This window comes from Dapis brunnea BLCC-M229, from assembly GCF_050015995.1.
GTDB lineage: Bacteria > Cyanobacteriota > Cyanobacteriia > Cyanobacteriales > Microcoleaceae > Trichodesmium.
Genome location: NZ_JBNHEP010000180.1, coordinates 48808 through 106478 on the forward strand (window position 1 = coordinate 48808; position 57671 = coordinate 106478).

General features: G+C 34.1%; 46 protein-coding genes and 1 pseudogene (1 of these 47 running past the window's edge). 20 read left to right on the plus strand and 27 right to left on the minus strand.

The window, feature by feature from the left end; genetic code table 11:
- The coding region (locus tag ACP6PM_RS20620; protein ID WP_426587906.1) for a cobaltochelatase subunit CobN at positions 1 to 2534 on the minus strand (2534 nt) is incomplete at its 3' end.
- Positions 2535 to 2828: 294 nt separating this feature from the next.
- Between ACP6PM_RS20620 and ACP6PM_RS20625 the strand changes: the two genes are divergently transcribed.
- A complete protein-coding gene (locus ACP6PM_RS20625; RefSeq protein WP_426587908.1) occupies positions 2829 to 3323 on the plus strand; it encodes a hypothetical protein in 495 nt (164 codons plus the stop codon).
- 1153 nt (positions 3324 to 4476) lie between these two features.
- Here the strand turns inward: ACP6PM_RS20625 and ACP6PM_RS20630 are convergent.
- The gene (locus ACP6PM_RS20630; protein ID WP_426588006.1) at positions 4477 to 5673 is read right to left on the minus strand and encodes a glycoside hydrolase family 10-like protein; all 1197 of its coding nucleotides are present in this window, start codon (positions 5671 to 5673) and stop codon (positions 4477 to 4479) included.
- A 208-nt stretch (positions 5674 to 5881) separates the two neighbouring features.
- On the opposite strand from ACP6PM_RS20630, the gene ACP6PM_RS20635 reads away from it, so the two are divergent.
- The 4 genes from ACP6PM_RS20635 (at position 5882) to ACP6PM_RS20650 (ending at position 9357) form a co-directional block, all read left to right on the plus strand.
- On the plus strand, positions 5882 to 7009 hold the full coding sequence (locus ACP6PM_RS20635) for a DUF262 domain-containing protein (RefSeq protein ID WP_426587910.1): 1128 nt from the start codon (positions 5882 to 5884) through the stop codon (positions 7007 to 7009).
- Positions 7002 to 8111, plus strand: a complete 1110-nt coding sequence (locus ACP6PM_RS20640; RefSeq protein WP_426587912.1) for a DUF3696 domain-containing protein — start codon at positions 7002 to 7004, stop codon at positions 8109 to 8111. Before ACP6PM_RS20635 ends, ACP6PM_RS20640 begins: the two co-directional genes overlap by 8 nt.
- Positions 8112 to 8113: 2 nt before the next feature.
- Positions 8114 to 8995 carry a hypothetical protein gene (locus tag ACP6PM_RS20645; RefSeq protein WP_426587914.1) on the plus strand — a complete coding sequence of 294 codons (882 nt, stop codon included), beginning with the start codon at positions 8114 to 8116 and terminating at the stop codon, positions 8993 to 8995.
- A 152-nt stretch (positions 8996 to 9147) separates the two neighbouring features.
- Positions 9148 to 9357 carry a hypothetical protein gene (locus ACP6PM_RS20650; protein WP_426587916.1) on the plus strand — a complete coding sequence of 70 codons (210 nt, stop codon included), beginning with the start codon at positions 9148 to 9150 and terminating at the stop codon, positions 9355 to 9357.
- Positions 9358 to 10052: 695 nt separating this feature from the next.
- Here ACP6PM_RS20650 and ACP6PM_RS20655 read toward each other — a convergent pair.
- On the minus strand, positions 10053 to 11189 hold the full coding sequence (locus ACP6PM_RS20655) for a YihY/virulence factor BrkB family protein (protein ID WP_426587918.1): 1137 nt from the start codon (positions 11187 to 11189) through the stop codon (positions 10053 to 10055).
- Between the two features lie 664 nt (positions 11190 to 11853).
- Here ACP6PM_RS20655 and ACP6PM_RS20660 point away from each other — a divergent pair.
- A complete protein-coding gene (locus ACP6PM_RS20660; protein WP_426587920.1) occupies positions 11854 to 12084 on the plus strand; it encodes a hypothetical protein in 231 nt (76 codons plus the stop codon).
- 69 nt (positions 12085 to 12153) lie between these two features.
- On the plus strand, positions 12154 to 12786 hold the full coding sequence (locus tag ACP6PM_RS20665; RefSeq protein ID WP_426587922.1) for a hypothetical protein: 633 nt from the start codon (positions 12154 to 12156) through the stop codon (positions 12784 to 12786).
- Positions 12787 to 13118: 332 nt separating this feature from the next.
- Here the strand turns inward: ACP6PM_RS20665 and thrC are convergent, their stop codons facing one another.
- Positions 13119 to 14210 carry a threonine synthase gene (thrC, locus tag ACP6PM_RS20670; protein ID WP_426587924.1) on the minus strand — a complete coding sequence of 364 codons (1092 nt, stop codon included), beginning with the start codon at positions 14208 to 14210 and terminating at the stop codon, positions 13119 to 13121.
- A gap of 1064 nt (positions 14211 to 15274) precedes the next feature.
- Between thrC and ACP6PM_RS20675 the strand changes: the two genes are divergently transcribed.
- The 4 genes from ACP6PM_RS20675 to ACP6PM_RS20690 all read left to right on the plus strand — a co-directional run bounded on the left by ACP6PM_RS20675 (position 15275) and on the right by ACP6PM_RS20690 (position 19779).
- Positions 15275 to 15526 (plus strand): hypothetical protein, encoded by a 252-nt coding sequence (locus tag ACP6PM_RS20675; RefSeq protein WP_426587925.1) that lies wholly within the window; start codon positions 15275 to 15277, stop codon positions 15524 to 15526.
- Between the two features lie 312 nt (positions 15527 to 15838).
- Positions 15839 to 16894 (plus strand): fatty acid desaturase, encoded by a 1056-nt coding sequence (locus tag ACP6PM_RS20680; protein ID WP_426587927.1) that lies wholly within the window; start codon positions 15839 to 15841, stop codon positions 16892 to 16894.
- 492 nt (positions 16895 to 17386) lie between these two features.
- Complete coding sequence (locus tag ACP6PM_RS20685; protein WP_426587929.1) at positions 17387 to 18850, plus strand: AAA family ATPase; 1464 nt, start codon at positions 17387 to 17389, stop codon at positions 18848 to 18850.
- Entirely contained in the window at positions 18850 to 19779 is a 930-nt protein-coding gene (locus ACP6PM_RS20690) for a ParB N-terminal domain-containing protein (protein WP_426587931.1), read from the plus strand. Before ACP6PM_RS20685 ends, ACP6PM_RS20690 begins: the two co-directional genes overlap by 1 nt.
- A 44-nt stretch (positions 19780 to 19823) precedes the next feature.
- Here the strand turns inward: ACP6PM_RS20690 and ACP6PM_RS20695 are convergent, their stop codons facing one another.
- From ACP6PM_RS20695 to ACP6PM_RS20715, 5 genes are all read right to left on the minus strand, one after another.
- Entirely contained in the window at positions 19824 to 19970 is a 147-nt protein-coding gene (locus ACP6PM_RS20695; protein WP_426587933.1) for a hypothetical protein, read from the minus strand.
- Positions 19971 to 20002: 32 nt separating this feature from the next.
- A complete protein-coding gene (locus tag ACP6PM_RS20700; RefSeq protein WP_426587935.1) occupies positions 20003 to 20908 on the minus strand; it encodes a PD-(D/E)XK nuclease family protein in 906 nt (301 codons plus the stop codon).
- A gap of 357 nt (positions 20909 to 21265) precedes the next feature.
- On the minus strand, positions 21266 to 23260 hold the full coding sequence (locus ACP6PM_RS20705; RefSeq protein ID WP_426587937.1) for an ATP-binding protein: 1995 nt from the start codon (positions 23258 to 23260) through the stop codon (positions 21266 to 21268).
- Positions 23261 to 23446: 186 nt separating this feature from the next.
- Entirely contained in the window at positions 23447 to 24214 is a 768-nt protein-coding gene (locus ACP6PM_RS20710; protein WP_426587940.1) for a hypothetical protein, read from the minus strand.
- A 315-nt stretch (positions 24215 to 24529) separates the two neighbouring features.
- Complete coding sequence (locus ACP6PM_RS20715) at positions 24530 to 24673, minus strand: hypothetical protein (RefSeq protein ID WP_426587942.1); 144 nt, start codon at positions 24671 to 24673, stop codon at positions 24530 to 24532.
- 996 nt (positions 24674 to 25669) lie between these two features.
- Between ACP6PM_RS20715 and ACP6PM_RS20720 the strand changes: the two genes are divergently transcribed.
- Both ACP6PM_RS20720 and ACP6PM_RS20725 read left to right on the plus strand, forming a co-directional pair.
- Positions 25670 to 25852: a hypothetical protein gene (locus ACP6PM_RS20720; protein WP_426587944.1), complete on the plus strand. Its 183-nt coding sequence runs from the start codon at positions 25670 to 25672 to the stop codon at positions 25850 to 25852.
- A 154-nt stretch (positions 25853 to 26006) separates the two neighbouring features.
- Complete coding sequence (locus ACP6PM_RS20725; protein ID WP_426587946.1) at positions 26007 to 26612, plus strand: Rho termination factor N-terminal domain-containing protein; 606 nt, start codon at positions 26007 to 26009, stop codon at positions 26610 to 26612.
- A 745-nt stretch (positions 26613 to 27357) separates the two neighbouring features.
- On the opposite strand, the gene ACP6PM_RS20730 is transcribed toward ACP6PM_RS20725, so the two are convergent.
- The 3 genes from ACP6PM_RS20730 to ACP6PM_RS20740 form a co-directional block, all read right to left on the minus strand.
- The gene (locus tag ACP6PM_RS20730; RefSeq protein WP_426587948.1) at positions 27358 to 28347 is read right to left on the minus strand and encodes a glycosyltransferase family 2 protein; all 990 of its coding nucleotides are present in this window, start codon (positions 28345 to 28347) and stop codon (positions 27358 to 27360) included.
- An 89-nt stretch (positions 28348 to 28436) separates the two neighbouring features.
- On the minus strand, positions 28437 to 29366 hold the full coding sequence (locus ACP6PM_RS20735; RefSeq protein ID WP_426587950.1) for a hypothetical protein: 930 nt from the start codon (positions 29364 to 29366) through the stop codon (positions 28437 to 28439).
- A gap of 209 nt (positions 29367 to 29575) precedes the next feature.
- The gene (locus ACP6PM_RS20740; RefSeq protein WP_426587952.1) at positions 29576 to 29752 is read right to left on the minus strand and encodes a hypothetical protein; all 177 of its coding nucleotides are present in this window, start codon (positions 29750 to 29752) and stop codon (positions 29576 to 29578) included.
- A 731-nt stretch (positions 29753 to 30483) separates the two neighbouring features.
- Between ACP6PM_RS20740 and ACP6PM_RS20745 the strand changes: the two genes are divergently transcribed.
- Complete coding sequence (locus ACP6PM_RS20745; RefSeq protein ID WP_426587954.1) at positions 30484 to 31695, plus strand: glycosyltransferase family 4 protein; 1212 nt, start codon at positions 30484 to 30486, stop codon at positions 31693 to 31695.
- A 635-nt stretch (positions 31696 to 32330) separates the two neighbouring features.
- The gene (locus tag ACP6PM_RS20750) at positions 32331 to 33950 is read left to right on the plus strand and encodes a hypothetical protein (RefSeq protein WP_426587956.1); all 1620 of its coding nucleotides are present in this window, start codon (positions 32331 to 32333) and stop codon (positions 33948 to 33950) included.
- Here ACP6PM_RS20750 and ACP6PM_RS20755 read toward each other — a convergent pair.
- From ACP6PM_RS20755 to ACP6PM_RS20770, 4 genes are all read right to left on the minus strand, one after another.
- Positions 33947 to 34114 (minus strand): hypothetical protein, encoded by a 168-nt coding sequence (locus tag ACP6PM_RS20755; protein ID WP_426587958.1) that lies wholly within the window; start codon positions 34112 to 34114, stop codon positions 33947 to 33949. The two genes, ACP6PM_RS20750 and ACP6PM_RS20755, sit on opposite strands and share 4 nt — an antisense overlap.
- Positions 34115 to 34397: 283 nt before the next feature.
- On the minus strand, positions 34398 to 35321 hold the full coding sequence (locus ACP6PM_RS20760; RefSeq protein WP_426587960.1) for a glycosyltransferase: 924 nt from the start codon (positions 35319 to 35321) through the stop codon (positions 34398 to 34400).
- Positions 35322 to 35397: 76 nt separating this feature from the next.
- Complete coding sequence (locus ACP6PM_RS20765; RefSeq protein ID WP_426587962.1) at positions 35398 to 35619, minus strand: phospholipase D-like domain-containing protein; 222 nt, start codon at positions 35617 to 35619, stop codon at positions 35398 to 35400.
- 30 nt (positions 35620 to 35649) lie between these two features.
- Positions 35650 to 36192 (minus strand): phospholipase D-like domain-containing protein, encoded by a 543-nt coding sequence (locus ACP6PM_RS20770; protein WP_426587964.1) that lies wholly within the window; start codon positions 36190 to 36192, stop codon positions 35650 to 35652.
- 228 nt (positions 36193 to 36420) lie between these two features.
- On the opposite strand from ACP6PM_RS20770, the pseudogene ACP6PM_RS20775 reads away from it, so the two are divergent.
- Positions 36421 to 37181: pseudogene (locus ACP6PM_RS20775) on the plus strand (ion transporter).
- A gap of 912 nt (positions 37182 to 38093) precedes the next feature.
- Here ACP6PM_RS20775 and ACP6PM_RS20780 read toward each other — a convergent pair.
- From ACP6PM_RS20780 to hetZ, 3 genes are all read right to left on the minus strand, one after another.
- Positions 38094 to 40493, minus strand: coding sequence for a transglutaminase TgpA family protein (locus ACP6PM_RS20780; protein WP_426587966.1), 2400 nt, complete (start codon positions 40491 to 40493; stop codon positions 38094 to 38096).
- A 237-nt stretch (positions 40494 to 40730) separates the two neighbouring features.
- Positions 40731 to 41756 (minus strand): hypothetical protein, encoded by a 1026-nt coding sequence (locus tag ACP6PM_RS20785; protein WP_426587968.1) that lies wholly within the window; start codon positions 41754 to 41756, stop codon positions 40731 to 40733.
- Positions 41746 to 42909 carry a heterocyst differentiation protein HetZ gene (hetZ, locus tag ACP6PM_RS20790; protein WP_426588008.1) on the minus strand — a complete coding sequence of 388 codons (1164 nt, stop codon included), beginning with the start codon at positions 42907 to 42909 and terminating at the stop codon, positions 41746 to 41748. Before hetZ ends, ACP6PM_RS20785 begins: the two co-directional genes overlap by 11 nt.
- A gap of 126 nt (positions 42910 to 43035) precedes the next feature.
- Here hetZ and ACP6PM_RS20795 point away from each other — a divergent pair, with 126 nt between their 5' ends.
- Positions 43036 to 43515: a hypothetical protein gene (locus ACP6PM_RS20795; RefSeq protein ID WP_293095672.1), complete on the plus strand. Its 480-nt coding sequence runs from the start codon at positions 43036 to 43038 to the stop codon at positions 43513 to 43515.
- Between the two features lie 242 nt (positions 43516 to 43757).
- On the opposite strand, the gene sds is transcribed toward ACP6PM_RS20795, so the two are convergent.
- On the minus strand, positions 43758 to 44729 hold the full coding sequence (gene sds / locus ACP6PM_RS20800; RefSeq protein WP_426587970.1) for a solanesyl diphosphate synthase: 972 nt from the start codon (positions 44727 to 44729) through the stop codon (positions 43758 to 43760).
- Between the two features lie 1155 nt (positions 44730 to 45884).
- Here sds and ACP6PM_RS20805 point away from each other — a divergent pair.
- Positions 45885 to 46043 carry a hypothetical protein gene (locus ACP6PM_RS20805; protein WP_426587972.1) on the plus strand — a complete coding sequence of 53 codons (159 nt, stop codon included), beginning with the start codon at positions 45885 to 45887 and terminating at the stop codon, positions 46041 to 46043.
- A gap of 328 nt (positions 46044 to 46371) precedes the next feature.
- Here ACP6PM_RS20805 and murI read toward each other — a convergent pair whose 3' ends face one another.
- From murI to ACP6PM_RS20840, 7 genes are all read right to left on the minus strand, one after another.
- On the minus strand, positions 46372 to 47184 hold the full coding sequence (gene murI / locus ACP6PM_RS20810) for a glutamate racemase (RefSeq protein WP_426587974.1): 813 nt from the start codon (positions 47182 to 47184) through the stop codon (positions 46372 to 46374).
- 596 nt (positions 47185 to 47780) lie between these two features.
- Positions 47781 to 48026: a helix-turn-helix domain-containing protein gene (locus ACP6PM_RS20815; RefSeq protein ID WP_426588010.1), complete on the minus strand. Its 246-nt coding sequence runs from the start codon at positions 48024 to 48026 to the stop codon at positions 47781 to 47783.
- Positions 48027 to 48327: 301 nt separating this feature from the next.
- Positions 48328 to 48897 (minus strand): peroxiredoxin, encoded by a 570-nt coding sequence (locus tag ACP6PM_RS20820; RefSeq protein WP_426587976.1) that lies wholly within the window; start codon positions 48895 to 48897, stop codon positions 48328 to 48330.
- 2261 nt (positions 48898 to 51158) lie between these two features.
- Positions 51159 to 51773 (minus strand): nucleoside triphosphate pyrophosphatase, encoded by a 615-nt coding sequence (locus ACP6PM_RS20825; protein ID WP_426587978.1) that lies wholly within the window; start codon positions 51771 to 51773, stop codon positions 51159 to 51161.
- A 500-nt stretch (positions 51774 to 52273) separates the two neighbouring features.
- Positions 52274 to 52816: a photosystem II reaction center PsbP gene (psbP, locus tag ACP6PM_RS20830; protein ID WP_426587980.1), complete on the minus strand. Its 543-nt coding sequence runs from the start codon at positions 52814 to 52816 to the stop codon at positions 52274 to 52276.
- Between the two features lie 419 nt (positions 52817 to 53235).
- Positions 53236 to 54498 (minus strand): MFS transporter, encoded by a 1263-nt coding sequence (locus ACP6PM_RS20835; protein WP_426587982.1) that lies wholly within the window; start codon positions 54496 to 54498, stop codon positions 53236 to 53238.
- Between the two features lie 572 nt (positions 54499 to 55070).
- Complete coding sequence (locus ACP6PM_RS20840) at positions 55071 to 55241, minus strand: hypothetical protein (protein ID WP_426587984.1); 171 nt, start codon at positions 55239 to 55241, stop codon at positions 55071 to 55073.
- A gap of 493 nt (positions 55242 to 55734) precedes the next feature.
- Here ACP6PM_RS20840 and ACP6PM_RS20845 point away from each other — a divergent pair, with 493 nt between their 5' ends.
- Together ACP6PM_RS20845 and ruvA are read left to right on the plus strand one after the other, a co-directional pair.
- On the plus strand, positions 55735 to 56370 hold the full coding sequence (locus tag ACP6PM_RS20845) for an RNA ligase family protein (RefSeq protein WP_426587986.1): 636 nt from the start codon (positions 55735 to 55737) through the stop codon (positions 56368 to 56370).
- Positions 56371 to 57274: 904 nt separating this feature from the next.
- A protein-coding gene (ruvA, locus tag ACP6PM_RS20850) for a Holliday junction branch migration protein RuvA (RefSeq protein ID WP_426587988.1) crosses the window boundary here: on the plus strand, positions 57275 to 57671 show its 5' portion. It continues 239 nt past the right edge of the window; 397 of the gene's 636 nt are visible here — the first part of the coding sequence; its start codon is at positions 57275 to 57277; the stop codon falls past the right edge of the window.

Consider the following 57671-nt stretch of genomic DNA (forward strand, 5'->3'; position numbering starts at 1 on the left):
GAAAATTTCTGCCTATTTTGCTGAGGGAGTGAGAGGAAGTCTGAGGATTTTTCGGAATTGGAAAATTCGGAAGTTACCTCTTCTGTTTCTGTAGAAAATTTCTGCCTATTTTGCTGAGGGAGTGAGAGGAAGTCTGAGGATTTTTCGGCACTGTAAAACTCATAAGTTACATCTTCAAATTCTGAAAAATTAGTAGAATTAATCCGTACATCCGTGGCACAATCTGTGTTTTCTGAGTCTTCTTCTAAAAATGATAAGTCTTTATCTAAACCTTCTTTTTCTATGAGATTAACTATCCGTTCTCGAATGACAGATAATCGAGATGGGTCTAAACTTTGCGCCTCATAATATTCATCAATTAAAGTTTCTAACTCTTGCAAAGCTCCATAAATTTCCGCACGAGTCATAGGTGGAGTTAAATGATCGATAATTACAGCTTGAGACCTCCGTTTAGCTTGAGAACCCTCTCCTGGATCGTTAACAATAAAAGGATAAAAATGTGGCAAAGCACCGAGAGCTATTTCTGGAAAACATTCTTGAGATAAACCGACACTTTTACCAGGCAACCATTCTAAATTTCCATGTTTTCCCACATGAATAATTGCATCTATTTTAAATTTTTCTCTTAACCAATAATAGAAAGCTAAATAATTAGGAGTCGGTTCTAAATCTGGAGCATGATAATTTAAACTGGGGTCGATATCGTAACCCCGCGAAGGTTGAATACCTACAAAAATATTTCCTAGCTGAATGCCTGGAATGGGAAAATTATCTATTTCTTTTACCTCACTATCTTTCTCAAATCCTGAAAAATTACTAGAAACAGATGGTGGAATTATCATCGAATTAATCCCTACATCCATGGCAAAATCTGTGTCATTATCTTTCTCAAATTCTGAAAAATTACTAGAAACAGATGGCGGAATTATCGTCGAATTAATCCCTACATCTGTGGCAAAATCTGTGTCACTATCTTTCTGAAATTCTGAAAAATTACTAGAAACAGATTTGAAAAAAGATGGCGGAATTATCGTCGAATTAATCCCTACATCCGTGGCAAAATTCGTGTCTGCCCTCTTTCCCCACCTCTCAATAATTTTTTCTCGTACAACTTCTGGCAAACTAGAAAAATATGTTTCAAATTCTGCCAAGGATAAAGACTGGAAAATCGGACGTAATTCACGACTTTCCAAATCATTTGTTACTCCAGAAGTCAGACATTTAATTAACTCATCCCCCGTTGCTGGAATATTTTTCAAATAATAACCAGCTTGTTGTAAAGCTTGAAGAATTTCTACACAACTGGCAGGGGTATCTAACCCCACTCCATTAGCAATACGACCGTCACGATTAGGATAATTTGCTAATATTAATGCGATGCGACGTTGAGATGCTGGAGTTTGTCGTAACTTTATCCAATTAGCAGCCAATTCTGCCACAAATTCAATCCTATCTTGAACCGGAAAATAACTAATTACATCTGTTTCTAAATCGGAATTCCAAGTTTTAACCGCTTTAAAAGAAATTGCCCGACTAATAATATTTCCATCTACTTCCGGCAGTGCAATATTCATTGCCACATCCCGTGGCGAAAGACCTTGAAACTGACTTTCCCACTGCTCAAAATTACCACCACTAAAAATTACTTGTAAAACTGGAATGTCTAAATTTTTTCCCTGCCTTAGCAAAGGTGGGTTAGGAGATTTTTCCAGTGCAAATTCTCGATCGTTCACAACAGAGACAGCAAAACTGGTTGTGTTTAACAATAATTGAATTGTTTCAGCATTTTCAGGTTGAAAATATGCCAATATTTCTCTCTGTACTTCTACATCTCTAGGAGAAGAAACAAATACCGGCACAGGTTCTAAATTTTTTTCTATTAAAGCTTGGCAAAGAACATCTATAGGAGCAATATTTCCAGATAGATAATGAGCGCGATAGAACAATATTCCGACTTTTGCCTTTGTGCTTTGCTCTTCTTTTTGCCAAGGATAAATTCCGACTCGTGGCACTGATATAGGTGAGGCAAAATCATAATCTTTTCCCAGACAAATATTAGCGATAAACTTGAGACCATTAACAAAATTATCTACCCCACCTTCTATTAAATATTGCCAGAATTGATTAACTAGAGAAATTGAAACATTAGAATTACTAATTAAATCTGGATCTGGGCGGTCATCTCCAGGAATTACTATTACTTTTGCCCGTTCTTTTTCTACCACTTCTAGCAAGACTTCTAAACCATAAGACCAATAGGAGCGCCCCCCTAAAAGTCGAACAATAATTACTTTTGCCTTGGATAAAATATCATCAGCATAAGTATCAATAGTTAACTGCTGTTGTAAGTGAAGTAAATTAGCAACTCGCACTGGTGGAAAATCTGAAGGTAACTTATTAACTGCTGCTGCTAAAGTTTGAATATCTGTATCTGCCGCAGTTAAAAATATTATCGGTGCGGGAGTTTGTTCGATAAAAATTACCCCCTCTGCTTGAGGGTTCCAACCGCCAGGAGTAGCTGCTATTCGGTGCATATAATTTTATTGTTTAAAAATCCTAATAATTTTATCATAAGCTTACCTTTGAATCCATTAATATCTATATAGCAATCCTAAATAGGTTGCGGGTAATCAAAAAGTAGATAAAAAAACTGAAATCCCCACCTGTTCCCTTTTCCCTTTTCCCTAAAAGCAGTAAGTTTTTTATACACAAATATACAAGGGATTGCTATAGTTATCAATAAATGCTTTTACTCCCGGAATTTTTTCTATGATCGCTGTAGATTAAATGTAATAGCAATTAAATTATTTTTTAAATTAGAGGTAGAAATGATACAAGTAAATTTGACTCCTTGGAGAGTCTTCTCTATAGTATTATCAGCATTTGTTGCAATTATCAGTGGTATGAGTGGTTATCTATTGACAAAATTAAAACTATCTCAAATTCCATCAATACCAATGCAAGTTCAGGAAAGTCATTCTCTAATATCTTTAACAGGTAAAGTTATAGAAAAACCTTGGAGTAAAACTACTGAGTCTTGGATAGCAGGAGATAGTAACTATTATGTCTTAGATGTAGGAGATTTAGAAATAGAAAAACGTTCTGCTGAAGAAGGTGTGATTTTGCGTTTTTCTGAGGCGATCGCTTTTGAAACTTTTGCCGAATATGTTGGAGAAAAAGTGGAAATAAAGGGAGAATATGTTGATAGTAAACCATATCAACCAAAAAGTGCTTACGAGTCTTATCCAATGGGTATGGATGGTAGACCTCTACCTAGAGGAGCAGGATTTAAAGTGTATGAAATTAGGGTGTTAGATGAATAGATATTAGTTGTTTTGTCATAATGAAAAATTCACTACTTCTAGTCTTTTCCTTGCCAAAGTCGGAAAAATTTCTAGCTTTTCGACTCTACTATTTACCTGAGAGGGAAAAATTCACTACTTCTAGTCTTTTCCTTGCCAAATTCGGCAAAATTTCTATCTTTTCGACTCTACTATTTATCTGAGAGGGAAAAATTTGCCACCTTTAGTCTTCCACCTCCCCAAATTCGGAAAAATTTCTAGCTTTTCGACTCTACTATTTATCTGAGAGGGAAAAATTTGCCACCTTTAGTCTTTTCCCTAAAATTTCTATCTTTTCGACTCTACTATTTATCTGAGAGAGAAAAATTTGCCACCTCTAGTCTTTCCCCTCCCTAAAGTCGGAAAAATTTCTATCTTTCCCCCTCTACTATTTACTTGAGAGTTAAAAATTTGCCAACTCCAGTCTTTCCCCTAGCCAAAGTTGGAAAAATTTCTACTTTTCCCCTCTACTATTTATCTGAGAGTCAAAAATTTGCCTCCTTGACTTTTTTCTCTAGGAAGAAGTTAGAGAAAATTTCTATCTTTTCGACTCTAGTGTTTACCTGGGAGGGAAAAATTTGCCACCTCTAGTCTTTCCCCTAGCCAAAGTCGGAAAAATTTCTACCTTTCCCCTCTACTATTTATCTGAGAGTCAAAAATTTGCCAATTCTAGTCTTTCTCCTTGCCAAAGTCGGAAAAATTTCTATCTTTCCCCCTTGCCAAAGGTAGATAAAATTTCTATCTTTTACCTTCTAGTATTTATTTGAGAGTCAAAAATTTGCCACCTCTAGTCTTTCCCTTGCCAAAGTCGGAAAAATTTCTACCTTTTCCCCTCTAGTATTTATCTGAGAGTCAAAAATTTGCCTCTTCTCGTCTTTCTCTAGGAAAAAGTTAGAGAAAATTTCTACCTTTTCGACTCTACTATTTATCTGAGAGGGAAAAAATTTAGCACCTCTGCTCTTTCCTCTTGCCCAAGTCGGAAAAATTTCTATATTTCTCCCTCTACTATTTATCTGAGAGTCAAAAATTTGCCTTCTTGACTTCTTTCTCCAGGAAAAAGTTAGAGAAAATTTCTACCTTTTCAACTCTAGTGTTTATCTGAGAGAGAAAAATTTACGACCTCCATGCTTGTTCCTTATTTCTTTGAGCCAGAGATATTTGGTCTTGAAATCTTTCCCTGAAATGTTTTTTCCAAAGTTTCATTTCTGATATTTTCTGATTCCTTTCCCCACTTCCATAAACTTTCATAGAAAAAGAAAGATACTCCCGCAAAATTTCTCTTCCGCACTGCTTCTACTTGTTCTTCAATTGTTGTTATTGGAGTAGAATTATTTTTCAAACCAGTCAAAATTCCAATGGCAAAAGGAATATTATTTTTAGCTAATTTAACCTCTGTTCGTTCCAACTCATTAATAAAACGTTTAATATCTGGACGATAAACCTGTAAAACAATTTCATCAATCCATTTTTCTGTTTCCCAAGTCAACCAGTCTTGCAAATAAGCAGGTAAAGCAAAGTGCAAAGGATTAGGAGATACGGAAATAATACAGTCTGGTTTTATCGCTTTTATTTCTTCAGAAATCCGCTCCATAAAATTATTAATTTTATCTGCTCGCCAACGCACCCAAAAAGTTTCTTGATAATCATCAGAAGGGGATAAACTAGGAAGTTCTTTTTCATATAATTTAACTGTAAAATCGTCATAACCAAATTCGGCAGGTAAGCCAAAATGATCGTCCAATTGAATTCCATCTATATCGTATTTAGTCACAATTTCTATAACTAAATCTAAGATAAATTGTTGCACTTCTGGATGAAAAGGATTAAGCCAAACTCGCTGATATTTACCTTCCATTTTTATAGTAGTTCCATCCCGACGTTTGCTTAACCAATCAGGATGTAATCTTACTAATTCTGAATCTGCTGGTGCCATGAAACCAAATTCAAACCAAGGAATAATTGTTAAACCTTTTTCATGTGCTTCAGTAATAATTTCTTGTAAAAAGTCTCGCCCTTTTAAACCAGGTGTAGGGTCTAAAGATTTCCCAAATGTTTGTTGAGCTACTTGGCTAGGATAGAGAGTATAACCTCCTTGCCAAACAGTTGGATAGAGTGTGTTGAAGTTGAGATTTGCTAAACGATTTACTGCTGCTTTTGTAGCTGATTCAGAAAATAAAACATTGCTATCAATATTAGTTATCCAAACACCACGAATTTCTGTTTTTTGTGCGGTTTTGCTAATTTGGTTAGAGGCTAATACTAATGTAATTGTGGTGAAAATTGCAATTAGTGTTAGGGCGATGATTCGGTAAATTGATTTTGATTTAACCATGAAATTTTGAGATAGATTAAATTTGTTGATGTTTGAGCGATCGCTCACAACTATAAATTGATAATTGAGCTAAATATAAATAGCTAAAATTAAGGATTAGTATTTGATACTATACTTCTTTTTTACAGTTGTCAATTTCAAATAACAATTATAAATCTGGTTTAATATCGGATGATATAATAAAGATTAAAGCAATAGAGTCAAATTTATGGTCACTCAAAAAAACTCAAATAAATATCAAGAAGAAGAAAATGAGGATGAACAAGCTTATGAAAAGGATGACTTAATTTACGACCCAGAGAAAATTAATTTTATTACTAGAGAACCTACAATTGAACAGTTGGTGAGAAGAATAAATGAAAAAGTTCTTGATTTAGCTCCAGATTTTCAGCGTCATTCTGATATCTGGAAAGATGACGTTAAAAGTAGATTTATTGAATCTATTATTATTAGGATTCCTTTGCCACCTTTTTATATTGATGGTACTAATGAAGACAACTGGTTAGTAATAGATGGATTGCAAAGACTTTCAGCTTTAAAGCAGTTTATTATTAAAAGCGATAATAATTTACGGTTAACAGGTTTAGAATATCTTGGCAATGAACTTGATGGTAAAACATATCAAGAATTACCTCGTAAATATCAACGTCGTATTGAAGAAACTCAAGTTACTGTATATCTAATTGCACCAGGTACACCAGCTAAAGTTAAGTACAATATTTTTAAACGTATTAATACAGGAGGAGAGCGTTTAACTCCTCAAGAAATACGTCATGCTCTTAATCCTGGTAAAGTCCTAAAATTATTGTTAGATCTTTCTAAATCTCTAGAATTTACTAATGTTATTCAACTCGGTGAATCACGAATCAAACGAATGGAGGATCGGGAATTTATAGTAGGTGCTTTAGCAGTCATGCTCACATCTGATTCTTATAAAAATTATGCAAAGTATGGCAGAGAAGAATTTTTAAATAATGCTATGAAAAAAATTAATGATTTATCTGATTCGGATATTCAAAAACTTGAAAATAAGTTCAAAAATGCGATGATTGTTTGTCAAGAAATATTTGGCGACGAAGCTTTCCGTAAACCTAAGAAACAAAGAAAATTTCCAGTTAATAAAGCTTTGTTTGAAACCTGGTCATTTCATATTAGTCAGCTTAATACTAAAGAAACTAAAAAGCTTAAAGCTAGGAAGCAAGACTTAATAGATAAATTTGCTAAATATGTAGATAAAGATAAAGAATTTGCCAAGTCTATCTCTCAAGCTCAAGATAAGATAGAATATCGTTTTGAAACTCTTGAAAAAATTATCCAGGAAGTTCTAAATGATTAGTTCAGTACATCTAAAAAACTTTAAACCTTTTGCCAATCAGCTTTTATCATTTAAACCACTGACTTTGCTATCTGGTCTAAATAGCACAGGCAAATCTTCTATCTTACAAGCATTACTTTTAATGCGTCAATCTTATCAACAAGGACTATTAGAAAATCAAGGTTTAGCACTGAATGGTGAATTAGTTTCTATAGGCACTGCTCAAGATGCACTATTTGAAGGAGCAAAAGAGGATTTTATTAGTTTTGAAATTGTCTGGGAAAATGGCAATCAAGGAATCTGGAATTTCTCCTATGATCGGGAAAAAGATGTTCTAAATCTTGCCTCACCACTTGTGACTTCTGATATTTATAAATCCAGTCTTTTTAATAAAAAATTTCACTATCTACAAGCCGAACGTTTAGGTCCTCGTTTATTTTTAGAAATGTCAGATTTCCAAGTTCAACAACTAGAAAAATTAGGTACAAAAGGAGAATACGCAGCCCATTTTTTATTTGTCAATGAAAATCAAACTCTACCAAATCCTACCTTAAAACATCCACAAGAAGAATCTCTAATTTTAAGAGAGCAAGTTGAAGCTTGGATGGGAGAAATTAGTCCTGGTACACGTCTACAAATAAACCCTAAACAAGATATAGATTTAATCAGTCTTCAATATTATTATGGAGATAGTAATTCTTATCGTTCTACTAATGTTGGATTTGGAATTAGCTATACTTTACCAATTATTGTAGCCATTCTTTCATCCCCTCCAGACAGCTTAATTCTAATAGAAAACCCTGAAGCACATCTTCATCCAAAAGGTCAAGCAAAAATGGGAGAATTATTAGCTCTTGCTGCTATTTGTGGGGTACAAATTGTAGTTGAAACTCATAGCGACCATGTTTTAAATGGAATTAGACTAACAGTTTATAGAGGAAAAATTGACCCTGAAAAAGTTCAATTACACTATTTTGATCGCCGAAAACAGGGAACAGAATTTATTACTAAAGTAATATCCCCACGGATAGATCGGAACGGACGAATAGATAAATGGCCGGAAGGTTTTTTTGATGAGTGGGATAATAGTTTAGAAGCACTTTTGGAACCCAGGGAAGAATAAATATGGATTTAGAAATGGTGTTTAATGAACTTTCTCTAGAGACTCCTGTTGCTGATATTTCCACAGCGCGAAAATTAATGTCAGAGTTAATTAAAACTTTACGTCAAGCAAAAAGTTTAGGTGTAAAACCTATACTTCGGACTCACAATAATATTAACAATATCGAACTTGTTTGTGATTATCCTATAGCAAGTTGGCGCAACGACAAAATAGTAGATTTAGAGGAGCGTAGATTTTTCCGTAGTCTAACTCTAAAAGCTCCTTTTTGTGAGGATGCTCTCCAAGAAATTAAAGATAAATTTGATTTGTCTGAAGTTTGGCATCAAGGAAAATTAGCAGATGGTCTTCGTTTTGCTTTAATTAGTGATTCTCTTGCAGTTAGTTTCTTATCAAAATCCCAATGGGATACAGATTTTTTGGAACTTAAAGTAAGAGAATTAGACGAAAATGAACAGTTAACTGAATACTTGGAAAAAATTGTTCATGCTAGTCGAAGTAGTCATGTAAAACAACACACTGAATGGATTAAAAATCGCATCGAAAATAAATTATTTGATAGGCAAGTTGATGGAGAAATAATATGGAAAAGGAGACAAGAATTTTTTCCGAATTTAATCTTCTGTGAACAAGTAGAGCAACAGTTACAAAACCTCAACACTGGCAACCCAATCTTGCAACAAATAAAAAAACGATTATTGGAATTAGAAAAATACTGTCAAACTTGGCAAACAGGAATTTTTAATCCAAATCTTTTACCAAGCAAAACAACCCCAGAAAGTGACTCAAGAATTCAAAAGCTTAGAGAACAACTAACTATTAAATGTCCTGATGGTAAAAAACGTCTTTTTAGTTGGCATCTACGGATGACTCCTGGTGCTTGGTGACTTTATTTTTCTGAAGAGTTAGGACCTGGAACAATAGTCATTGGTTATATAAATCTTAAGCTAAAATAGTGACAAAATTTGCGATGTAGCAATCCTAAATCTGTAAACCAGTAGAACAAAAATTACAAAACCTCAATACTGGCAACCCAATTTTGCAACAAATAAAAAAACGATTATTGGAATTAGAAAAATACTGTCAAATTTGGCAAACAGGAACTTTTAATCTAAATCTTTTACCAAGCAAAACAACCCCAGAAAGTGACTCAAGAATTCAACAGTTTAGACAACAACTAACTATTAAATGTCCTGATGGTAAAAAACGTCTTTTTAGTTGGCATCTACCGATGAATCCTGGTGCTTGACGACTTTATTTTTCTGAAGACTTAGGACTTGGAAAAATAATCATTGGTTATATAAGTCTTAAGTTACTTAAGCTAAAATAGTGACAATATTTTTGATAGTCAAATTAATATAGATATGAGGTAAAATTCGTGAGCAAAAATTATAACTTTCTCATTCCCCAATTTTCTTACATTTGTGGCATTCTCACTATTATTACTCTGATAGTATGGCTCCTAAGAGGGTGGAAAATTCTCTCATTTTTACCGGGAGGAGTTCTTTTATTTCTAATTTTTATATCCATAACTACTGGTGTAATTAGTCTCTTACAAAGACCACGCTAACTCCAACTTTTGTACCGAAAAATTGACGTTTAAAGTAAGTATTCACCCATTAGCATTCTTCACAAAATGCAGAATGCTGCGCAAAGAGCTTTTGTAAAGAATCAAGCAATTCTAAGATTAGCTGATGACCAATTTTATTTCCTTTCTTTCGGAATGAGGAGCAAACATAACTTTTAATTCTCCCAATAAGACTAATTTCTTCTTTGCTGATAGCTGTTAGCCTAGCTCCTCTGCAAGAGGCTAGCTGACGGCTGAATGCTTACGCTTTAAAGCCTCTCTTTTCAAGGATAAAAAAATAACAAAAGTTTCTCTGAAGCAATCCTCTTCTTTTTAAGCAGAGGTAATTATTAATTGTTAATTATTGAATATATTTCCTAATACTCTTTTTCCCCTTCCATAACTTTGCTTTCTTTTGCCATTGCCTCCCCTACTGTTACATTTAATTGTGCCCCAATTAATACTACCAATGAACTAATATATAACCACAATAATAAAATAATAAAAGTACCAATAGCTCCATAAGTTCGGTTATAGTTGCCAAAATGTAAAACGTATAAACGAAATAAATTAGAAGCTCCTGCCCACATTAATGCTGCAATTATTGCACCAGGCATTATAGGTGTACCTTTCCTTCTAAGACTAGGACCAAAACGATAAACAAAAGCAAAAGCTGTTGATACTATTCCTAAAGTAATCGGCCATCTTAATTGACTCCAAGTTTCCAATAATTGTGACTTCAAAACACAATTATCAACAGGCTCTTCAAATAAACAACTAGCAACTTGATCCGGAGGGCAGTTAGGCAGAGTTTCTAATAAGCAACTTTGCCGAGCAATCATATCTACAATTAAGTCGCTAACTAATACTAAGCCAGAAGCAATAATTAATAGTATTAGAGTCCCAATAGTTAGCCCTAAAGAAACTAATTTTGCTTTCCAAAAAGGTCGTTTTTTCTCAATCGTAACTTGATGAATTTGATCGAGAGCTGCCATCGCAGAACTAAGTACACTAGAAAATATCCAAATCGAACCAATAAAACTGAAAGAGAATATTTCTTTGTTAGGAGAACTCTGAATTTCATCGACAGCCCAGCCAATTAAAAACTGCACTTGATTTGGCAGTATATCTATTAGTAAACCTCCCATTTTTAAAAGGGTTAAACTTAAATATTCAAATAGTCCAATTGCCGCGATTATTGTTAATAAAGCAGGAAATAAAGCGAGCATAGCATTATAAGCCATTTCTGCAGACAAACCTGGTAATCTTTGTTTTGCTGCACAAATAAATACTTCCTTAATAGTCTGGAAATTTAGGTGGAGAATGAACTCAAAAAAGCGAATTATTCGTCTTAGTATATGTTTAATTATCGACTTAAGTATTGCTAATAAAACTCTATACGCACCTTGAGCAATTGGAGTTAATAAATCTAAAAATCGCTGCCTATTTTCGCGATTTAAAACTTCCCGCAATGTTGCAGAATTAAAGTGACGTAAAAAATTCAGAAAGCTCATGGCTTTTAGCTAAAAAGTAATATATATAATTATTCCAGGAAAATTAATTGTATATTTTGTGCTTAACTTAAGTAAGTAGGCAAAATTATTTGGCCTCTACTGATAAAGTATACAAGTATATTTTTACGCTATTCCCTACTCCCTTGCAAATATTAAATTAATTTGGCACAGGTACTTAGTTATTGGTAGTAAAAAATCACTTATAAACTAACTAGAACGTAAACATTCAACTCTTAGCTATCAGTTATCAGCTAGCTAATAGCTGATGACTGTTTGGCAGCATTCCACAGGAAATGCTTACAATACAACTTAAAACTAACAATTCTGAATAGGCAATTTTTGGACTTTTTACCAAGATAAATTACTTTCTTTAAAGCAAAATCACAAAGTAACAGTCTAAAGTTATAACTAGGAATAAATATAGGGGCTTGAAACTCAGATAAAACTAATACCAAATCTGTTATTCAAAGCAGCTTTTTAGTAAACGCCCAAACTCTTTTTGTAAACGCTTTTTACAAAAATCAGAAAGCACTACAAGCTGTAAGCCGGATTTAGTATAAGATATTTATGGTTAAAAATTTTAGTCTTAGCAACGAAGGTATAATCAATTTGGTTGTTGGTAAAGTGTGGGACTCCTTAACCTGAAAAGTGTAACAATTATAGTTTGTATATCAAATATACAGACTTAGTTGAAGTAGACCATATTATAGCTAGGAGTTCAACTCTTGATAGAGACTCAAACGCAAATATTAATCTCGAAAAATATTCAACGACCGATAGCTTGTCGGAAAGTAAAGCCTGTGGAGATTCAAAACCTCTTAACAACAAGTCTGTTGAGGATTCTATGAAACAGGAAGTGAACATTAAACCTATTCAATTACCTTTATTTGAGTAAGTTTGAGTAAATTTCATCAAGCAGAAACATAACCCAATTAAATGGACACTCTATCATCTAAAATATGATATGACTCAGGATATAACCCCATGGTTAAATGAAATCAAAGCTCTTCAACAAAAAATAGTTGAACTACAAACAGAATTAAATGCAGCCCAAGATAGTGCTTCTCAGTGGCGTCAACTCTACAATACCGAAGCTCAACAACGAAGAAATGAAACTCAACAGAGTCAAGAAATTATTGATAACTTAAAGACCAAACTTCAGAAATTACAAAAGGGTTTTTCCTATGTTAAAGGCGATGGAGGTGAAACTTTAACAACTATTGAACAGCAAATCGAACATTTACAAACTTTGGCTGAATTTAAGGCCAAAATTATTGAGACGATCCAAGAACGCGATCGTGCTGTTGAACAAGTCCAAAAGTTAACTATAGCCCTTAAACAAGAGCAAACTAATCATGCAGATACTCGTAAAAGTTTAACAAATGCTTTAGCAGATGCAGTGGATATTCTGGCCAAAGCAAAAGTAACCAAACAAGAAAAATTGGAGAATATTCCCGATAGTCAGCCAAAAACAGAAACTAATAATCAAAATCAAAATCAAACTCAAATCCAACTACAGGAGAGAAAATCTCCCAATACTCCCCACTTACCAGGCAACGAAACACCATTACCTCGCTTGCCCAGTAGTAGAGATTAGGGAGAAAAGCCCAAAGTTGACATCTTCCCCGGACTAAAGGCACCGGCATTCTTACTGAGCCTAAACTCTTCGGTGGGTTGACGTTTCACCGGCTGCTGCTAGCTTGACGCTAGTCTTACCCTTGCCTCCGTGTCCGTTTATCGTCTCGGACTGCCCGCCCGCAACTAATTCAAACCACGTCGTTAATGGCGAATATCCATAAAATAATAACATATGTATTCAGAAAAAACAACTAAAAAGTCGCCCTAGAAGGGCGAGGCTTTAAACCCAATTTTTTGGTAAATTCAAAAATATTGTCCTTCTTACTTCTTTCCTCTTCCTTATTCTTTCCTTTAAAATCCCATAACTTCAGCAACTGCCTCTATACTCGGTTCTATACCTTGCTTAAACTGATTGTTGCTATGTTTAATTGCTACGTCTGGGTCTTTGAGACCATGACCAGTAAGTACACAAACTATCTTTGCTCCTGTGGGAACTTGGTCTTTAACTTTCAATAAACCAGCAACAGAAGCAGCACTAGCCGGTTCACAAAAAATTCCTTCATTAGAAGCCAATAAACGATAAGCTTCTAATATTTCCTCATCAGTAACAGCAGTAAAACTTCCCTGACTAGCTTGTTGAGCAGCTATAGCTTTTTCCCAACTGGCAGGGTTGCCAATCCTAATAGCACTGGCCACTGTCTCCGGCTGGGCTATAGGATTACCTTGGACAATAGGTGCTGCCCCTGCAGCCTGAAAGCCCATCATTTTTGGCAGGCGATCGCATTTTCCGGTTTTATGGTATTGACAAAAACCCATCCAATATGCTGTAATATTTCCGGCATTTCCCACAGGAATACACAACCAATCTGGGGCATCGCCTAAAGTATCCACTATCTCAAAAGCACCAGTTTTTTGACCTTCGAGACGATAGGGATTAACTGAGTTGACCAAAGTCACTGGATATTTATTGGCCACTTCTCGCACTATTTCTAAGGCTTGGTCAAAATTACCTTTAATTGCCAAAACTTGAGCCCCATATAACAAAGCTTGGGCTAACTTTCCTAAAGCAATATTACCATCAGGGATTAAAACAAAAGCTTGCATCCCACCTCGTCTAGCGTAAGCTGCAGCGGAAGCCGAGGTATTACCCGTACTGGCACAGATTACTGCTTTTGCACCTGCCTCTTTGGCCTTAGATATGGCTAAAGTCATGCCCCTATCTTTGAAACTACCCGTGGGGTTGAGGCCATCATATTTAACAAATACTTCTACCTGTCTGCCTACCTGATGGGCGATCGCTGGCACAGGAATCAGAGGAGTATTACCTTCTTGCAATGTTACCACAGGAGTTTTTTCTGTCACAGGTAGATAAGATTTATAAGCCTCGATCAAACCAGGCCAGCCTTGTAATTTTGACTGATAAGGGGGCAATGTTAAGGTCATCTTTAAGTTTTGAAGTTTTGAATTGTTTAATTTAACTAATATCCGGACTAAAGTCACGGGGATTCTAAGCTGACACTTCGCAACGGGATAAATCAGCCTTAGGACTTTTTTCTTGGCTGACCAGATCTATAATTCTCTGGGGAAGAGTCAAAGTACCCCTACACACTCAAACCTACTAACAATAGTTATAGGCATTGTGTTTACTCTATAAATATAGATTTGATGACAATTTATTGCTCTTTTACGATTTTCAATATATTTCACCAGTTGGGCATACTCTCCAAGCTACTATTATTTGCATTGATTAGGCAATGATCAAGACGGCTGAGTTACTTGACAGTAGTTTCGCCCCTACTAGCTTGCTTGACCATATAGTTAATACTTTTAATCGTAGCAATTTCATTTTTTGTACATTTTGGTATTATATCACAAAAAGTAATTACTTTAATTATTAATTAAAATCAGGTGGAATGAGAATTAAATAAAGTACAGAACTTTTTTTCATAACTCATACGGTATGGAACTTAGGCAATTTAACTTATGTAGATAATAAAATTCTCATTCCTGCTGATTTTTAGCCCCGGTTTAAAAACATTTTGCTCTCAAGCTTGTTTTTGATAAACTTTAAGTTTTTCTGAGGTTTTGCCTAAGCTATATTTAGCCTAAGCTATAATATAATCTTAATCGAACAAATATTAAGACAGCCAGAATAGTTAATATTGGTGGGTTACTACGGACAATTTCCATCTAGGATGAGCAACTGTCGTTCTTCGGGCCTTTTTATGTCGGCTACAGGCGAAACTAACCCCAAACAAGAATTTAATTTTGACTTAATCAAGGGTTTCTCAATAACTTTTTGGTCAATGGCTGGTTAAGGATAAACACTTAATCAAAGTTATAGTTAGAAACTATACTAAAACCTTACTTACTTAATCTTATAATTATTTATTATTGGTTAACTTACCCCAAGCCCTAATTTTGAATGTTAAGTATTGATTCAATAAGGTTAAATAGCTTAATTTGTTGTAATGTATCTTAAAGAAAAACAATTTAAGTGAGTATATATGGCTAGTAAATTAATGATTTCTGACAGCACATCTAGTTTGTCCAAAGCTTCTAGTTCTTTAAACGCTGGTCCAAGGGTAAATGGTTCAGGAAAATCAACCAATCAAACCCATTCCTTAGAAAAGATGAAGTCCTTGTATCAAACAGATCAACAAGTTAAGTTGCTTCATCTTGAGGCAGAAATAGAAACTCTCTTATTAGAATTACGAACTATTAGAGAACGAAACTTAGTCTCACAGGTTGAAAAATAAGTCAATCAAGAAAAATTGTGAATATGATTGTAGCTACACTTGAGCAACAAAAAAGAAGTAGCAAAAGCAACAAAATTAATTAATTTACCTGGATAGTGACAAGATTATGATATAAAAAGAAAGGTTTTGCTACATACAGCATTGTTTTGAACACAATTCACTAACATTTACTGAATGCTATTAGTTCCGAGCATTAGCTGTAAAAATTTTTCAGTGGTCAAAACCGCCAGCAAAATTTTGGGCTGGCGTTTTTTTTCGGAATTATAAATCTACTGCATAACCATCAAAAAAAACGGGGAATTTAAACAATTTATGACTGTATCAATTGCAGAATCTGCTCATGGAAATTCTAATTGTAAAAACGAGCAACTACAGCTAAAAGATATTGTGAAAACTCTACCTCGCGAAGTTTTCATTAAAGATAAATGGAAAACATGGACAATGGTGGCAACCAATATATTTATGGTTGTTTTAGGTTATTGGGGACTAACAATTACACCTTGGTTTTTATTACCCCTAGTCTGGGTTTTCACTGGCACTGCATTAACAGGGTTTTTTGTTATTGGCCATGACTGCGGTCATCGCTCCTTTGCTAACCGTCGCTGGGTCAACGATCTAGTTGGTCACTTAGCGTTTTTGCCCTTAATTTACCCATTTCATGGCTGGCGAATAGGCCATAATCATCACCACAAACATACGAATAAGATGGGCGAAGACAATGCTTGGCAACCATGGTATCCAGAAGATTTCGAGGTTGCTGGTAACTTTATGCAGACAGTGTATAGGGTTATGCGTGGCAGACTTTGGTGGTTAGCTTCTATTGCTCACTGGGCACTTGTGCATTTTGACTGGAGAAAATTTGAGGGTAAGGATAGGGAAGATGTAAAGTTTTCTGCATTGGTAGTTTTCGGGTTTAGCGCGATCGCCTTTCCTTTGTTAATAGCTACAGTTGGTCTGTGGGGTCTAATCAAGTTTTGGTTAATGCCCTGGTTAGTTTACCACTTTTGGATGAGTACATTTACGATTGTTCACCACACAGTACCAGAAATTCCCTTTACTCCTGCCGAAGAGTGGAATGAAGCAGAGGCTCAATTATTTGGTACAGTACATTGTGATTATCCCCGTTGGGTAGAGTTTCTTTGCCATGATATTAATGTGCATATTCCCCATCATGTCTCAACAGGAATTCCTTCATATAATTTGAGGCAAGCACATCAATTTTTGAAGGATAAATGGGGAGATAAACTTTATCAAACTAAGTTTTCTTGGTCTTTAATGAAAGAGATAACAGATAAGTGTCATTTATACGATCGGGAAAAGTTTTATCTAACTTTTAAAGAATATGATGCTCAGAAAGTTTCCCAATAATTTAAGTTAGGAAAGCGGTCAGCTATCAGCTATCAGCTATCAGCTATCAGCTTCTCAAGACTAAGTTTTACCTAAGTTTTAAAGAATATGATGCTCAGAAAGTTTCTCTGTAATTTAAGTTAGGAAAGCGGTCAGTTATTAGCTATTAGCTATCAGCTGCTCAAGGTTTTTAAGAGGGATTCAAACCCCATTAACACATACCACTAATTTTTCATTTATCAATTTTTATATAATCCGGCATTTTGACCGGATTTTTTTTATAGGGTATCTTGATACTCAACGGAAGCAAGATGCTCCTACTCATAAAAATAACCCTAAGCAAAATAAAATTAATTGATAATACAACTTTCATAAATTGATATAAAACTGTAAAAATACTGAAAAAAAAGTAATACAACTGAATCAAATTGTCAATATTGACATCAATTAACTCCTTGGATAGGATCGGATTAATTAATCAAGGAAAAAATTCAAAATTAAGGAATAATAACCTTGAGTTTTAATCCAGATTTATGTCGTAACGAAAGCGAAGTAGAAAGCAAACTAATTGTTAGTTATCTACTGCCGAAATTAGGATACACTATCGAACATTGGCATCAAGAAGTAACTTTAGGTAGTATCCGTTTAGACTTTTTATCATTTGCTGCCCAGAAGTTACCTTTTCGTTTAGATGGAGATTCTCCATTGAGTTTAGTTATGGAGGCAAAACATCCCAGAGAAAATTTAGACCGCCATCAACGAAAACTGAGGCGTTATTTAACAAGTATGAATGTAAAATATGGCTTGTTAACTAATGCTAAAGAAATTAGGATTTATCAAAGAGTAAAAAATAATATTGAGTTAATTTTTAGTTGTTATGGGCATGAAGTTGATGACAAAATAGAAGAAATTAAAAAATTAGTAGGTCGAGACTCTTTGCGTCAAAAAAGTAGTTCTAATAGACCAGAAACTCCGGTAGAAAAAGTAGGGGTAAGTCAGGCGATAGCTCCTCAATCTGAGACAAAAGAAATTGTTAGCAATACACCAGAAAATCAGCCGAAGTTAGTAAATATTGAAACAGATTATAATCAAATTAATCAAAGTAGGATAAATTCTATGAAAGTAATTGCTGTCTATCACAATAAAGGCGGAGTTGGAAAGACTACAACAGTGATTAATTTAGCTGCTGCCTTGAGTAAAAGAGGTTATCAAGTTTTAGTTATCGACTTAGATAGTCAGGCAAATACAACTTTTGCTACAGGTCTAATTAAATTTAATGATGAGCAATTTGATGATATAAAAGATTCAAATATTTATCATGTTTTGAGATATGATGAATCTTCTAGTATTCCAGAAGTAGCTAGAGTCTCTAGATTTAACGATCCTGAAGTTCATGTGATTCCTTCTCACATAAGTTTAATGCGAGCAGAAACTGAATTTAATAACCTTAGAAGTAGTTTAACTTCACTAATAAAAAAACTGAAACCAGTAGAAGGAAAATATGATGTTGTTCTTATTGATACGCCACCATCTTTCAATTTGTATGCGTTTATTCCTCTAGTTAGTGCTAACTATTTAATTATTCCTTCAGACTTAAAACCATTTGCCAATCAAGGTTTATCAAATGTTAAAAATTATCTTCACGAAGAGATTAATAGTTTTAGAAAAATGATGAATAAACCAGACATAGAAATATTAGGTGTACTGCCTTGTAAAATTAACCCTAATAATAGATTTGTAAAATATACATTACCAAAACAAATTCAAGCAGTTTCCCAGCGTTACGAGCTTAATGTCATGGAAACAGTTATATTTCAAAGAGAAGAACTTGCTAGATGTATTGATAAAACTCGCGAAGTTGGAGACTTGTTAATACCTGAACCTAGCTCTATATTTGACTATGCACCAGATTCCTCTTCTTGCCAAGAATTTGAGTCATTAGCAAACGAAGTATTAAATAAAATTGGACTACAATAATGTTATTATCTCCAGAATTTGTACTTGTCAAAGAAATTACTTCTAATGTGCCTCGTTCTGAATTTTCAGAGTCAGATTTAGAACAAGCTGCTCGGTTAATTTTAAAAGCTGAAGGTATAATTAAACCTCTAGTTGTGCGTACTATTGGTTGGGAATCTTACGAAGTAGTTGACGGACATTTTGAGTATTATGCAGCAGTTAGAGCAAAAGAAATAAATCCTCGTGATGGGGAAAGAATAGGAGCATTTATCATTGAAGGTGATAAGGCAAAGGTGTTAGAAGAACAGGTGGAAATGCTCAGAAATATTTCTCCTGTATCTGAAGAACTTACAATTCAAGAAGAAGGTACAATAAATTTAAATGATTTAGCTAAGTTGCTCGATAAAAAATTGCAACCAATAACAACAAAGTTAGATCGACTAAATACATCATCTCCTACTGATTCTCAATCTAAAAAAAATAATATCATAGAGGAAAAGCTGGAGAATATCGAAAGTAAAGTTGACCAGTTAGTACCCAAAACAAATATCGTAGAAATTGAGGAAATTCTGAACAACCAATTAGAAGTTATACGTCAAAAAATTAGTAGTCTATCTAAGCAAGAAGCTTTATCTCTATTAGCAAAAACTCAAACAGCTTTAAATAGACAACTAAAAGCTATCGATCGTGAATCTAATCAACTACAAAGAGTCAACTTATTAACAGTAGAAACAGAAGCGGAAATTAAACAAGCGCTCAAGCGAGTTTTTAACTCGACAACAGGGGGAACTGAGGCATGGAAAGCAATCAAATATTGGCGAAAACCAGGTAAAAAACTGACATGGGAAAATTTAGAAAAATCAGCAAAAAAAGGTCATCAAGATAAAATACAAAGATTTTCAGATGGTATTTACAAAAAATTAAAACAGATCGGCAATATACCTGATTAATTGTGAAAAAATAATTGTTAATTATTTATTAATCAGCTTTTCTTTTAATATCTGGCGATCGCATCCCCACCCCAAAAATACCAAATATCTGTAGGTTGAGTTGAGATAACGTAGCTTGCTTTCCGTAAGGGTAACCCAACTTCTACCAAGATTATATTTTGAATCGATCCTAACGATAAGTTGGGTTTCACTTCGTTCTACCCAACCTACTTTTTATCACCCTTTACCCACCCCCATCAAAAAAACTCTGACACTTTTCCCTCTGAGGACAAATATCACACAAATACTCTTTCTCCGTCCGTGGAGGTGGGTTAGGTTGAAACTCCTCCCATCTCAACCACTCCCGCATCTCCTCTAACTTACTAGGAACTAAACTCTCCACCACACTCTCCAACTTTTCCCATGAGTAATGATACTCTCCCAACTCAGGGAAAACCCAATAAACAACAGCATCAACAGGCACTTTTTTCTTTTGCTTCAGCAAAAAACTATAGAGAGCAACCCCTATTAACTGAGACGATACTTCTACAGTTTCATAAGTTTGATAATGAACCACACACAAGCGACGAGACTCAAAATCAAAAATTAAATTATTAACTTTTCCCGTCAACTTTTGAGTCTTACCATTTGGTATTTTAAAAGTATAATCTACTGGTATTTCTCCCGTAATTAATGTGCGGCGTAGTACAACACTTTCATGGCAGTAACGCCGATTTTTAACAATGATTTCAGATATATTAAAAATCAGCCTAGTTAATACTTGCCAAACTTGATACAATGCCGTTGCTAAACTAGCATCTTTTGTAATTATTGTTTCTAAATAAGGAAAGAAAATCAACTCATAAAATAATTGTTGTATTTGATTAGCGATCGCCTCTACCACCAACTCCTCAAATTGTCCTGCAAACAAAACTTGAATTCTAGATTCTTGCCGAATCATATTCATCAACTGATTAGCTAAATCAACAAAAGCATTATCAATTTCCTGAATATAATCCTTTGACAAAAACAGATACTCGCCTCCAAAACGCTGTTTCAAATAAAACAAACGGGGACAACTAAAAGCAACTTTAACATCATTAATACTAAATGGCGGAGATTGTAATTGAGGTTTATTACTTATTGGCATTGACAGACTATTTTGATTTTTCTGTTTTTTCAAGCAATTAACGTAACTATAGCTTTAAGCATTCAGCTCAAGTCAAAACTATTGGTTGTAAAGGATTTAAGTTTTTAATGTCCTAACACTTAGCAATTCTTATGAATTATCAGTTTGATCGACTCTAGATTAATTCTAATTAATCATTTAATCATCAATTAAACATTCCTTATTAAAGAAGCGGTCAGAACTCAGTAGGAGCATTTTTTTTGACGTTTACAAGGAGATTTTAACCCAAGCGAAAAAAAACTGTTAACATAGTTACGATCCAGGAGACTAGCTATTTGCGGAGCATTCCGTCAGGAAATGCTAAAAGCTGATAGCTAGTTAACCAGGAACAAAACAAACTAATTGTTCATCTAATTTTGATGTAGGAGCGATAATTTTTATTTTCTGTTCTCCCTCAAGCTCTTGAATTATTATATCAATTTTTGATTGTTCTAATTTGACAAATTGATGCAGTGTATTTTCAATTATGCTGTTCCGTTCCATAAAACTTTTTTTTCTAATTAAATTTAAGACAAAATCCTTAATTTCATCTAAATCTGGCTCATTTTGCTGTTCTTGAGTATCTACAGGAACAACTACAGACAAATCTTGTAATAAGCTACAGTTATTTAAAATTTGTGAATCACAAATTATCTCTTCTAACTCTTTTAGACCAATAATCTCACCTTCAATCACTAATTCATTAGCGAGGGCTGCATTCACCAAACTATGATATGCAGCCAAAAAATACACCGATTCCAAATTAGGTTTAATATGAATATTTTTTAACCTACCTTTAAAAATTTTTCTATATATTCTATTGCTAAGATTTTTAGCATTTCCCACCTCAGCAGCTCTCAGTAAATATAAAGTTTGACACAATTTTTTATCCACTACTTTCTGACAAGCATTCATAGTATTGTAAAAGCTATTCATATTTGGAGCTTCCGTCCAAACCAAACCAATAATTTGTTCTCGATCTTGTTGTTTATAACTCAAAGAATAGCTAGCGTACTTCCCACTTAATAATTTAGTTTTTACTTCCTGACATTGTAAAGCATTTAATACCTCTTGTAACATCCGAATCAATTCTGGTGCTGCCAAATCAGTAATCTTGGTAATTTTTTTCTGAGTCTTGTTGTACTTATCTTGCCAAATCAACTTAAAAGTTGCCAATTGTGTCTCTGGTATTAAATCTTGACTATTCTGTGTCTGATTCAATAATTTGATTTTGTACTGCTCATATTCCTTACGTCCCAACTCTAATATATTCCGAGGTAGAGTTTTTCCCCTGGGAAACTTCTGTTCTAATATTTCTTTTGATAAAGGAAATATAGCTGATTTAGGCTTTGGTTTTGCCAGGGAATGCAAAGGATTTAAACGAGCAGCTAATATAGCTTCACCCTGTTCTAAAGTAATTGGTTTTAAATGGAAATATCCCGCATTGACTCTAGCTTTATCTGCTGGTTGAATCAATGCAGCATTTTGTTTCCAGGTACTCGTAATAATACTAATAATTATCAGAAAATTTTGTGGATAGTGAGTATGAATACTAGAATTAACATTAAATAATGCTTGTAAATCTAAGGTTCCATTTAACAAGCGAGGAATATTATCAAGATTATCAAAACATAAAACAATAGGTTGAGATGCAGCCGAAATAACTCCCAAATTAGTCATAATTTTTTGGGCAGAATCTTCAGAATCTATGCTACTTTTAATGCCCAAAGATTTTAAATCACCTTCATCCAAATCATCCCCCCGTAACCACTCACAGGCAACAGCGCGATACTTAGGATCTAGTAAATGATAAAGGGCACTGAAAAAATCATTAGGATTATAAATCCCTGAAGGGTAAATTACCTTAAGATTTCTAATGAATACTCTTCTTTCACCAATAATTTTTTGGAGCAAACTACTATTTTGGAAAGCTAATAGACCTTTAAGCCATAGTAACAACTGAGAATCTGTTTTACCCTCCGGAGTCTTCATCAGACAGTCAACAGTTTGGCGCAAAATATGTCGCCAAATATAATCGCTATCAGGCCAAGGATCGATATAGACAAAAAAAGCTTTAGTGTTGAATAATTTTTTGATTCTCCCTAAAAGGTAACTTTTACCAGAACCAGAGTCACCCGTAAGTATCAAAGTACGGGGATGATGTTCCTGAGCAACCTGCTCCAGTAACGCTTCTATGTCAGTGATAATATTTTGATGGATAGAATCAACATTCAGGCTAGGATTTTGTTGCTCTTGCCAAAAATTAATGGTATAAAGAGTTACGGGATCGAAAGGATTAAGTTCTCTTTGAATAATCTGATCTATAGATGGCATACTATAAACTGGATAATATTTTGGGAAATGGATAGAGAATTACGATAGCAGATATAGCGCTACGCGCAAGTCAAAAGTTAAAAATCAAAAGTTAAAAGTAATCTCCCTCGTGAGTTTTTGGTGCCAAAATACTCTGCAAAGTAGATTTACCAATGTCCGCGCCCTAAATGGGTAGTGCTGGAAAACTTAGTAGAGAATTATGAAAAACAAACGTCCGCCAATATCTTGAGTGATACCTGCTTCAATTTGTTCTGGTGTGTAGGATCTTACCTCCTGTAGGGAACTTAATTCTATCTGGTCACTTCTTTCTAAACGATAGAGTGCTCGATCTAGTTCTGTTCGAGATAAAGGAGGTTGTAGCTTTTCTCGTAGATGAAAAATCGGTAAGTAGTTATCTGTACCTAGGTTATGGTCTAAATCTCGAATCACAGCTAAAATCTCAGAGTCAGTGGGTTTATTATCCGACACCCTCGAAGATATCTTTTTTTCCTGCTTAGGGTAGTCAGGAGAAATGTTTGTACGCATTAACTGGAGGTAATCACTTAACATTTTTAACGAAATTTCTTTTGCTGTACTGCGGGATGAATATTCTTGGCACAAAAATTGTTTTCCTTTTTCTGTTAGCCAAACTTCTTTGATTTTTTGAGCAACAATTTCAATCAAACCTTGGTCTATCAAATCTTTAATCACAGCTTGTCTATAGATAGCAGCTATACCAGTCTCCCCCGGAGCAATAGCACCCCTAGCAGTTGCCTTGAGCAATTTCAATTCTTCCTCAGTCAGTGAACTGGCAGCTTTTTTACTATCTAGGAGTAATTTTCCCCGGGGTGCTATATTAATTTTTGTAACCTCCTTTGTGAATTTTACGAACCCTCGATCGCAAAGTCGGTAACAGATTTCATCCCGTTCAGAAACCTTCATTTCTGGCTCTGGCTGGATTTTACTAATAGACACTTGATAGTTTTTGTAGCCTAATAATTTTAAAAGAAACTTAAGATATTTAATATTCATGTGATCGTCCGTTCCCTACTTGCAAAAATCAGCCAATTAATATTATTATTAATCAAATAGGTAAACCTTGACTATTTTGTGTAAAAAAGTTACAAAATAACTTCAGGCAATTTAATTTAATGGAGTTATGCGATCGCACCCTGACATGGCCAGAAAAAAATCTGCCATCAACCCACTCAGATCAAAACGATTGAGTCTGAATTCTATTCCTAAAGCTTTCTTCCAGGTAATGCCTAATCAAGTTGTAGGATTAGAGCATTAAACCCTGATTTGAATGCAAGTATGAATTTGAGAGATGCGGTAGGCTTGACCATTGATGCCTGTGGAATTCCTGCTGCCGACTAGGGGAGTCGTCGGATTGGCGACGTATCCGGTAGAAGCAGGTAAACATTGAAATGTCATAACCAGTGACCTTTTATGTCAGTTTGATCGAGCAGCAATAACTTCAACATAAGTTAGTAAGTGTTTACCTAATTCATAGCAAACAGTCAATTGCTACTAAGATTATAATTTGGTAAGTCTATGATCATAAAAAATCTGTAAGTGGGAAACTAGCCAGTTTTAAAGGCTGGAGAGAAAAGACAAGGACGGGTTTTAACCCATAGTCAAATGTGTTATAATCAAGGCACAAAGACACAGTTACCTCTGAATCATGGTGAGAGCATCGTTAATCTAATGGAGTTTTCAGTTAAATGGTAGTTAACCGAAAAGGTGGCTCGGTGTATAATTACCCTCTGTTCCCAACCGTTAGACAGCACGTTGTACCTCAGAACAAGTGAATCATACTTACAAGTAGCCTCAATGGTCTTTTGACTTGAGAGAATAGTGGCAATTGACACCGCCTAGTGAGCTGAATAGTTTATACGTATAATGGCAATTTGGCCGTTTTGCCTGGGGGCAGACTTCATAAACGAGTAATTTGGAAATCGTGGTGTTAAACCGATTTACAGCTCATCTGAAGACTTTACGGGTTAAAACCGTGTGAAGTCTCAAAGCTAACAATAGTAAGTATGCTAAAGTAGACTTATAGAAATACAATCTGGGTAAGAGAAAAAATTAGACTAAAGCATGGTAAAAACCAACAAGTTCAAATGTAACGCTGGCGAGCGTACTGATGTATAAGCTTCTAGCCTAAGAATTAATCATTATTTCCCAGATTATGTGACCATAAATCTGTTAGGCAGCACTAGGCAGTTTACTAACTCTCACCCTAGCCTGTTTTGTCAAACTGGGATGAAATTAGAATGTTTCCAATACTTGGAATACCAAAAAATATTGAATTTCTCCAAAGTGATAAAAAGGACTAACAAATTAGCTGTAATTGGGTTCCTACTCCCTATTAAGAGTTCTGAACAATACCTTTATTTGATTTTAGGAACCAAGGAAAGTTGTAAGCGAATGGTTTCATCAAAGCCAAAAGATCGACAAGAAGAGTTACCAACACAACCAGTAAGTTTGGAGTTAATTCCCATATCCAAAATTACTATGCCAGAGTCTCAGGAGGGAGATATTTCTCCTGAAAGACATGAAGCTCTATTTAAGAGCCTTGTAGATCTAGGTAGTAACTTGATTCCACGATGAAACAGTTAACTCAACCACCTATACCTAAAACACTAAGCTTCGATCATCTACTGCAACAACTTAAGGTATCATTTGATCAAAAGGTAGATTCTCTCACCCAAAAAATCGATCAATCAATAAAAATGAGGAGGTTCTAAAAAAACAAGTAAAATCTTTGCAAGAGGAAAGCATTGATATCGATCAAATTGAGCAGCTCAAAAATTTGATTACAAGCCTAGAAAATTCAGTTAACAATAAGGTAGAAACATTGGTAAGAAAAATCGGAAATTCAACAACTAACAAGACAACATCTAGTTTTTTATCAGGAGTGAACGTGGGATTACTATTAGAACAGCTTGACGATCTCGATAAACAAATAGAGAAAAAACTGGCAGGAATGGTCAAAACAATGCAAGATATTGAAGATGACCTCAAAACTCAAGTATCAGCAGTTCGACGTCAATTACAGGCCCTTTCAGAACTTGATTCTCCAACTGAAGTAGAAGCTAAAACTAATACACCAAACAAGACAACAACTAAGAGCAAGCCAAGTTCTACAACGTCTAGGTCTAAGGCAACGACCACAAAAGCAACTACGACTAGAAAGACTAAAGCTAACTCAGCACCTCAAGTAGAATCAGAGGTTCCCATTGATGACTACGATACCAAATCACTCAGACAACTTAAGAAAATTGCTCAAGAGCGGAAATTGCGTGGTTATGCGCGGATGAAACGTCCTGAAATTCTCAAGGCACTTCGGGAAGCTGATGCTGCTAGTTAGGGTTAAGTGCTGTTTGCAGAAGCGTTGCAAAGCAAAGTCAAATGATTGGACAAACCTAGACAAGTATTAACAAAAACCGATCGTTGGCTAAATTTGTTTAAAGCTAAAACCAAGCTAACAGAAAAAAATAGTAGGTAAAGTTCCCAGCAATTTTAAGCCTGGGTCAAGTATATAGGAAATTAGTCTCCAAAACTGCAAATATCATTTTGGGTAAATTTGGATAAGTTCAATAGAACGGTAATTACCTATCTAATAAGTCAAGAGTTACTTACTCATCACAAATCGGGTAATTAACTTTTGACTTTGAACTGTAGAAAGTTCGAGTATAAATATACTTGATCTAGACCATATTTTCAGACCGTTTTGCCAAGCTTAACATCTTGGCGATCGCAGACGTAAAATTTTTTTAAGGCCTGGTCAAAGTTTTGGTTGGCAACAAAAGTTGACAGCAGAACAAAATAATTTTTTGATACTCTTAGTGTTCTTAACTATCTGGATTATAAATTTTTTGTGTTAAGGAATGATAATTTTATTATCTCCAAATGTCTGGATAATTAGTGATGAAATAATCTATTTTCTTGCTTGAATAGCAAATCTTGCTATGATCTCTACTCTGGTTTTAGTCAATAAAAATTGGCCTGTATTATTGCCAAGCCAATGTCAAGTAATCATTATTTTTTAGGGCGATTTATATTGATAGAGTAAAGTGGCGATCTCTCAAAATTTATACTTACTTATTGTCAACTCAAGTAGCTGGGTTTCTAACTTTATCAGCATAGTCTTGAGGACGAATTTTCCTAAAGCTTTGCAAAGTTAATTGTCGTAAACTTAGGGGTAGATAAGATAGTATTAAACCAAATCTAGTTTTTAATGAAGTTCCTAATATTTGGCTTGACTCTTGTAATAATTCTCTGCCTTTGTTACTATCACCTTTCTCAATTAATCTAATTCCTAATATTTGTTTTGTATTTGCTAACTTAACTAAACGTAATTTTTCCAATTCTCGATCCTCAAACTGATAGGTATTCATACAAAAAATCTTAGCTGACAAAAAATGAATATCCTGTTTTAAGCTAGTTTGACGATTATGAAAACGATATTCCATAAGATATTCTGGAATAAAATATCCTACCTTACCTGCTACAGCTAACCTAACTAGCAAATCAAAATCTTCACATCCATCTGCTTGTGGACGCATATAATCAACTTCTTGTAAACAGGATCGACGAAACAAAGTTGAACCTACCTGTAAACTTTGGTATTGAAAGGTTTCTTGAACCAAATTAGGAATAATTCCTTCCTTTAATTTATCTTTTCCCCACTTAGCTGCATTCTCTTTAGTGGCAGTTTCTTCCCTTTCGCTTTTTTCATTAATAACCCAATGACTTGTACAGACAAAATCTACATTTGGCATCCGATCTAATACTGCGACTGTTTTTTCTAAAAATTCAGGAGTGAGTGCATCATCATCATCAAATTTGATAAAATAATCTCCTGTAGCAGCATCAAAACCAGAACGCATATTTTTACTGCGTCCGATATTTTGAGGATGTTGAATATAACGAATTCTGGAGTCATTCCATTTACTGACTACTTCTGCAGTATTATCTTTTGAACCATCATCAGTTATAATTAATTCAAAGTCATTGTAAGTCTGATTTAAAACACTATTTACTGCATAAGGCAGCAAATTTGCCCGGTTATAGGTAGGAATACAAACGCTAACTTTTGCCATGTTATAGATTACTGAATTTATCCTAGAATTTTAATACATAATTAACTTTATTTTCAATGATAACTAAATTTTTAAAAGCTGCGCGATTATTACTTAATTAAAGATTCTGTGCCAGGTATATGACCAAATATTTGTTCGGAATACTCAAATACTTCCTGATTAAAAAATTGTTTGTATTGAGGATCATCACATAATTTTTGCCATCTGTTTAAGACATCCATAGATGTTGCTTTGCCATCAAATTGTTTTCCTTCAAATGAACTACCTCCACCTTGACCAGAAACTCTATCAATTCCTGCATCAGAAAATTTCATTTGCAGTTTCTCGGCAATTTTTCGCCGATATTCAATGTCAGCAAACCATTGATTATAATTTATACAAATTTTGTTATGTTTGAGATAATTTGTTTCTCCTAAATACTCTTTTGCATAATCAAGCCATAAATCAACCATTGTTTTATTCTGAGAATTTACTGATAAAAAATATGGCACTTTAGAAGAAGTCTTTAATCTACTTGCCAGAAGGTTAAAAGGGTCTCTAATAATTAGTAGATCGTATCTAATAGCACTTTTTCCTAAGTATAAATCATGGTTATGCTCAAATTTATCACTTGCGATTTGGTCTAAGGGAAAATCTTCATAGCTGTAGATTAAACAATCTCTTTTAATAAAATTTCCTTTAGCTTGTTGACGATTATGTTCTATTGCCCATTTATGTTCTGGAAAATTATCTTGGAGATTTTCATATTTGTAGCGGTAGGGGTTTTCATTAGCTGATACATTATTAATAAATCCTACTTCACCAGTATGCTGACTTTTAACCCAGTTAATAATTGCATGGTTACCAGTGCGCTTCATACCTGCTACTCTGATTTCCTTTTGATTAACTATTTCTGAAAGTTTGTCTTGCTGGGTAAGCATTCTGATAAAATCTTCAAGATTATGTGCTAAAAAACGCTTACTTTTTTTCCAGGCTAAGTTTGGTTTTTTTAATGCTTTGACTATCAATGATTTTTGCACCCTAAAATCTATTCCTAAAATTAAAATATCAATATTATTACTTATTTATTAGAGATTCTGTACCAGGAATATGAACAAATATTTGTTCTGAATACTCCAATACTTCCCGATTAAAAAATTGTTTGTACTGAGGGTCATCAAAGAATTTTTACTATCTGTTTAAGACATCCATAGATGTTGCTTTGCCATCAAGTTTTTTTTCCTTCAAATTAACTACCTCCTCCAAAACCAGTCACCCGATCAATGCCTGCATCAAAAAATTCCATTTGCAGTTTCTCGGGGATTTTTCGCCGATATTCAACATCAGCAAACCATTGATTATAATTTATATAAATTTTGTTATGCTTGAGATAATTTATTTCTTCTAAATACTCTTTTTTTTGCATAATCAATCCATAAATCAACCATTGTTTAATTAGAATACCTTACTAATAAATCCTTTTCTTGATGATTGAGGTCTTCTCAAAACTTTTTATACCTCTGTAATCTACCTGCCAAAAGGTTAAAAGGATCTCTAATAACAATTAGATCATACCTACTAGCACTTTTTCCAGAATAGTAGGTCATGTTTGATATTAAATATCCAATCATTTGTTACTTGCTGGACAATATAATCTTCATAACTGTAAATCAAGCAGTCTTTTTTAAGAAAATTCCCCTTATCTTATTGACTATAAAGATATATTTCTTCTTTATATTGTGGAAATCTATCTCGGATATTTTCATACTTATAGCGGTAGGGATTTGTTTTCGGCATATCATTTATGAACTAACATTTACCAGTTTGCTGACTTTTAATCCAGTTAATAATTCCATGATTCCCACAGCGTCTCACCTACTACTAGAATTTCTATTTGATTAGCTATTTCTGAAAGTTTGTTTTACTGGGTAAGCATTCAGATCTAATCCTCAAGATTATTTCCTAAAAAACTATTACCTTTTTTCAAGGCTAGGTTTGGTTTTTTTTAATCCTTTAACTATCAGTCATTTTTGCACCATAAAATCTATTCCTAAAATTAAAATATCGCAGTCTAACTAAAATTAAGACTATGATATTCTCATCAAATATAATAAATTAGCTGTAATAGAGAAAAATATAGAATAACTTACCAATTTTATGAAAATCCTAATGCTTTCTTCTACTTTTCCTTATCCTCCCAGCCGAGGAGGCACTCAAGTTAGAACATTTAATTTACTCAAATATTTGAGTCAGAAACACTCTGTTACCTTGGTAACACAACGCTCTCCAGATGTCAATGATTCGGAAATAGATTCATTGCGATCTTATGTGGAAGAATTGGCCATATTTTCCCGCCCCCAAGAATCTAATCAAGGAACTTTAGCAAAACTAAGACGTTTTAGTAATTTTATAATAGAAGGTACTCCACCAAGCGTTCTGTCTATATATTCCCCAGAAATGCAAAAATGGGTAGATGAGTTTGTAGCAGCAGGTAAATGTGAGGCCATTACTTGCGAACATTGCGTTAATGAAATTTATATCCGCCCTCAATGGCAAGATAAAGTCAAAACCTTAGTGAATGTCCACAGTTCAGTTTATGGCACTTGTAGGCAACAGTTGGAAACTGGCACAGCAGAGAAACCTTTGCGAGATAGACTTAATCTTCCCCTACTCCTGCGTTATGAAAAACGGTATTGTTCAAAATTTTCCTGTATAGTCGCTACAACCGAGGAAGATGGGAAACAACTCCAAGAATTTAACCCCAATAGTCAAATTTCAGTTATTCCGAATGGGGTAGATTTTAGTCAGTTTTCTTATCGTAGTGCTGACCCAGGAGGAAAGCAATTAATTTTTGTGGGAGCTATGGATAATTTTCCTAATATTGATGCGGTTCGCTTTTTGACTCTGGAAATATTGCCTAAAGTACAAGAACGTTATCCTGATACAACTTTAGCATTGGTAGGGGCAAGACCAGTACCGGAAGTACAGGAACTTTCGACTCGCCCTGGGGTAAAAGTTACGGGTCGCGTACCTTCAATGGCAGAATATTTACATCAAGCTACAGTTTGTGTAATTCCTATGCGTACTGGTTTTGGAATTAAAAATAAAACCTTAGAAGCAATGGCTGCGGGTACGCCCGTTGTGGCCAGCGATCGTGGTTTGGAAGGATTAGCAGTTGATGGTACAGGTAAAGCACTCAGAGCATTAAGAGCAAATCAAGTAAAAGAATATGTAGAGGCCATTAGTCGATTATTTGAGGATGGGCAGTTGAGACAAATGTTATCAGAAAACGGGCGATCGCTCATAGAAACCGAGTATACTTGGGAAGTTCAAGGTCAGCGCTATGAAGAGGTATTACTAGGATATTAACACTCCGCAGGATAAATCCACGGGAATTCTTAAGGATAACAAATTTGCCGGACGAAAGTCACGTTAAATTTAACCCTTAATGGCATAGTCAAGATGTCTGAGCATCTGTCCGGGATCAAACTATTCAGGTTACTTTTTGCTTCAATATTTGCAGCACCGTTACAGTCAGCATTTATCAATTTATTTTCCGCGGATTTTGTACAAACCTCCTTTGACTCGTTTACCACTAAAACTGTATTTCCGATGGATTATCCCCATTGTAAACAGGCATCTTATTCCCAGTCTAAAAAAACAAAACTAACTTTAGACTGATAGGAATATTCCTGCTCTACATAAGCTAAACCATATCTAATTCTAATAAACACAGCTTTTAGTTTTAATCTGAAAATATGGTGTGGTGCTTGTACAAACTTTTGGTTAGTTGTTTTTAGCTAAATTGATATTTTTTTCATCTCTGAATTAACACTGAGGACAATAGTAGATATTTTGTTTCCACTGCACCAGTTGATTAAATATCTAACTGCTTTATTTAAGTAATCTCTAACTTGATTTTTCCGATTTACCATAATGCACACCTTGCTTTTTAGTTAAATTTTTGATGCCTTGTCTATTTTATAACTTACCAAAAGTTTTTTATGAAAAAAAAGATTTACAACTCCAAAGTTAGTTACAATCAAAGGAAATTTCTTAAAGCTGGTAAAACAGTTGAGAAAGCTTATTATCCTAGGACTAGAAAAACTCCACAAATTAGCGGAATTACCTCTACTGCAAAATCTAGGAGAAGTCGGAGACGAACATCTCAGTCTCAAAAACTTTCGTTGAAATTGTTATCCTTACCTTGGCGGAAATGGATGATTGAATGGATAGGAATTTCCCTATTATTTGGTGGTTCTAGTTTAATGGCAGTGGGAGCATGGCTTAGTGTCAAATTAATTTCCGATCCAAACGCTGTAGTCTCATTCAATCAAATATTACCGCAATGGACTCAATTCTACATCTCTGAGAATAAATCTCTAAAAACCCTGGAGCAAATTAAATCTAATATTAAAGAGGAAGGGTTTAGTGCTGGAAAAACTTTTCCTCTTCCCAATACAACAACAAATTCTGGTTCTGATATATTAGTGCCAGTAATGAAGCAAATTGAATCTAGGGCATCGTTGCCTTGTGAAACTCCCTGTCGGGAAGTAGTAGAATTGCGGGTCTATCAATCAGTTTTATCTGTTAATCAACGAGAAGGTAGTAAACCATATTTTCGATTAGTTAATACTTTACCTCTTCAGGGTCCGGCTGAATCTTTTGTCATTGCATCTACTATTGAGTCTGCTGCTGGTCCTCAAGGTTCAAATCAACCTTTACCTATTACAACGGTACGTCAGTTTCAAGGGAAAGTTCCCGGAGCAGGAGTTTGGTTTACTGTCACTGGTCAGAGGTTACAAAATAACAAAGCTATTCCTTATGGGCAAATTGTCAATTATAATCCCACTAAAAATTACTTGAGTTCCATGTTGGAATGGAAAAGTGCTGCTGGTCAAGCTCCTATTTGGCAAGAAATGACTGGGGGAGGAGATCCGGAGTTGGTGGTTGAACAAACTGTGGGATTAGATCCTGATTTTGATATTTATTCGATTCAACCACGAAAGTTTATACTTAATCCGATTGAATTAGAGAAAATTTCCCTTGATGAAACTCCTATTGGGGATGGATACTATAAGGATGCTCTAAGGTTAGCTCGTAATGGTTTATGGTCTCCTGCTTTTGCTTTAATTCAATCTTTGCGAGAAAATTTAATGGATGAATCTCAATGGTCGGAAAAAGCACAAGCTCAGTTTGATTTAATTAAGTTTCATGCCAATATTACAGAAGCTCAGGCGATCGCTTCCTGGGCAAGTCCAAGTCAAAAAGTTTTAGCTGGTTTAATAGATGGTCGTTGGCAAGAAAGTCTAAATGTGTTTGAAAATAATTTGAGCAGCACTTATGACATTGCTAAATTGCTGCAAAATGATTCTGGCCGTCTCCGCAACCGAGTTGATGCTGCTTTAAGAGTAGATCGAGAAATTAATGCTATAGCTTGGGGTACTTTAATTGTGGCAAGTCAAAAAGGGCGAAGAAGGGCAATGTCGTGGTTAAATAGGCAACCTCAAACTAGCGAGGAGACAAAGGAAAAGATTAGGAAATTATTGGATCAATTAGATGCTGCTTTTGCCGAAAAGGAGAATATACAAAAACAGAAAATTCAGCAAAGTGGAGTTTTTTAATGGGTAGTGGTGCATTCTAATGGTCGTGCATTGTAATTATTTTTGTTACGAGACATGGCAGTAGGAGCATCTTGCTCCCGTGCCAGGCATTGATTGTCCCTATTTACCATTACGCGAGCCGGACTACCTTTTAATGATAGAGAGAATTTAGCCAAATTTGACATTTATCTCCTTTAGTAAGGCCATGGTTACCATATACTATTTTATATAGGGTATTTCAGGTTTGTGAAGTAAAGCAGCAGCTAAGGTTTTATTTCTGGATGGTGAACTACTAAAATTACTGTGTAATATTTTTTCCTAAGTTTATTACTGTTAGTTTAGTACCTTCTTATCTAGAAAAGAATAGAGTTTGTTTTACTTTTGTTTAAAGAATAGAGTTTGTTTTACTTTTGTTTTCAGACCATTGTATAACTCGTTCTTCTTATCTAGAAAAGAATAGAGTTTGTTTTACTTTTGTTTAAAGAATAGAGTTTGTTTTACTTTTGTTTTCAGACCATTGTATAACTCGTTAAAGAAAAGATTCCAAAAGTAACCATATTGTGGGAACTTTCTCACCAATAAGGCATCCGCAGGAAAAATAATCCTAACTTTTTTCAAAGAATAAGGTTTGCCTATGTATCTAATTTGCTCTGGACGAGGCATTGAGTGACCTACACAAATATCTTTTCGATAATATTGAGCCTGAACAAACAACCCTAATAATCTATCAAAACCCCAAGATGGCAACCAAGTAATAGGGTCTGCTGCCCTCATAGTTTTTGATAATTCAAAGAGAGAATTTTTTACCATTTCAGTTTGCCATACCTTATTATTAAAGTTTTCAATATGTCGGCCTTTTTGATCTGTTCTTTTTGTATATAGCCATAAAGCAGATATCTTAAATTGATTTTCTAAGGGTGCGATCGGAACTTCTTCTAAACTATTATCTCTATTACTATCGTCTCTTCGCTTCACAATTTCCATGTCACTAATTTCTGGAATTTTACCCCAATCACTTTTAATAATTTCTTCATCCAAATAACTTATGTTTTTTTTCTGTAAACGTAGCACCCAACTTTGGGAATTTTTTTGGAAATATTCAAAAGTGAATTTGAGTACATCAGGATGTAAAAAATCATCATCATCTAAAGCTAAAAGATATTTTCCAGATGCGTTAAGTATTCCTGTCATCCGTTGAATAGTCTCACCTTTGAATGAGCTATGTATAACTTTTAATCGAGGATCATGGTAAGGTTTGACTACCTCATTAGGAGGATAAACCAAAATAAATTCAACATTACCTTTAACTGCTAGTAGTCGTTCTAACCAGTAGTCAGAAAAGTTACCTCTTGTAGGAGTTACAATTGATAATAGTTTTTCTTCTGATTCCATTTTAAATTTAAGGCTTTTAACAATAGTGAGATAGATTTTATGACAAACTTCAGAATATCCTGAAATTCCATTTAATTCATAATATCACACTTGCTGCAAATCTGCGATTAATTTCTTCTTCCTCCAAAACTTCAGCATTATCAAAACTGTTAATTAATCCTTGAATAATTTCGCGATCGCTACTACAAATACCCACTTCTCGTTCCCAACTTTCCTCGCCAGAAGCTAAAAAATTATGACTTCCCACAAAAGCAAACTTTTCATCGCATACCAAAAACTTTTCGTGAATTCCTAACAACTTAAACCTAAATAAATCGGGATAACTTTGCTATAATTCCTGTAAATCTACCAAAACATTATATTTCCAACCCTTGCCAATATTCGACCTATCTCCCAAATATCCCCAACCAATATCTATCTGAAAACTACTGTCTAAACAACCCTTAATTTTAACCAGTAAACTTTCATCAATACCATTACATTTTAACCACGGAAAAACAATAATTAATCGTGATTTAACTGTTGACAAAGCCTCAATTAATACACCACGCCTGCCAGAGAGCTCGAATACTAATTTATTTTCATATTCTTGAGAATTTTCTGATATTTTCTCTGATAATGTATCTTCTACTTCAGTCGATTTTATCGGATTATTTACAGCCAATAATTCATCTAAACGTAAATTTAAAGCAGTTAACTTTTCCTGCAAATTTTCCAGAGTTTGTATTTCTGGTCGATGATGAAAATTTTCTATTTGCTCATCTAAAGTATTTTTCAGTTTAACAACATATTTTTTCAGAGTAGTCTGTTGTTTTTCCAATTCTGACACTTTAGCCGTCAGAGCAGATAAATTGGATTCTAGGTCAGACATAATTAAATAGTGGATTAAATAGTGGAGAAATTATCTGTTTATTGTAAAGCATAACGTAGGGGCGGGTTTAAGCGAAACTTGAAAAATTAATAGTTTAGTCTGAAAAACCTGCCCTATATTTGTTTAGTTTATTTATACTGATCTGTTTGTAGTTACAATCTAGTTTGATAATTATTACTCTAAAGCATAAGATTAAAAATCATGTCACCTATACCAACAAAAAAAACTATGGCATTTTATTTAGAAGATATAGAAAATCCTATAGGTAAAACTATCAACTTTATTTTGCTCTTTTTTATTTTACTATCTTCAGCTATATTTGTTGCAGAAACCTATCCAATTCCAGAGCAATTTTTTAGGATACTGGAATTAGTAGATGATTCTATTTTAGTATGTTTTGCTATTGAATATTTACTGAGATTTTGGTGTGCAGAAAAAAAATAAATTTTGTTTTTAGCTTTTTTTCTCTTATTGATTTATTAGCTATTTTACCAATCTTTCCAGGAATTTTGGAACTGAGTTTTATTAGACTCATAAGATGGTTCCGAATTTTGAGACTAATTATATTTCTGAAGTTCAAAATTTATATATTTCGGATTGGTACAGAAGATGGGGTTATTTTTGCTAGGATATTATTTACTTTATTTTCAATTATTTTTATCTTTTATGGCTTAATTTATCAAGTAGAACATCCTGTAAATCCTGAATCATTTAAAACTTTTTTAGATGCTGTATATTTTTCGGTTGTCACAATGACAACTGTGGAATTTGGTGATGTAATTCCTATTTCAGAAAAAGGTCGTTTATTAACTGTTTTGATGATATTAACAGGTATTAGTTTAATTCCTTCCCAACTTGGAGATTTAATTAAACAACTTATCAAAACAGCAAATAAGCAAGAAAAAGTCTGTAGTGATTGTGGTTTTTCTTACCATGATATTGATGCTAAATTCTGTAAAATTTGTGGTACAGAATTACCGTTTTCTTAAGTAAGTATGGCGCTATGTGCAAGTTAAAAGTTAAAAATTAAAAGTTAAAAGTTAAAAGTAATCTCTGATATCAAATTCGGTTGAATACTTATTATATAGTTGTGGGAGATGGAGAGATGGGGAGATGGGGAGATTGAATATTGAATATTGAATATTGAAGTAATTATAGAATTATCAACATATATTGTATAAGACCATTTCTCAAAAAGAATGCTATACTTATCCAAGACTTCAATGATTAAGTAATTAGTAAGATTCAAAAATTTTCAGAGCGATTATTAGCAAGTTAGTATGTATTATTCATATTTTTACTACTCTGTACGGAGGTTGCATGCAACCTCCCTACTCCCCTACTCCTCCGCTCAATAAAACATAGAAAATTTTTTGAGATTTGGTATAACCGAATTCTATATGAGTGAGTTTTCGATGCCCAAATACTCCTTCATTAATGGATAATGGATAATGGATAATGGATAATTACCTATAAGCATTCACTATTCAACTTATAGCAGTTTACAACTTGATAAACTACAAAATTCTGGGGCAGTAGGGAGTAGGGAACAGGGAGTATCAGAAATGTGGATAGTGATTAATATTAAAATTAACCTCAGTTATAAAAAGCGCTGTCAGTCAAAAATTGAGATGTAATTTTTATAGATGTTTTCATTAATATAGACCACAATTATGATGTCTTTGAACTATAAAACTTTAGATATTTATATAATTTATGTAGTCTACCTTTGTGAAAAATTATATAATTATTGAACTCGTCTAATAATTAGAATTTGAAGTAAATAAAACCTTCTTTTTGTTTATTTTCGACAGTTTAATTTCCTCAAGTTTAGGAGTCTCTATTTATTAATTGAGTGTTTGAATTTATTTGAAAATTAGCTTTCTTGCTTCTTCCTTCCTTTAATTTAATCTACGCTTAATACTTCGCTTTAAACTTCGCAGTAATTTTTTTAATCTGGTTAAATTAACTTCCTTACTACCATAACGCCATCCAACATAGGCTTGAGAAATTTCTTCTATTATTTCTACTTCATTTATAGAGTTATATTCCTGAATAGCCTTAGTATACTCAAAAGGTGTCTGAAAACCACGTTTAACTAATCCTTTACTTGCCATTAAACTCAACATTTGTTGATAAATACTCTCCATCGGAGATAACCTTGCTAACCAACGACCGTAACGCCATTTTCGCCAAAATATATACAATAACCAACCCAGAAAACTTAAAGCAGTAGCTAAAATTAACCCGCGAAATATACCTTGCCAACCTTGGGAAAATAGAGCAAAAAACCAACCAATAATTCCCAATATCCAACGGAATATTCCATCAATAAATCTCTCCAAAAAACCAGTTACGGGAGAAGGCAACCAGCCAGCTACCCACTTCCAAAAAGTCATTAACGCAGTAAAAGTTTGATTTTTTTCAATTGAAGGAGGAATTAATGGCATTCCTGGAATAGGATTAAAAGCAAACCATCCATACCCAGGAAAATATACCTCGGTCATCATATAAGCATCTGTATTTTTTACCACATATAAACCAGTAAAAGGATTAAATTCTCCAGGAGCATAACCGCCAACTAATCTAGCAGGAATTCCAATAGAACGTAACATTATTGTCAAAACAGTGGAGAAATGATCGCCATAGCCACCTGTAATTTTTTCCCCTTCCGGACTATTTTGATAACCAAATAAAAATGCTGATACTAAATCTTCACCTTCTGCCAAAAATGGCGGTGTTTTCTGAAGTTTATAATTTGGGTCTTGCTTGAGTTCTTGAGCTAAATAAAGTGCTTTTTGGTAAGGAGAAGTAATAGGTTTACTATCTTTAGCAACTTTATTTTTACTGGCTAAAATTTCTTCTGTTTTTTTTCTGACTTTTTCGGCTATTTCTGGAGGAATTTGTAAATAATATTGACTAATACTTTTTGGATAATTTGTTCCTGCCTTACCCAAAATAGTAGGATTTCGATAAGGAACATCAGAAATTACTGTGTAGGTTAAACCTTCTCGAAGTTCAAGAGGAGAACGTAAATTTCCATCAGGGTCAATTGCTATTTTTTCAGTAGGAAAATATAGTTCTCTAGCATTGTATAAAGCTGGAATTAAATTTGGTAATTGAGAAACTACAGTATAACTTTGAATAACTTCTTGAGTTTCATTTGCATAATTATTTCGACCCCATTTCACATCAAATTGATAAGACCAACGCGGACGATTTAAAGTAAAAGTATTATCATTCCGAGAAATTTCCCAACCTTCACCAGTATATTTATCAAAAGCTAAAACTCGCCAAAAACCTTCAGCTTGCGACCTAACTCGCATCACAACTTGAGGCTCTAATTGCCCGCGTAAATTTTGGTTTATCTTAGTATTAAACCCATAATAATAAGTAGTATCTAAAGTTCCCGGACCTGATTCTTGATTAGTTCCATTACTATTTCCAGAACCATCTCCATTCTCCCTACCTTGACCAATATAACCAGGATTTGTAATTGTCCGTCCGTCAAAATTTCCTACATCAAAATTAATCGGAGCACTGACAGGAAAAGTTCGTAATTGATACCCAGGCAACCTAGGTAAAAAAGCAAAAATTGCCAGACCTAATCCGATAATTACTAACAATAATATTGTTAATCGCTTCGGAGACAAAGTAGCATTTAATAGAGATAATTTTTGTCGCTGCTTTTGCTTCAGAAACTTTGATTTATTACCTAAAAATTTTGACTGCAAACCCAACCTAGAACGATAATCTAAAATAAGACAAGGAATAGCAAGAATAATAAACAGCAATAATACAGGTCCATAAGTTAAAGTTTGACTAATAGTACCCGCAACCCCTAACAAAATTAACCCTATAACCATCGAATAACCCAAGTCTTTTCGCCTAGGCAAATCGAAACTATGTAAAACTTGAAGTTGAATCAATAATTCCGCCAATACCAGTCGCGTATCATTTAACTCACCAACTAACCTGCTCAAAAAAGCAGCTAACGCTAATAACATTCCTATAGCCAAACAAAACTTAGCTGGTACATTCCTTTTGTAGCGATTGTACCAACTCCAAATTGCTCCTATAATACTTAATGGTGCAGCCCAAAAAGTTAAAGGCAGTTCATCTGTTGCCACCCCAGCAGCCACGTCAACTGCTATGATGCCTACTATTACCAATGCCTGTACCATGATTCGTAATAGAATAGAATCTTCAGGAAGAGGTTTAGGCGCTGCTTCTATTTGTCTCAACAGAAGTCCTAATATAGGTAGATTTCGTACTTCCCAGGCAGAAGAAGAATTAGGCATAATATTATGTATTGGTAGATGCTGAAGGAATATTGATTTTTCCAGTAAGTCCTGCTTAATATTTTTTCAGCATAGGCACGCTATAGTTCTGTTAGCTGTTTGTCACTATAATTTTGTATAGCTAAGAAAGAATTGGTTAGGACATAGACTAATGATAAATCTTAGAAAATGGAAATGTTTTTCTAACTTTTCCCTCTTGCCTGTTCCCTGTTCCCTGCTATAGCTATAATTTAGCCATTAAAGATCTTCAAGACAAACAGCAAACTTCAAAGGTTCTTCCGAATTTAACAATTTAATAGTTAGCTCATATTTTTGGTCAGGTTTTGGAGCAAATAACTCTACCCATAGAGTACCTGCATCGGAACATTGAGCAGTTGTTTGGTAGCTCTCTCCACCTTGCAGTTTTAGACTTCCTGCTGCTGGAAGTTGACTCTTAATTCTCAAACAAGCAGAAGACCTATCTTTAGGAATAGAATATTCAGCCTCAATATTAATCCAACCTACAGCAGTTTCCCATTGTCTTCTTTCCACTGTCTGGTTTAAATGGCAGGTTAAAGTCAAAGATGATAAAATTTCCTCAGCAGCCAACAAAGACAACAACATTTGTTGATTAGGAGTTGCACTATTATAAGTAGTGACTTGACCGGGCAATACTCCACGAGGCGGACCTGCCAGCACTAAACCAGCTAGGTTATTTAGGGATTGAGATTGGCCAGGGAATAAATTATCTACAGCTTTAACCAATCTGCTACCAGGTAGTAAATTGGATTGCACTATCTCTTGGCAAGACTGTAAGATTTGAGCAAATACACTATCTGTTAGGGGTATAGAGAGGTTTCTCCACCTGATATTTTTCATCTGTGATGCCCACAGACGAATTGGGGGAACCAAATCTGGAACTTCAAGGTCTGGATAGTCAGTATTGTACCCCGGTTCTTCCCAAGGAAATAGTGGTGGTTTAGCTTCAATCTTGGCTTTTAGGCGTTTTTGTAACAATGACTCGAAACGATTATACACAGTTGGTACTTCTCCCAGTGTCATTGGTGGACTTTCGTTGTCGTAGGGAAAGTCAATTTCTTCGGAATCTAGTGGATCGAATTCTTCCCACTCTTCTTGTCCCCTGATTTCTACTTCCATATCCTTAATAGGCTTTTGATTTTCCCCTACCTCTAATATTTCTTCAGAACTTGGCTTTGATAGTAGCCAATCAAAGAAATTTTTCTCGAAAGTTTCCACCTGTTTATTCGTTTCGTTATTCATCACTTGATGCCCCTGCTCCGGAACCTGAACGATTTCGTAATTCCCAGGCAAGTTCTAGTAATTTATACCACTTCTTTTTAACCTGGTTGACTTTACGACCTAAAGTTTTAGCGATCGCTTCATCAGAAAGACCTTCTTGCTTTAACTTTAGCAAATTCTTTTGTTCTGAATCAATTTGCTGATGCAAAGCTTCCCACTCTCTTGGAGTTAAACCTAAATTTTGCTCTAAGTCTGCTTCTAACCATTGATGAACCAGTTCCCACCGATGTCCCATGGCAAATTTCAGCAAATGGTACTTAAAACGCTGCTGTAAATAATCCCTTTCTCGGGGAGTCAGACCTAATATAGATTCTATTTCTCCAGTAGATAAGTCTTGTAAACGCAATGCAAAGTAATTTGCACAGTCTTGCTGTTGACGTTCCTCTAGATAGGCCATTAGTTCTTCAATCACAACCTGACGTAGAGAACCAATATCATTACCAGGGTCTTGTGCAACCATTGCTTCTCGAACTTGCTGGACAGATCCATCATTCCAAGTCTTATCTGAGTCAGTAGTTGTTCCCTCTGCTGCTTGGTCAATATCTACAGATGTTTCCTTTGGTTGTTGTTGGGAAAATGTTTGTGCCCGTAGAATAATCAATTGTTGACTACGACCACCAGACAAAGGTATACGTCTTTTGCCATAACGTTCTGTAAAGGCCATATACTCTGCCAGTTCTAACAAAGTACGAGGACTATAAGTTGCTGGAAGTTCGGCTTCTCGCCGAAAAGCATTTAAAGTCTCCAGGTAAAATTGTTGTAAAAAATCTTCTATCAGATTTAATCTGGCCTGATAACTTGATTGTATTTGTGGAGGAGTTATATATCTATAAACAATAGCACTAAGGGTGCTATGTAATTCTACTCTTCCTTCTTGAGAACGAAGCTGGTAATAATGTATACATCGTCTCAAGCGATGTATAGCTAAATCCTTAGCCAATTTACCCACTTCTCCCGAAGCTTGAATTCTTTTACTTTCTGTGCAAATCCTTTCTACTTCTTGTCTAATACGCTCTGCTACTTCTAGGCAATTTTGCCTTGACGCACGAGTAGACTGCTGAAATTCATCTAGGAGTAGCTTTAATATTTCTTCGCCAACTTGGCAGATTTCCCCCATCATTGTATTAATAATTAACTACTAAGCCGTTCACGAGCTTCCAGCTCGCACTGGTAAACTTTATAAATCATCACAAATACACCCAACTTTTTAGATAATTTCTGAAAATATGAAAAACATTAAATTATGGACTTAGAACAACAAATCCAAACACTTATTAAAAACGCACCCGAAGATGGTAATACACCAAAAATTGTTGAAGCAATTACACCTGCTTTAAAACTTTTAGCTCAACAACTCAAACATTTGCAATACTATATTTTACAAACTTACACGCAAAATTGGGTTTTGACTACTTTAGGTCATCGCAGTCAATCTGAACTAGAAAAACGTGTTATTTATGCTTTTCCTACACTAAAAGATGCCTCATCATCTATTTCCGAAGATAATGTTGTGGCGACACCTATGCCAGTTATTCATATACTTTTCCAAATGATAGCAATTCAACCTTTAGATAGCCTTGTATTCTTTGAAAAACCAGGCGATCTGACAAAAGCTACAGAGGTTAAAAGAGAGGATGTCCAAAAACTGATAAGTATATATCTCAGACAGTATCAGGCATCCTCTAGTTCTAACTCTAGCAAAATTCCTCCGGATATTGCTTAAGATGTTGAGAACTTGTCAAAGTCGGGATTTTATATTATTAAAAATTCAACTACCTCAAACAAATAGAGCGATAGTTAAATTGGTTATAACCATTCAAACAAGACTCAAAATACAGGCTAGTTACTATCAAAATAGATATTATTTGTTAGTTATATACTAATCAATAGTATCTTTTTATTTTTCACCGTACTGTATGGTATTCATTCATTTTTACTCAACTAATTATTGGAAAATACATTAAGCTAATACAGCCTACTTAAAACATAGTCAGTAAGATTAATCAAAGAGATACGAGAATCACAATCTGGCAAAGAGTCTAAATGTTTAACAGCCATCTTAGCGTGTTTAGCGGCCAACTCTTGAGACCTTTTAATACCGTTGCTATCTTTAATCAATTGGATTGCTTCTTCTAAGTCGCCATCTTGGGCTAACTCTCTTTCGAGTAGTTTTTCTAAGCCCGGCTTTTCTTCAACAGCATACAATGTAGGTGCTGTCAAGTGGCCACTTTTTAGATCTGAACAAGCTGGTTTTCCTAGAGATTCTGTGGCGCTAGTAAAGTCTAGTATGTCGTCGACTATTTGGAATGCTAAACCTAGATATTTACCATAGTAGTACATATCTTGGGCTAGTTCTGGCGAAACACCACTAATAATGGCTGCAGCTTTAGAGCTATTAGCAATTAGAGAAGCTGTCTTATAGTAGCTTTTTTCTAAATAAGCTTCTATGGATAGATCTGTATCAAATCTATGTAGTCCTTGCTGAATTTCTCCTTCCGCAAGATCCATAATTACTTCTGAAAGAAGTTTTACAACTTCTAGATTATCTAGATTGGCCAAGTACCAAGATGATTGAGCAAATAGGAAATCTCCAGCTAGTACCGCAACACGATTGGTAAATAAACTGTGAACGGTAGGGACGCCTCGACGAATTTCTGATTCGTCTACTATATCATCGTGAACTAAGCTAGCAGTGTGGATCATTTCTGTGATTTCTGCTAAACGACGATGTTTAGAAGTAATTTCCCGATTTGGCATGGTAGTCCGTGAAATTAATAGGACAATAGCTGGTCTGACCCGCTTTCCCTTGACACGGAATAGGTGTTCTGCCGCCGCGTACAGTATGGGGTGACGGGCACCTACCAATTGTTTTAAGTTATTTGTCAGCAGTTGTAGGTCTGCTTCTACTGGAGAGAATAGGAGAGTGGAAGTGGTCATGGATTAGCCAATAAAGCTACAAGTTAACAAAATTTTACAAATTATATTCTTATTCTAAGCTAACCATCCTTGATATAGGAAAGTTAGAAATCTTGATGATAAAACAAAATTATTTTTTAAAAAATAAGGAAAAATATAAATCTATGCCAGTATTGTCAGTAAATTGTATCTAATTGTTAAGTAACCAGGCAAAGACTCTATACAACTAGAATTAATTGTGTTAGCATAATATTATTAAATTTAGTAAATGTAATAATTCAAGAGAGATAGATAGATACTGATTGAATCTTGAATTAGAAGAGTCAATAACTGCTTAAGTCTTCAATAGTGAAAATTTAGCAATTATTGGGACGAGCATTTAAGAACCTAAAAAATGTAATACATACAATTTAGTTATCACGCTTATTTGATCGAAATGTGGCTGAAGGCTTTTGCCATTTAGATTGTATGAAGCAGCTATTAGGTGTATGACGATCCCAAGATAAGTTAAAAACTGCATAGTATGAGCGAGATATATTTGCAGGTCACTGAATTGCAGAAGTAGAGTTAACTTGCCTTCCCAAAGCCTAGAGATTATTAGGTAAAAAAAACTTTCTTCTAGGCTGATATATTAGATTAACATCTAATCAACACAAGGAAGATAGTTGTTATAAATCCCTATTAAGTTGATAGTATTTAATCATCAATTTATCTTAAAATGCCTAAGTTTTTAAGTATTTTTTCCGGCAAAAAGGTAATATTTATTTACTTAAAATCTGCCTATTTCAGGGTGATGATTACGACAATACTTTGGCTTTAAAATGGTAGTCATTGTTATGAGAAGTAGCTGGTAATTACTAATAGCTTAAAGTCAAACCTAAATTCTCCAGATATCGATTCAGAGAATACCCAAGTAGAGGGGAACTCAGCAAAAGTTTATATATATATTTGAACTTGCATAAATTACAATATCTACAAACGCATTTGTATTTAATGCCAAACTTTATAAAGATGAGAGTTGAAAAATTTATCAATAAATAAATTTATTTGGCTCTAAAAATCAAACCGAGATAACTTTTGTATTTAGAATTAAATTAATTAAAATTAATATCTAATACAAGCTATCTTAAGTTACTAATTAATTCCTGAAAACCCTCCTCACAATTTGGTAAAACTATGAACTACAATCAAATTCCTGTTATTATTCCCATTCTAGCAACTGCTTATGTATTTACCGTCTATTTGCTCTTAGCATTAGCTCAACGAGGTGCAAAAATCACAAGAAATAAAAGTTGGCAACAAGGTGTTGCTGACTCCAGCACTAATTTACATTAGTAAAGCACAGCAGATATAGCAATTCTTAGATGTGAGTGAGGTACGAAAGTTATAGGTGTTAGGGTATTCCCTAACACAAAATAATAAAAATCAATGTGCCTCACTAACTTGAGAAACGCTATCTTCTATAGATTATAGATATATATTAATAAATTTTATCAATTATCAACTTATTTACTATAATCAGCTCAAAAAAAGAAGGGAAAATAATTAATTTGCCAGAATTTTTTTCTGATACTTCTGGGATTTAATTTATTACCATGATTGCTAGAAAATCAAATGCCGTAAATTAGGAAATTTAGTAGATTATGTTCTAGATAGAAATAGGTTAGTCTAGAATAGCTGGCAAAGAAATTGCTTGTACAACTGGTCTATAACCTAACCACTCTAATGATAAATCAGCAAATTTTTGAGGAGAAGCAGTAACTACAAATTTTGTTGGTTTTGGTGTCTTATAGTTTTGCAAATTTAGAATTTCTAACTCTCTAGCAGCTACTTCAACTATATAAACTGCAGGGTCTACAAAATTCACAGATGTGGGTAATAATAACCGTAATATTGGTTCTAAATAAGGATAGTGAGTGCAACCATAAACTAATGTGTCAATTTGTTGCTGTATTAAAGGTGTTAAATATTCTTCTGCTATCTGATATGTGTAGGGGTCATGTAGCTGATTTTGTTCTATTAATGGTACGAAATAGGGACAACCAACTTGCCAAACTTGAACAGAAGCATCTGCTTTTAAAATAGCATAACGATAGGCATTACTAGCAGCAGTTGCAGGAGTAGCAATGACACCTATTCTTTTCCCTTGTTCGACTGCAGCATTAGCTCCAGGTACAATCAATCCTAAAATAGGAATATCAAATTTCGATTTGACTTTTTCTAAAGCCAAAGCTGAACTGGTATTACAAGCCATTAATACCATTTTCACCCCACTTTTGACTAGCCATCCTATAATTTCATCTACAAAGTGTAAAATCTCCTCGCTAGTTCTTGTACCATAAGGTAATCTTGCTGTATCACCAAAGTAAAGAATAGATTCGTTAGGTAACTGTCTATATAGCTCTCTTAAAACAGTTAAACCCCCTATCCCACTGTCAAAAATTCCTATTCTTTTTTGTCTAGTTTCAGTAGTCATTATTTGAGTGTTCACATCACATAAATAAACTATAATTCAATTCCTCAGTTTAAAATATCTTTTGTACTAAATTTAATTAAATTCAGAAGATATTTTTAGATCGGGAAAAATGCCATTACATTATTTATTGATGAAGTTAAGCTGAAAAAATAGGATAGGGAGTATATCTTTAATTTAGGGTTATGTAGCTAACTTTTTGAGGTTCTTTTTGAGTGGTTGAGGAGCATCAAATTTTTTACCATTACTCAGGGTTGCAAAAGTTTAAATACTTAAATCTATTCCAATGGGATTATCAAATTTTGGTAGATGTTCTGCAAAAGTTTCTACAACAAAACTAGCAAAGTAACGACCTGCAATATCTTTGATTATGGTGACATAAATAGGATAACTAGCTAATTGCCTTGACCAAATTATCTGAATTTTTCCTACTTTTGGTAGATATATTTTATCTTGACCAATTTTGTAATTAGCTCCAACAAATCTTGCAGTTTGCTTTGATTTTCTACTTTGGAATTTAGGAGGTTTAATTTTAATACCTTTGCTTTTTCCAGTACAACTATTAAAAAAGTTTTTGTAGTGGCGAATAGCTATTCCCCCTACGATATAAAATCTTTAAGAGATTGTTGTAACGGAGTAGAAGCTAAGTCTTTCAACCAAATTAATTCTTTATTGGCTTGAGTTATAAATTGCTTAGTTAAATCAGTATATGAAGGTTTCTTAGTACCATCAACATACAACTGATTACAATGAACTAATGACTGATTCCAAACGTATCTACAATAGCCAAATAGTTGATTTAATTTAGTTATTTGAACCTGGTTAGGATATATCCTAATACTTATATTTAGCTTTCAATGTTTTCGGCTTATTACTAACACTAAAGCAATATTATTATAGCATTAGTTGGCATTCCCATACGACATCAAATCAAAGATTATGATGCGGGTCTTCTGCCAACATTTAGATCAATTAACACTAGATCATATATAGCAATTTGAAAGGATTGCTACACTGCAAAGGCTTTAGCCTTCCATTTAAGAGTTTGACACTACAGTTCACAAATCAAATCTAATTGCTATATATACAGTATTTTCCCTTCTTGAATATTATTGCTTATTTCAGCCTAATTATGAGAGACTCGGACTAACCAACAAACTCTAATCTAGCCGGTTTTTCTTTTGGTGCTTCTGTACCCTTGAGATAAGCTAATACTGTATCTGCATCAGATACCTCAAATGGGTCATCACCATAGTTGTCACTAAAACCTGGTTCAACAAACATCTTTTCAATTTTGCAGTCATTGACAACCATTGCATAGCGCCAAGAACGCATACCAAAACCGATATTGGACTTATCTACTAACATTCCCATTTTGCGAGAGAACTCTCCACTACCATCTGGTAGTAGGAATACATTTTTAGAACCTTGCTGTTTACCCCATTGGAACATTACAAAAGCATCGTTTACTGACAGACAGATAATTTCATCTATTCCTTGTGCTTTGAATTCATCATATAGTTCTTCATAGCGTGGCAGGTGAGTAGATGAGCAGGTTGGTGTAAAAGCACCGGGTAAGGCAAATAATACTACACGCTTACCACCAAATATTTCTTGGGTAGTTTTGTCTTGCCAGCGAAAAGGGTTTGGCCCTCCAACAGACTCATCACGAACACGGGTTTTAAATACTACATTAGGAACTTGCTCAATAGCCATGACTTACCTCTGGATGATTTAGTAAATTAGAAATTCAATTTGTATCAGCTTTTACTGATGTAAATAAGAATAATTCTGATTTAAGAATATGTCAATGCTGTTAAAGAAGAAATTTTATTTTTGAGGTTTTCTTGTGAAAGTGTTCTCAAATCAGGTATTATAAATTTTTTTAGTAGTTTTGAATTAAGTAAGGATAACTATATAGGTAACAGGGAATACTTAACTGGTAATGGACAACATCTCTCTTTTGACACTTCTATAGTATTGATTGATGGATTTCAACGATCTGCCATTTATCAAGAGTGGTTTAATTCCTGCTTGATTGAATGTTAATGTAGCTAGGTTATTTTATCTTATATTAATACTTGGTCTGGCATTTTCTTTTAACTGGTATTGTTTTTCGACCGCTTCATAAATCACCTCTATGACATAATGATTAAGTCTGATAACTATCCTAACTTGTTTGATTTGTGACCTTTCTCTTTGAGTTTTTAGATAAATTTGGGTTGGGATCGGATGAATTATTCTTTGGTTGAGTTGCGGTTTGCTCAGAGCTTGAATTGTATAGACTAACAAATTTAGTCCAGTCTCTTTGTTTTTGTATTTGGGTAGTTTCGGAGAACTTAAAAACTTTTCCAGTTCCGGTCTAAAATCATCAAGATTTGTTGGGATACTTTAAGGGGGTAAAGCTTGATATGCTTCACTATTTTGTACAGTTTTTTAAATGTCATTGTAGTGGCGATAGGTTCCCTCAAAGATGAATGATTGACGGATTAAATAATTGGTGTAGTTATAGAGATTTTTTTTGATCAGAAATATATTCCCTCTATTTCTTGACAAAACGGATGTGTGGGTTAAATAATATTCTTTCTACTAATCTCATTAATCCGTTAATTTAATGCTCAATTATTGAACAATTATGGCTTTTAATTAAGCCTCGGTAATCTTACCATGTCTAAGTCGTTAGTTTTATTTTACTATTTTACTATTAAAGTGCCTTTCGGAGTCATTAATTTTTGACAACAATCCCATCCCTTGACAGTACAGAAAGACTTAAGATATTTGACTATATATAACTATATTTATGTACAACGTTTATTATACCAAATCCGATTATACAAAGAGGGCTTATCTCATCTCCAGATCCTATGTATAGCAAAGGATGCAATTTTTTCAAATACCCTCTCACTCAGGCGGATTTGGTATAACTTATTTGCTTAGTGCCATAGCAGAATTTCTCCAATTAAGCTAGAGGGTTAATCTCCAGAAGCTTAGGTTCCTGTTTTCCACTATATGTTTAATGTCTCTATTAAATAGGTTATATTTTCCTCTATAGGGTTAATATTCCACCGTCTACAGGGTGTATAGAATTGCTTGGGGTTTGTAGACGCATCGGGTTGCTGAAGGCTATCCCTATTCACTTTTTCCTTCTACCTTCTTCAGATAATTTCTCTTAACTTATTTGAGAAATGCTGTTTATAACAAGTTGAGTTATTTATCACTATAAATCATCAGTTATTCAAAAGCATTGGGGAGTTATAAAGCTGATTTATCTTCAGAAGTTTGAGTAAGTTCAACATCAAGGAAAAAACAATTTTATTGTTCTGTGTAAGAAAATAAATAACTAAATATATTGAATATCTCAAGCACGGGATTTTTGATAATTTTCTTCATGCTAATAGCTAATTTATCAAGGTAATATAAATAAAGTCTGATGTTGTCATGACCAAGCGGTGATGAAACAAATTAATTTCCTGGAGAAGGTATTTTGTCAGTCTCAGGCAAAACCTTCGCTCAAGTTAGTAATCTCACATTTTTTGTGATAAATGCTAATCATCGGGTAGATTCAATAATTAATAATTAATAATTAACAATTAATAATTAAACAGTTTAGGTTAAATGCCTCCCCTTGGATAGGGGAAAAAGCGGTCGAGGGATGGCGAGGTCTCCTCGCCATATACAATCTCCCCTTGAGAAATAAATTTTTTCGGCTATCAATTATCCATTATCCATTAATGAACTCTTCTTAAAACAGATAGGATTGGTTAAAAGAAAAATTTTTTCTTCTCTTGGTCAATTTGAGGCCAGCGAGGAAACTTCGCCATCCCATCCTACGGAAAGCTCCGCTTTTCATGTCGGCGACAGCCGAAGTGCGAAGTTGTGCGCTATCTAAACGACCGCTTTTTCTCCCATATAGGAGAGGCTTTAAACCTTAGTTTTTCGGTAAAATAATAGCTTTGCAAGACTAGATGTTGTTTATTTTACCAGAAGTTACTAACTTGATATCCTAAATTATTCAGCATAACTCTTAACAATGGTAGACTTAAACCAATCACATTAGTATGACAACCTTCTATCTTTTCAATAAATAAACCACCTTTGCCTTCTATAGCAAAACAACCAGCACATTTTAAAGGTTCTCCAGTAGAAACATAAGCTTCTATTTCTTGGTCATTAACAGGAGAAAAATGAACTTTGGTCATTCGACAAAGTACGATAGTTTTATTTTTAGCTAAATCAATTAAAGCATGACCTGTGTATAATTCTCCAACTTGACCACGCATTTTTTGCCAGCGAGCGATCGCTTCTTTAGTATTAGCAGGTTTACCATAAATTTCGTCTTCAATAACTAATACTGAATCACATCCTAAAATTAAATTTGATTGTGTTTCAGATAAGTTTTTTTTCATTATAGACTTAGCTATTGTTTCTGCTTTAGCCTGAGCTAATGTTTCTACTAATTTTCTAGGTTCTGTTAATTTAACTGTTGATTCATCGAAGTTACTAGGCATAACTATAGGGTTAATACCAACAGTTTCTAATAAGCGAAGTCTTGCTGATGAAGATGAAGCTAATATGAAGGTCGGAATTTCCATATTTTTAAGCACATAAGCATAAAATATTCAAGAAAAATTTGATAATTTGTCAGGACTATAGCTTATATATCTAAATGATATTTATTAAGATTTTCCAGATTGAAAATTGCTAGTCCTGACTAAAATAAAATCTTATTACTAAGAAACTATTTATCAAATAAGTGTTAAGAGACTTGTTGAGCAAGTAAATCTTCAAGTTGGAATAAGATTAGAGATGGAAATCAGTCTACAGGTGCGGGGTATGGGTCATATTCCTAGAGTTATGGTGAATTTATTTGTGATAATAATTGTGTCTTCGTCTATTCCCTATTCCCTATTCCCTATCTTCTTTTTTATATTTCTTGATACATTCAATCTCTAATATACCAGGGCTATTTCATTCTAGATATAGGCAATAAATTTACTGGCTTTTAGCCATCAGAAGTTCAAATTTAGCAAGGCTGAAACTACGCATTCTTGTCAATGCAGAAAAATACACTTTTGAGAATGAAATAACCCTGCTAATATACAGAGAAAGAGTTAATAACTTGCTGAAACTTATCATGCACTTTTTGCCAGCGTGCTTCAGTAGCAGAAATATTAATCGTAAAAAGCTTACCTCGACTAACTGCCACACTTGCTAAATTATGACGCTTTCTCCCATCAGCAAGTTTAACCGCATACTCCAATTGATAATATGTTTTAGTCTTATACTCTCGTGCTTTCGCATTGACTAATTCTGCTTCTCGAGCTGAGTCTTTTGGTGCAATGGCATTTTTACTAAGTTTATATCCTACTTCAGTAGGAGTACCCAAGTCAGTCAAAGTATTTTCTTGAGCCACGGGACTAATAACTACGCTAACATTCTCGGTAGCCTCAACTAAGTCATGGAATACTACATCCGGGCCATCGGAAACTTTTACTTGGAGCCAACCATTAGGATAAAGGAATTCATAACCATCGGTCGTATCTACAAAGCTTTGAAGTCCACCGCCAACAGAAACACAACCTGTTAATGTGAGAGCGATCGCTACTAAAAATAAGGCCAGAATTTTTTTAAACATTTTCTCTAATCTAGACTCTAAATAACTGGAGTTGGATTGAGTTTACTCTTTAGTCCAAATACTCCCGTGAATTTATTGTCTCATTAAATCTTAATTAATTTAAAAATTTTCTGAATTGAATATATTTCAACAGTTAGAGGGAGTCTAATTAAGAACGCCATAATCAAAATGTTCTTCTGTTGCAGCGAGAATATTTGGCGCTTTTTCCTTTTTTTTTCTACTCCCTACTTCCTGCTTTCTAATGGTTAAATTTTTGATTTGTGAATTTCATCTATTTCAACAGTTAGAGGGAGTCTAATTCTACTCCCTGCTTTCTACTCCCTAAATTTTTTATTGACATCTAATGATTTTTTTTGAAATTTCAACTAGATACTAAATTTAATTATGGCGTCATTTTTATAGATTAATCACTTTTTAGATTAGATTTTTTTACTAATCATTCTTCTATCAAGGTGCTGCAAAAATATAATCGTAATCCCTACACTTATTGCTATTCCTAACCAAAAAATTTTAACTATAATCTCTTTCCCATCTAATACCCATCCTCCTAATGGCGGTCCGATTAAATATCCAATTGCCCAACACTGGGCATTAATTGCTGAATAAATACCACGCAAAGATTCTGGTGCTAAATCTGCGACTAAAGCAGCAGCAGAAGGGTTATAAGAAATAATTGCAATAGCGAATAAACTTAAAGCTAAAGTCGCCCAGAAAATATGACCTATTTTTACTATATTAGTAATGTCTATGGCGATAAATCCTATTCCGCATAAAATTGCTGAAATTATTAATGCTTGAGGATGACTTAAATCACTCAATTTTCTAGCCACTGGTAATTGAAATATAACAGTCAATGCAGTATGTCCGGCAAATATAGTGCTGATAATTAGTGGTGAAAAATTTCCCGAAGCAAAGTTGCTTAAATATAAAGGCATTGTGGTGTGAATTTGAGAAAAGTAAAAAGTAAAAAAAATATTTACCACCACAAAAATAATTAGATTTTGATCTCTGAAAGCTTCCAACCAACCATCGATACTTTTTCTTCTATCTGTTTGTAATTCCGATGTATTTGGTTTATAAGTCTCTTGAATGTTGAGGTATATAACTACTGCAAAAATTAGGAATGAAATAGCATCAATTATAAATAATGACCTATAAGCACCTGTAAAATTCAGCGCTATTCCACTAGCAATAACTCCTAATTGCAAGCCGATATTATCTGCTAATCTTGTAACAGCATAAGCCTCTTGGCGTTTGGTTGATACTGTTAAGTCTGCCACTATTGCTTCAGTTGCAGGCCAATATAATCCTGTACCTAATCCAAGTAATAAATTACCTATGATAACAGTATGAAAATTATTAGCTATTGCGATAACTATTGAAGCTAATGCAGAAATAATAGATGACAATAATAAGGTTTTACGACGACCAAATTTTTGAGAATCAGAGAATGAACCACCAAGAAAGCGAGCAATTATTCCAGAAATTTGAGAGCTGCCTAAAGCGATACCTACTGAAGTGGTAGATAAGCCAACTTGATTCACAAAAAAAATTGGTGTATAAAATAATGTAAAACCAGTACCAATCTGAGATAATAATCTACCTATGGCTAGGGTGAAAATTTGTTTGTCTAGATTAGGAAAAAATTTGGATATAATAATTTTTTGTAATGAGATGAACATAAAAATTATACCAATTTCATTAATTGAGGGAAAGATAAGATAACAAGTAAGTTTAAACGTTGATTATTGTAACTCAACAGAATAAATTTATAGTTTTTCTGCACAAAAAGTTCGCGATTATAGTCATTCTGAATAAGACTGGGACGAGTGTTTCTTTTCTTGAAAGGGTTTCAGCAAAAAAAAATGTTTCATTCTTATTTGAAATGACTATAATTTGCAAACAAGGATTTGTATTACTGAAAAATTCAGGTATAAAGCCTCTCCATTAATGGAGAAAAAGTGATCGTTTTTGCTAGCGCATAACTTTCCTAACGGAATGCTCCGCAAACGTTAACGGCTGTCGCTGACATGAAAAGTGGAGCTTCCCAAAGCTTGGGATGGTAAGGTTTATCACTCTTTCAGAGCCGCTCCGAAGTACGCCATATCCAATCTTCCCTTGAGCAGAAAAAAATTCCTTTTAACTCAATCCTTCCACGACAGAAGAGGTAATTATTAAATTATTAATTGTTAATTATTAATTATTAATTATTAATTATTGAAATACCCAATATTATAGGTAATGCTTTAATTCTTTATACATGATATTCCCACTGAAAATCTAGGCGTTGGCGGAGCCTAGCGGTAGCTACATCGCTAGATATTTTAAACAAAATTTTTTCTAGTAATTTATTTAAAATCTGTTGTAATAAATTACTATTATCGACAGGTATTAGATTGTCACCTTCCTTTAATTTATTCACCATATCTAATTGTTTATTAATTAATAACTATTTTATATAAACTAATCTTAATTGGGGTAAGCATTCAGCGGTTGGCTAGCCTCTTTCAGAGGAGCTTTGCTTTTCATGTCGCGCAGCGAAACAGCTATCAGCTATGAGTTATTAACTCATTCTCTTTTCAGGAGGAATTAGTATTCAAGGAGAATTAAAAGTTGTGAATAAAATAGTTCTTTCCGCTAATCTTGGTCATTCCTTGATTCTTTCTTTGAAAAGCTGATAGCTGAATGCTAATAGCTGAATCCTTACTAATTGGGTTGTAAAAAATCCAGGAATATTAAAGATTAAAAAACTTTTCTCTTATCCCAAATTTTTATGAACTTTTCCAAAAAGATACATTTGAACTTGTTAAATATGTAAAAGCAATTGCAACAAGTAATTATACTTGATTAAATAGATAATTCTTCTGTATTTTTTATACTACAATTAAATTACATGATGTAGGATAAAAGTTAACAGAATGAATGAATACCATAAAATTCAAACAGTTTTTTTGAGAAACCCTGACAGTAATTATAAAAATTTACTGCTAGGTAAATGGTCTAAACCAGAATTTGACTTGCTTAAAAATATAGACTGGGTTTGGACAGAAAAAATAGACGGCACTAACATCCGAATTATGTGGGATGGTGAGTCAGTTAAATTTGGAGGCAGAACTGACAATGCTCAAATTCGTGCATCATTACTAGAGGTGCTGCAAAATAAATTTACTGTAGATAATATGAGTGAAGTATTTAAAGAACAAACAGAAGTTTGTTTATATGGTGAAGGTTACGGCAAAGGGATTCATAAAGGAGGAAATTATTTACCAGAAAGTGTTAATTTTATACTTTTTGATATCAAGATTGAACAATGGTGGTTGACAAGAGATAGTATTGAAGAAATAGCAGAAATGCTTGGTGTTGAAATTGTACCTATAATTGGTCTTGGTACCCTCGATCAAGTAGTAAAACTTGCAAAACAAGGTTTCACTTCTCGCATAGCAGAAAATAAGCAATTTATGGCAGAAGGTTTGATTATGAAACCTCAGCAAGAATTGTTTAATCGTGGTGGAAAGCGAGTGATAACTAAGATTAAATATAAAGATTTTTGTTGATATTTTTTAACAAGTTAATTAGGGTTTGCTGAAAAAGTATTTTTAGGGAGAGAGTAAAGAGTAACAAGTTAATTAGGGTTTGTTGAAAAAGTATTTTTAAGGAGTGGCAGAGTAAGGGAGTATTTTTTTGTATTGTTTGTCGGAAATGCCAACTTTTTGAGGGTTTTAGACTAAAAATCTGACACTTTTTTTAGATCCCAAAAAGGCTAAATCCCTTATTGTTAATAGTTTGAGATTTAATCAGCAGAGCATAATTATTGTAGTTTTATTATCAAGCTTTTCTAGGAAAATTAGAAATTTTTTCCAAACTCTAGCAATTATAAATAGGTTGTCAGATTTTATCTAATCGGGTTTGGTCTCCAAACCCCTACAGTTTTTTTCACAAATCATTTAGGATTACTACATAGGCAAATTCTAACTACTAGGAATAGAAAAATTTTTATTAACTGAATTTTTAGCAATATTGAAAAAAGCTTTGGTAAGCATTCAGCAATGACCAATTTTATTCATAACTTTTAATTTTCTTTGGAGACTAATTCCTTTTAGTTTGATAATAAGCTAATAACTCATAGCTGATAGCTGTTGGTGCAACATTCCACAGGAAACGCTTAGGGAAAAATTAAGGTATAAAGCCTCTCCATTCATGGAGAAAAAGCGGTCTTTGGATGGATGGATTACCTAGCCAGATCCAATCTTTCCTTGATAAAAAAAAATTCCTGTTAACCCAACTCTTCTATTACAGAAGAGGTAATTATTAATTATTAATTATTAATTATTGAACAAGCTTTGATAATTTATAGAGACTCTTTTTCGCAGTATTTATAAAATTCAAAACTTTTGCAAGTTTAATAAAGGTCTAATAGTTGTTAATATTGAATTTTGAAATAATTTTGAATTAATTTAAATGATTAACTACCTGAAAGGAAAAGTGGCTGATGTCCACAAAGGCAGTAGTTCTCGTGTGACTCTAATTTTAGACGTTAATCAAATAGGTTATGAGCTACAAATTCTGCCTAGGTTAACTCAAAGTCTACAAGTAGGGGAAGACGTCCAAGTTTTTACTCACCAACAAGTACGAGAAGACCAAATAGTATTATACGGTTTTGGTACTTCTGCAGAAAGAGACTTATTTCGTCAGTTAGTAAGTGTCAGTGGTATTGGGGCACAATTAGCGATCGCTCTATTGGATACTCTAGAATTACCAGACTTAGTTCAGGCTATTGTGGGGGGAAATACTCGTGTATTGGCTAAAACCCCAGGGGTAGGAGCAAAAACGGCAGAACGTATTGCTTTAGAATTGA

Coding starts and splice junctions, on each gene's coding strand:
- ACP6PM_RS20625 (WP_426587908.1), top strand. CDS start 2,829: ATGATACAAGTAAATTTGACTCCTTGGAGAGTCTTCTCTATAGTATTA.
- ACP6PM_RS20630 (WP_426588006.1), bottom strand. CDS start 5,673: ATGGTTAAATCAAAATCAATTTACCGAATCATCGCCCTAACACTAATT.
- ACP6PM_RS20635 (WP_426587910.1), top strand. CDS start 5,882: ATGGTCACTCAAAAAAACTCAAATAAATATCAAGAAGAAGAAAATGAG.
- ACP6PM_RS20640 (WP_426587912.1), top strand. CDS start 7,002: ATGATTAGTTCAGTACATCTAAAAAACTTTAAACCTTTTGCCAATCAG.
- ACP6PM_RS20645 (WP_426587914.1), top strand. CDS start 8,114: ATGGATTTAGAAATGGTGTTTAATGAACTTTCTCTAGAGACTCCTGTT.
- ACP6PM_RS20655 (WP_426587918.1), bottom strand. CDS start 11,189: ATGAGCTTTCTGAATTTTTTACGTCACTTTAATTCTGCAACATTGCGG.
- ACP6PM_RS20665 (WP_426587922.1), top strand. CDS start 12,154: ATGACTCAGGATATAACCCCATGGTTAAATGAAATCAAAGCTCTTCAA.
- thrC (WP_426587924.1), bottom strand. CDS start 14,210: ATGACCTTAACATTGCCCCCTTATCAGTCAAAATTACAAGGCTGGCCT.
- ACP6PM_RS20675 (WP_426587925.1), top strand. CDS start 15,275: ATGGCTAGTAAATTAATGATTTCTGACAGCACATCTAGTTTGTCCAAA.
- ACP6PM_RS20680 (WP_426587927.1), top strand. CDS start 15,839: ATGACTGTATCAATTGCAGAATCTGCTCATGGAAATTCTAATTGTAAA.
- ACP6PM_RS20690 (WP_426587931.1), top strand. CDS start 18,850: ATGTTATTATCTCCAGAATTTGTACTTGTCAAAGAAATTACTTCTAAT.
- ACP6PM_RS20700 (WP_426587935.1), bottom strand. CDS start 20,908: ATGCCAATAAGTAATAAACCTCAATTACAATCTCCGCCATTTAGTATT.
- ACP6PM_RS20705 (WP_426587937.1), bottom strand. CDS start 23,260: ATGCCATCTATAGATCAGATTATTCAAAGAGAACTTAATCCTTTCGAT.
- ACP6PM_RS20715 (WP_426587942.1), bottom strand. CDS start 24,673: ATGACATTTCAATGTTTACCTGCTTCTACCGGATACGTCGCCAATCCG.
- ACP6PM_RS20720 (WP_426587944.1), top strand. CDS start 25,670: ATGGTTTCATCAAAGCCAAAAGATCGACAAGAAGAGTTACCAACACAA.
- ACP6PM_RS20730 (WP_426587948.1), bottom strand. CDS start 28,347: ATGGCAAAAGTTAGCGTTTGTATTCCTACCTATAACCGGGCAAATTTG.
- ACP6PM_RS20740 (WP_426587952.1), bottom strand. CDS start 29,752: ATGCAAAAAAAAGAGTATTTAGAAGAAATAAATTATCTCAAGCATAAC.
- ACP6PM_RS20745 (WP_426587954.1), top strand. CDS start 30,484: ATGAAAATCCTAATGCTTTCTTCTACTTTTCCTTATCCTCCCAGCCGA.
- ACP6PM_RS20750 (WP_426587956.1), top strand. CDS start 32,331: ATGAAAAAAAAGATTTACAACTCCAAAGTTAGTTACAATCAAAGGAAA.
- ACP6PM_RS20755 (WP_426587958.1), bottom strand. CDS start 34,114: ATGTCAAATTTGGCTAAATTCTCTCTATCATTAAAAGGTAGTCCGGCT.
- ACP6PM_RS20760 (WP_426587960.1), bottom strand. CDS start 35,321: ATGGAATCAGAAGAAAAACTATTATCAATTGTAACTCCTACAAGAGGT.
- ACP6PM_RS20770 (WP_426587964.1), bottom strand. CDS start 36,192: ATGTCTGACCTAGAATCCAATTTATCTGCTCTGACGGCTAAAGTGTCA.
- ACP6PM_RS20780 (WP_426587966.1), bottom strand. CDS start 40,493: ATGCCTAATTCTTCTTCTGCCTGGGAAGTACGAAATCTACCTATATTA.
- hetZ (WP_426588008.1), bottom strand. CDS start 42,909: ATGGGGGAAATCTGCCAAGTTGGCGAAGAAATATTAAAGCTACTCCTA.
- ACP6PM_RS20795 (WP_293095672.1), top strand. CDS start 43,036: ATGGACTTAGAACAACAAATCCAAACACTTATTAAAAACGCACCCGAA.
- sds (WP_426587970.1), bottom strand. CDS start 44,729: ATGACCACTTCCACTCTCCTATTCTCTCCAGTAGAAGCAGACCTACAA.
- ACP6PM_RS20805 (WP_426587972.1), top strand. CDS start 45,885: ATGAACTACAATCAAATTCCTGTTATTATTCCCATTCTAGCAACTGCT.
- murI (WP_426587974.1), bottom strand. CDS start 47,184: ATGACTACTGAAACTAGACAAAAAAGAATAGGAATTTTTGACAGTGGG.
- ACP6PM_RS20820 (WP_426587976.1), bottom strand. CDS start 48,897: ATGGCTATTGAGCAAGTTCCTAATGTAGTATTTAAAACCCGTGTTCGT.
- ACP6PM_RS20825 (WP_426587978.1), bottom strand. CDS start 51,773: ATGGAAATTCCGACCTTCATATTAGCTTCATCTTCATCAGCAAGACTT.
- psbP (WP_426587980.1), bottom strand. CDS start 52,816: ATGTTTAAAAAAATTCTGGCCTTATTTTTAGTAGCGATCGCTCTCACA.
- ACP6PM_RS20835 (WP_426587982.1), bottom strand. CDS start 54,498: ATGTTCATCTCATTACAAAAAATTATTATATCCAAATTTTTTCCTAAT.
- ACP6PM_RS20840 (WP_426587984.1), bottom strand. CDS start 55,241: ATGGTGAATAAATTAAAGGAAGGTGACAATCTAATACCTGTCGATAAT.
- ACP6PM_RS20845 (WP_426587986.1), top strand. CDS start 55,735: ATGAATGAATACCATAAAATTCAAACAGTTTTTTTGAGAAACCCTGAC.